General features: G+C 74.1%; 53 protein-coding genes and 2 riboswitches (2 of these 55 only partly in view). Of the genes, 24 read left to right on the top strand and 29 right to left on the bottom strand.

All coding sequences use genetic code 11. From position 1 onward, the window contains the following. A protein-coding gene (locus tag F8279_RS01830; protein ID WP_151498902.1) for an SGNH/GDSL hydrolase family protein crosses the window boundary here: on the bottom strand, window positions 1-36 show its beginning. 855 nt of this gene lie to the left of the window's left edge; only the first 36 of its 891 coding nucleotides appear in the window; the start codon lies at window positions 34-36; its stop codon lies off the left edge, out of view. Window positions 37-435: 399 nt separating this feature from the next. Here F8279_RS01830 and F8279_RS01825 point away from each other — a divergent pair, with 399 nt between their 5' ends. After that, on the top strand, window positions 436-1,470 hold the full coding sequence (locus F8279_RS01825; protein ID WP_091425074.1) for a hypothetical protein: 1,035 nt from the start codon (window positions 436-438) through the stop codon (window positions 1,468-1,470). A gap of 56 nt (window positions 1,471-1,526) precedes the next feature. Here the strand turns inward: F8279_RS01825 and F8279_RS01820 are convergent, their stop codons facing one another. The 13 genes from F8279_RS01820 to F8279_RS01760 form a co-directional block, all read right to left on the bottom strand. Continuing rightward, complete coding sequence (locus F8279_RS01820; RefSeq protein WP_225853073.1) at window positions 1,527-3,356, bottom strand: AfsR/SARP family transcriptional regulator; 1,830 nt, start codon at window positions 3,354-3,356, stop codon at window positions 1,527-1,529. 125 nt (window positions 3,357-3,481) lie between these two features. Beyond that, window positions 3,482-4,438: a Gfo/Idh/MocA family protein gene (locus F8279_RS01815; RefSeq protein WP_091425079.1), complete on the bottom strand. Its 957-nt coding sequence runs from the start codon at window positions 4,436-4,438 to the stop codon at window positions 3,482-3,484. Beyond that, window positions 4,422-5,276: an inositol monophosphatase family protein gene (locus F8279_RS01810; protein ID WP_151498900.1), complete on the bottom strand. Its 855-nt coding sequence runs from the start codon at window positions 5,274-5,276 to the stop codon at window positions 4,422-4,424. The genes F8279_RS01815 and F8279_RS01810 overlap by 17 nt, the downstream gene beginning before the upstream one ends. Then, window positions 5,273-5,806: a flavin reductase family protein gene (locus F8279_RS01805; protein WP_151498899.1), complete on the bottom strand. Its 534-nt coding sequence runs from the start codon at window positions 5,804-5,806 to the stop codon at window positions 5,273-5,275. Before F8279_RS01805 ends, F8279_RS01810 begins: the two co-directional genes overlap by 4 nt. Beyond that, window positions 5,806-7,296, bottom strand: coding sequence for an amino acid adenylation domain-containing protein (locus F8279_RS01800; RefSeq protein WP_151498898.1), 1,491 nt, complete (start codon window positions 7,294-7,296; stop codon window positions 5,806-5,808). Before F8279_RS01800 ends, F8279_RS01805 begins: the two co-directional genes overlap by 1 nt. A 67-nt stretch (window positions 7,297-7,363) precedes the next feature. Then, the gene (locus F8279_RS01795) at window positions 7,364-8,482 is read right to left on the bottom strand and encodes an acyl-CoA dehydrogenase family protein (RefSeq protein WP_225853072.1); all 1,119 of its coding nucleotides are present in this window, start codon (window positions 8,480-8,482) and stop codon (window positions 7,364-7,366) included. Further along, window positions 8,475-9,635 (bottom strand): acyl-CoA dehydrogenase family protein, encoded by a 1,161-nt coding sequence (locus tag F8279_RS01790; protein WP_151498897.1) that lies wholly within the window; start codon window positions 9,633-9,635, stop codon window positions 8,475-8,477. Before F8279_RS01790 ends, F8279_RS01795 begins: the two co-directional genes overlap by 8 nt. Then, on the bottom strand, window positions 9,632-9,886 hold the full coding sequence (locus tag F8279_RS01785) for a phosphopantetheine-binding protein (protein ID WP_091425090.1): 255 nt from the start codon (window positions 9,884-9,886) through the stop codon (window positions 9,632-9,634). The genes F8279_RS01790 and F8279_RS01785 overlap by 4 nt, the downstream gene beginning before the upstream one ends. Before the next feature lie 4 nt (window positions 9,887-9,890). Next, complete coding sequence (locus F8279_RS01780) at window positions 9,891-11,138, bottom strand: alanine racemase (protein WP_151498896.1); 1,248 nt, start codon at window positions 11,136-11,138, stop codon at window positions 9,891-9,893. After that, window positions 11,131-12,630 carry a class I adenylate-forming enzyme family protein gene (locus F8279_RS01775; protein WP_151498895.1) on the bottom strand — a complete coding sequence of 500 codons (1,500 nt, stop codon included), beginning with the start codon at window positions 12,628-12,630 and terminating at the stop codon, window positions 11,131-11,133. The genes F8279_RS01780 and F8279_RS01775 overlap by 8 nt, the downstream gene beginning before the upstream one ends. After that, entirely contained in the window at window positions 12,627-13,871 is a 1,245-nt protein-coding gene (locus F8279_RS01770) for an acyl carrier protein (protein WP_091425097.1), read from the bottom strand. The genes F8279_RS01775 and F8279_RS01770 overlap by 4 nt, the downstream gene beginning before the upstream one ends. 76 nt (window positions 13,872-13,947) lie before the next feature. Next, window positions 13,948-15,168: an inositol-3-phosphate synthase gene (locus F8279_RS01765; protein ID WP_151498894.1), complete on the bottom strand. Its 1,221-nt coding sequence runs from the start codon at window positions 15,166-15,168 to the stop codon at window positions 13,948-13,950. 40 nt (window positions 15,169-15,208) lie between these two features. Further along, window positions 15,209-16,483, bottom strand: a complete 1,275-nt coding sequence (locus tag F8279_RS01760; protein ID WP_225853071.1) for a DegT/DnrJ/EryC1/StrS family aminotransferase — start codon at window positions 16,481-16,483, stop codon at window positions 15,209-15,211. A gap of 105 nt (window positions 16,484-16,588) precedes the next feature. On the opposite strand from F8279_RS01760, the gene F8279_RS01755 reads away from it, so the two are divergent. The 3 genes from F8279_RS01755 to F8279_RS01745 are packed head-to-tail and all read left to right on the top strand — an operon-like array spanning window position 16,589 to window position 20,473. Beyond that, window positions 16,589-17,746: a glycosyltransferase gene (locus F8279_RS01755; RefSeq protein ID WP_091425103.1), complete on the top strand. Its 1,158-nt coding sequence runs from the start codon at window positions 16,589-16,591 to the stop codon at window positions 17,744-17,746. A 13-nt stretch (window positions 17,747-17,759) separates the two neighbouring features. Further along, window positions 17,760-19,199 carry a condensation domain-containing protein gene (locus F8279_RS01750; protein WP_091425311.1) on the top strand — a complete coding sequence of 480 codons (1,440 nt, stop codon included), beginning with the start codon at window positions 17,760-17,762 and terminating at the stop codon, window positions 19,197-19,199. Window positions 19,200-19,237: 38 nt separating this feature from the next. Continuing rightward, on the top strand, window positions 19,238-20,473 hold the full coding sequence (locus tag F8279_RS01745; RefSeq protein ID WP_091425105.1) for an MFS transporter: 1,236 nt from the start codon (window positions 19,238-19,240) through the stop codon (window positions 20,471-20,473). Window positions 20,474-20,494: 21 nt separating this feature from the next. Here the strand turns inward: F8279_RS01745 and F8279_RS01740 are convergent, their stop codons facing one another. Beyond that, window positions 20,495-21,523 (bottom strand): ribonucleotide-diphosphate reductase subunit beta, encoded by a 1,029-nt coding sequence (locus tag F8279_RS01740; RefSeq protein WP_091425107.1) that lies wholly within the window; start codon window positions 21,521-21,523, stop codon window positions 20,495-20,497. Next, window positions 21,514-23,847 carry a ribonucleoside-diphosphate reductase subunit alpha gene (locus tag F8279_RS01735; protein WP_225853074.1) on the bottom strand — a complete coding sequence of 778 codons (2,334 nt, stop codon included), beginning with the start codon at window positions 23,845-23,847 and terminating at the stop codon, window positions 21,514-21,516. The genes F8279_RS01740 and F8279_RS01735 overlap by 10 nt, the downstream gene beginning before the upstream one ends. A 175-nt stretch (window positions 23,848-24,022) precedes the next feature. After that, window positions 24,023-24,239, bottom strand: a riboswitch (cobalamin riboswitch). 120 nt (window positions 24,240-24,359) lie between these two features. On the opposite strand from F8279_RS01735, the gene F8279_RS01730 reads away from it, so the two are divergent. Then, window positions 24,360-25,175 (top strand): PrsW family intramembrane metalloprotease, encoded by an 816-nt coding sequence (locus F8279_RS01730; RefSeq protein ID WP_091425111.1) that lies wholly within the window; start codon window positions 24,360-24,362, stop codon window positions 25,173-25,175. A 21-nt stretch (window positions 25,176-25,196) separates the two neighbouring features. On the opposite strand, the gene F8279_RS01725 is transcribed toward F8279_RS01730, so the two are convergent. The 3 genes from F8279_RS01725 to F8279_RS01715 form a co-directional block, all read right to left on the bottom strand. After that, a complete protein-coding gene (locus F8279_RS01725) occupies window positions 25,197-25,820 on the bottom strand; it encodes a LysE family translocator (protein ID WP_091425113.1) in 624 nt (207 codons plus the stop codon). Between the two features lie 3 nt (window positions 25,821-25,823). Next, on the bottom strand, window positions 25,824-26,336 hold the full coding sequence (locus F8279_RS01720; protein ID WP_030268885.1) for an acyl-CoA thioesterase: 513 nt from the start codon (window positions 26,334-26,336) through the stop codon (window positions 25,824-25,826). 130 nt (window positions 26,337-26,466) lie between these two features. After that, a riboswitch (cobalamin riboswitch) is annotated at window positions 26,467-26,674 on the bottom strand. Window positions 26,675-26,722: 48 nt separating this feature from the next. Further along, a complete protein-coding gene (locus F8279_RS01715) occupies window positions 26,723-27,436 on the bottom strand; it encodes a Clp protease N-terminal domain-containing protein (protein WP_151498892.1) in 714 nt (237 codons plus the stop codon). Window positions 27,437-27,659: 223 nt separating this feature from the next. Here F8279_RS01715 and F8279_RS01710 point away from each other — a divergent pair, with 223 nt between their 5' ends. The 7 genes from F8279_RS01710 to F8279_RS01680 are packed head-to-tail and all read left to right on the top strand — an operon-like array spanning window position 27,660 to window position 33,524. Beyond that, window positions 27,660-28,379, top strand: coding sequence for a class II aldolase/adducin family protein (locus F8279_RS01710; protein WP_091425117.1), 720 nt, complete (start codon window positions 27,660-27,662; stop codon window positions 28,377-28,379). Further along, window positions 28,376-29,350 carry an ABC transporter substrate-binding protein gene (locus tag F8279_RS01705; RefSeq protein ID WP_151498891.1) on the top strand — a complete coding sequence of 325 codons (975 nt, stop codon included), beginning with the start codon at window positions 28,376-28,378 and terminating at the stop codon, window positions 29,348-29,350. Before F8279_RS01710 ends, F8279_RS01705 begins: the two co-directional genes overlap by 4 nt. Then, a complete protein-coding gene (locus F8279_RS01700; RefSeq protein ID WP_151498890.1) occupies window positions 29,347-30,108 on the top strand; it encodes an ABC transporter permease in 762 nt (253 codons plus the stop codon). Before F8279_RS01705 ends, F8279_RS01700 begins: the two co-directional genes overlap by 4 nt. Further along, window positions 30,105-30,869 carry an ABC transporter permease gene (locus F8279_RS01695; RefSeq protein WP_091425128.1) on the top strand — a complete coding sequence of 255 codons (765 nt, stop codon included), beginning with the start codon at window positions 30,105-30,107 and terminating at the stop codon, window positions 30,867-30,869. The genes F8279_RS01700 and F8279_RS01695 overlap by 4 nt, the downstream gene beginning before the upstream one ends. Next, a complete protein-coding gene (locus F8279_RS01690) occupies window positions 30,866-31,681 on the top strand; it encodes an ABC transporter ATP-binding protein (RefSeq protein ID WP_151498889.1) in 816 nt (271 codons plus the stop codon). Before F8279_RS01695 ends, F8279_RS01690 begins: the two co-directional genes overlap by 4 nt. Continuing rightward, window positions 31,678-32,595, top strand: a complete 918-nt coding sequence (locus tag F8279_RS01685; protein WP_151498888.1) for an MBL fold metallo-hydrolase — start codon at window positions 31,678-31,680, stop codon at window positions 32,593-32,595. Before F8279_RS01690 ends, F8279_RS01685 begins: the two co-directional genes overlap by 4 nt. Next, window positions 32,595-33,524, top strand: a complete 930-nt coding sequence (locus F8279_RS01680) for an amidohydrolase family protein (protein WP_091425133.1) — start codon at window positions 32,595-32,597, stop codon at window positions 33,522-33,524. Before F8279_RS01685 ends, F8279_RS01680 begins: the two co-directional genes overlap by 1 nt. Window positions 33,525-33,550: 26 nt before the next feature. On the opposite strand, the gene F8279_RS01675 is transcribed toward F8279_RS01680, so the two are convergent. Then, window positions 33,551-34,138: a DM13 domain-containing protein gene (locus F8279_RS01675; protein ID WP_151498887.1), complete on the bottom strand. Its 588-nt coding sequence runs from the start codon at window positions 34,136-34,138 to the stop codon at window positions 33,551-33,553. A 101-nt stretch (window positions 34,139-34,239) separates the two neighbouring features. On the opposite strand from F8279_RS01675, the gene F8279_RS01670 reads away from it, so the two are divergent. Then, complete coding sequence (locus tag F8279_RS01670) at window positions 34,240-34,938, top strand: response regulator transcription factor (RefSeq protein ID WP_091425137.1); 699 nt, start codon at window positions 34,240-34,242, stop codon at window positions 34,936-34,938. Further along, entirely contained in the window at window positions 34,935-35,963 is a 1,029-nt protein-coding gene (locus F8279_RS01665) for a sensor histidine kinase KdpD (RefSeq protein ID WP_151498886.1), read from the top strand. The genes F8279_RS01670 and F8279_RS01665 overlap by 4 nt, the downstream gene beginning before the upstream one ends. A 56-nt stretch (window positions 35,964-36,019) precedes the next feature. On the opposite strand, the gene abc-f is transcribed toward F8279_RS01665, so the two are convergent. Further along, window positions 36,020-37,657 (bottom strand): ribosomal protection-like ABC-F family protein, encoded by a 1,638-nt coding sequence (abc-f, locus tag F8279_RS01660; RefSeq protein ID WP_151498885.1) that lies wholly within the window; start codon window positions 37,655-37,657, stop codon window positions 36,020-36,022. Window positions 37,658-38,102: 445 nt separating this feature from the next. Between abc-f and F8279_RS01655 the strand changes: the two genes are divergently transcribed. Then, window positions 38,103-39,326: a multidrug effflux MFS transporter gene (locus F8279_RS01655; protein ID WP_151498916.1), complete on the top strand. Its 1,224-nt coding sequence runs from the start codon at window positions 38,103-38,105 to the stop codon at window positions 39,324-39,326. 49 nt (window positions 39,327-39,375) lie between these two features. Beyond that, a complete protein-coding gene (locus tag F8279_RS01650) occupies window positions 39,376-39,951 on the top strand; it encodes an adenylate kinase (RefSeq protein ID WP_151498884.1) in 576 nt (191 codons plus the stop codon). On the opposite strand, the gene F8279_RS01645 is transcribed toward F8279_RS01650, so the two are convergent. From F8279_RS01645 to F8279_RS01635, 3 genes are read right to left on the bottom strand one after another with little or no spacing between them, the layout of a single operon-like run. After that, window positions 39,952-40,899 carry an acyltransferase domain-containing protein gene (locus F8279_RS01645; RefSeq protein ID WP_151498883.1) on the bottom strand — a complete coding sequence of 316 codons (948 nt, stop codon included), beginning with the start codon at window positions 40,897-40,899 and terminating at the stop codon, window positions 39,952-39,954. It lies immediately after the preceding gene. 49 nt (window positions 40,900-40,948) lie between these two features. Beyond that, window positions 40,949-41,260, bottom strand: a complete 312-nt coding sequence (locus tag F8279_RS01640; protein ID WP_091425150.1) for a TraR/DksA C4-type zinc finger protein — start codon at window positions 41,258-41,260, stop codon at window positions 40,949-40,951. Between the two features lie 2 nt (window positions 41,261-41,262). After that, the gene (locus F8279_RS01635) at window positions 41,263-42,102 is read right to left on the bottom strand and encodes a rod shape-determining protein (RefSeq protein WP_091425152.1); all 840 of its coding nucleotides are present in this window, start codon (window positions 42,100-42,102) and stop codon (window positions 41,263-41,265) included. Window positions 42,103-42,551: 449 nt separating this feature from the next. Between F8279_RS01635 and F8279_RS01630 the strand changes: the two genes are divergently transcribed. Then, window positions 42,552-42,782 (top strand): potassium transporter TrkA, encoded by a 231-nt coding sequence (locus F8279_RS01630; protein ID WP_091425155.1) that lies wholly within the window; start codon window positions 42,552-42,554, stop codon window positions 42,780-42,782. A 22-nt stretch (window positions 42,783-42,804) separates the two neighbouring features. Here the strand turns inward: F8279_RS01630 and F8279_RS01625 are convergent, their stop codons facing one another. Both F8279_RS01625 and F8279_RS01620 read right to left on the bottom strand, forming a co-directional pair. Next, complete coding sequence (locus tag F8279_RS01625) at window positions 42,805-44,031, bottom strand: CdaR family transcriptional regulator (RefSeq protein ID WP_091425313.1); 1,227 nt, start codon at window positions 44,029-44,031, stop codon at window positions 42,805-42,807. 79 nt (window positions 44,032-44,110) lie between these two features. After that, complete coding sequence (locus F8279_RS01620; protein WP_091425317.1) at window positions 44,111-45,061, bottom strand: hypothetical protein; 951 nt, start codon at window positions 45,059-45,061, stop codon at window positions 44,111-44,113. A gap of 191 nt (window positions 45,062-45,252) precedes the next feature. Between F8279_RS01620 and F8279_RS01615 the strand changes: the two genes are divergently transcribed. From F8279_RS01615 to F8279_RS01585, 7 genes are read left to right on the top strand one after another with little or no spacing between them, the layout of a single operon-like run. After that, window positions 45,253-48,087: a Na+/H+ antiporter subunit A gene (locus tag F8279_RS01615; RefSeq protein WP_091425158.1), complete on the top strand. Its 2,835-nt coding sequence runs from the start codon at window positions 45,253-45,255 to the stop codon at window positions 48,085-48,087. Further along, complete coding sequence (locus F8279_RS01610; protein ID WP_091425161.1) at window positions 48,084-48,551, top strand: Na(+)/H(+) antiporter subunit C; 468 nt, start codon at window positions 48,084-48,086, stop codon at window positions 48,549-48,551. Before F8279_RS01615 ends, F8279_RS01610 begins: the two co-directional genes overlap by 4 nt. Continuing rightward, a complete protein-coding gene (locus F8279_RS01605; RefSeq protein ID WP_091425163.1) occupies window positions 48,548-50,119 on the top strand; it encodes a Na+/H+ antiporter subunit D in 1,572 nt (523 codons plus the stop codon). Before F8279_RS01610 ends, F8279_RS01605 begins: the two co-directional genes overlap by 4 nt. Then, window positions 50,116-50,718, top strand: coding sequence for a Na+/H+ antiporter subunit E (locus tag F8279_RS01600; protein WP_151498882.1), 603 nt, complete (start codon window positions 50,116-50,118; stop codon window positions 50,716-50,718). The genes F8279_RS01605 and F8279_RS01600 overlap by 4 nt, the downstream gene beginning before the upstream one ends. Next, on the top strand, window positions 50,715-50,978 hold the full coding sequence (locus F8279_RS01595; protein ID WP_091425167.1) for a monovalent cation/H+ antiporter complex subunit F: 264 nt from the start codon (window positions 50,715-50,717) through the stop codon (window positions 50,976-50,978). Before F8279_RS01600 ends, F8279_RS01595 begins: the two co-directional genes overlap by 4 nt. Then, window positions 50,975-51,373, top strand: a complete 399-nt coding sequence (gene mnhG, locus F8279_RS01590; protein WP_091425168.1) for a monovalent cation/H(+) antiporter subunit G — start codon at window positions 50,975-50,977, stop codon at window positions 51,371-51,373. The genes F8279_RS01595 and mnhG overlap by 4 nt, the downstream gene beginning before the upstream one ends. 31 nt (window positions 51,374-51,404) lie before the next feature. Further along, entirely contained in the window at window positions 51,405-52,997 is a 1,593-nt protein-coding gene (locus tag F8279_RS01585; RefSeq protein ID WP_091425170.1) for an amidohydrolase, read from the top strand. A 43-nt stretch (window positions 52,998-53,040) separates the two neighbouring features. Here the strand turns inward: F8279_RS01585 and F8279_RS01580 are convergent, their stop codons facing one another. The 3 genes from F8279_RS01580 to F8279_RS01570 all read right to left on the bottom strand — a co-directional run. After that, window positions 53,041-54,750 carry an exo-alpha-sialidase gene (locus F8279_RS01580; RefSeq protein ID WP_091425171.1) on the bottom strand — a complete coding sequence of 570 codons (1,710 nt, stop codon included), beginning with the start codon at window positions 54,748-54,750 and terminating at the stop codon, window positions 53,041-53,043. 185 nt (window positions 54,751-54,935) lie between these two features. Then, window positions 54,936-55,934: a helix-turn-helix domain-containing protein gene (locus F8279_RS01575; RefSeq protein WP_091425173.1), complete on the bottom strand. Its 999-nt coding sequence runs from the start codon at window positions 55,932-55,934 to the stop codon at window positions 54,936-54,938. A gap of 120 nt (window positions 55,935-56,054) precedes the next feature. Next, a protein-coding gene (locus F8279_RS01570; protein ID WP_091425174.1) for a hypothetical protein crosses the window boundary here: on the bottom strand, window positions 56,055-56,128 show its end. It continues 418 nt past the right edge of the window; 74 of the gene's 492 nt are visible here — the last part of the coding sequence; the start codon falls outside the window, past its right edge; its stop codon occupies window positions 56,055-56,057.

The following is a 56,128-nucleotide window of genomic DNA, read 5'->3' as shown; positions in this document are numbered from 1 at the left end:
GGCGGTCCGCAGGAGCGGCAGGCGGGGACGGTTCATGGGGCCCTCCCGGAGGGGTCCTGGTGGTGGTGCTGGGATTCTGTCCCCGCCTGTGACATGCGTCAATATCGACGAGCCTCACTAAATGGGGGTCCGGGATGTGGTCCGCCGCCGTCCGGCCGGACGGCCGAAGGTATCGCGTACATCACAATTTTCCGGCTCGCCGATGTCGGGTGGAGGTCGATCGCCGAACGGTCGATCCGTTGCGTCACAACGGTCCCCGGCCCGTCACCCCTGATGGGCGGCCGGATGCCGGATTCGGGCACGTACGCACCGCAGTGGCCCCGGCACGGCTGGTGAAGAACGTATCGAACGTCGGCGATCGTGAATTTGCAGGCGTCATTACGCTGCGGGGTGGTTGATCGCCGGAACCACGGACGACAGGTGGAAGAACCTCAGATGAGTGACAATCACCCTCCCTACGGAGGCTATCCGGACCCGAACGCCGGAGCGTGGGGCAACCAGCCCGACCCGAACGCCCCGTACGGCGCGCAGCCGGCCTCCGGTGCGCCCTACGGTTCGCAGCCGGCGTCGGGTGCGCCGTACGGTGCCCAGCCCGGGTCGGGCGTCCCCTACGGTGCCCAGCCCGCGTCGGGTGCGCCGTACGGCGCCCAGCCCGGATCGGGCGCTCCCTACGGCGCGCAGCCCGCGGCGCCGTTCCCCGGCCAGCCGGGGTACCCCGGACAGCCGGCGCCGTACGCGCCCACCCCGCCCCCGAGCGGCGGCAAGAGCAAGGGCCTCATCGTCGGCCTCGCCGCCGGCGCGGTCACGCTGACGCTGCTGTGCTGCGGCGGCGGCCTCGCCTACGTCGCCTTCAACGGCGACGAGGAGGACCCCAAGCCGGTGGCCTCGGGCAGCGCCACCCCCGGGCCGGACAACAGTCCGTCCGCCACCCCCAGCGCGGACGGGCCGGAGTCGACCGGGCCGGACGGGTCCAACAACAACTCGCTGACCGCGCGTTACGCCAGCGAGATGTCGGCGGTCTGCGACGGGGGCGCGATCCTCAACGCCGCGCCGTACACCGCGCCGGCGGGCTCGAAGGCGTACGTCTTCTCCAACTCCCCGGACCGGCCGTCGTTCTGGTCGCAGAAGACGGTCAGCTCGGCCAAGCCGTACTACGCGAAGTCGGCCGACTTCGCCACGGTGTCCGTCATCGGCTGCCTCAAGATGGTCGAGGGCAGCGAGGGCACGCCGAAGAAGTGCCAGTACAAGAACAGCGAGGACAAGGTCGTCACGGTCGACTACATCTCCTCGCGCTACACCCTGACCTTCCACGCCGCCAAGACCGGCGAGAAGGTCGGCGACGGCGGCACGGTGACCGCGCCCGCCGCCCGGTGCCCGAGCTTCATCTCCTACAACAAGGTGACGATGAAGTCGTACGCCTCGCCGGACAGCGGCACCATCGAGGCCGCGCTGGACCGCTTCCTCAAGTAGCGACACCCGGATCGCGGTGCGCGGGTCGGCCTGACCCGCGCACCGCGGACGGCGGCTCAGGCCGCGCGCGGCGGCCGGCCGTGCGCGTCCACACACTCGCGGGCGAAGATCCGCAGCAGCTCCGGCAGGTGGAAGCGCTCGCCCGGGGCACCGGAGTCCGCCGGCACCAGCAGGTTGTGCTGGATCAGGTGCTCCACCATCCGGTTGGCCTGCTGCCGGGGCAGGCGCAGGATCTCCACCGCGCTGGACGCGGTGATGAACGAGTCGGCGCGGGCCAGCGCGCGCAGCGCCCGGCGGGCGTCGACGTCCAGCGCCTGGTAGCTGACCGAGAGGCTGTCGCGCACCGAGATGTCCCCGACGGACAGCTCCGACAGCCGGTTCTCCTCGACCTCCAGATGCGCGGCGAAGCCGGGCAGGGCGACGTCGGGCTGGGTGACGAGCCGGCTGCCGACGATCCGCAGGGCCAGCGGCAGCCGGTCGCAGGCCGCGGCGATCCGGCCGAACACCTCCGGGTGCTCGCGTGCCCGGCGTTCGCCCGCGATCGTGGCCAGCAGCTCCACCGCGTCGGCCCGGTCGAGCGCGCCGAGCGTCAACCGCCAGCCGACGTCCAGGTCCAGCAGGCGCTGCCGGCTGTTGATCAGCACCAGGCTGCGGCCCGCCCCGGGCAGCAGCGGGCGCACCTGCTGCGCGCAGTCGACGTCGTCGATGATGAGCAGCAGCCGCCGGCCGGCGAGCGCGCAGCGCAGCACGGCGGAGCGTTCCCGGATGTCCTCGGACACGTCGGTCAGTGGCACGCCCAGCTCGACCAGCAGCTCCCGGATCAGCTCCCCGCTGCCGCGCGGCGGCTCGTCGCCGCTGTCGAAGCTGACGAAGAGCTGACCGTCGGGAAAGAGGTCGGCCAGGTCGTACCCGCTGGTCACGGAGAACGAGGACTTGCCGACGCCCGGCGCGCCGGAGACGAGCACGACCCCGGCGTGCTCGTCGGCGTCGGCCGGGTCGGCGATCCCCTCGGCGATGGCGCGCAGCTGGCCGGCCGTGGTGTCCCGGCCGACCAGGGACGGCGGCTTCATCGGCAGGGCCTGCGGGCTCGGCGGCGGGCCGGGCGGCGACGCGGGCCCGGCGCCGACGGCCGACGGCCGGCCGGACGGTGGGCGGACCTCGGCGGAGTCCGCGTCCAGCGCGGTCTGGAGGGCGCCCTGGAGGGCGGGACCGGGGTCGACGCCCAGCTCGTCGACGATGCCGCGCCGGGCCTGCTGGTAGACGGCCAGCGCCTCGGCCACGCGTCCCTCCTGCGTCAGCGCCGTCACCAGCTGCGCCTGCCGGCGTTCGTCCAGCGGCTCCTCGGCCACCAGCCGGCGCAGCGACGGGATGACCCGGGCCGGCTGGCCCAGCCGCAGGCGCAGGTCGATCAGCTCGGTCGTCATCTCCCGGTGCTGCTCCCGCAAGGCCGTCACGGTCGCGCCCAGATCGGTGCCCGGATCCGCCAGGTCCTCCAGCGGATGCCCGCCCCACAGCTCGGCCGCCCGGTCGAACAGGTCGGCGGCGGCCTCCGGCCGGTCCCCCCGCGCGGCCCGGCGGGCCTCGTCGGCGAGACGCCGGAACCGCAGCAGGTCCAGCTCGTCCTCGTCGACCCGCAGGTGGTAGCCGGTGCCGTCGTGGACCAGCCGGCCGGCCGAGTCACCGCCACGGTCCAGCGCCTGCCGCAGCCGGTGCACGTACGTGCGCAGGTTGCGTACCGCCGACGCGGGCGGCGAGTCCGGCCAGAGGCCGTCGACCAGCCGGGAGGTGGCGACCGTGCGCCCCGGGCTCAGCAGCAGCACGGCGAGCAGGAGGCGGGGTTTGGTGCCGGTGAGCGTGACCGGGTGGTCGTCCACGTGAACGGTCAACGGACCGAGGACACTGAAGTGCATCGATGTATTCCCCCGCTCCGCAGTACCGTCCACAGTGTGGTGTACCGATGGATTTCCCACCTTCGGCTGGGGAATACCTCGCTCCCAGATGGTGCAAGTAGTCACCGATCGGTGTGTACTTCGTGACCCGGGGTGAGTTGCGCCGTCGCCCGCCGCGCCGCGTCGAGCACCGCCACCGCGTCCGCCACCCCGGCGCCCGCCGACCGACCCTCCCGGACCAGCCCGGCGAAGTCCTCCGCCTGACGGGCCAGGGCCGCGTACATGGTGGCGTCGCCGTCGGCCGGGTCGAGGAAGGTCAGCCGCTCGTGGTCCCGGGTGCCGAAGACCTCCACCGTCGCCATGTCGCCGCCCCGGTGGTGCCGGCCGAGCGAGACCAGCGCGGTGCCGCCGCCGGACAGGCCGAGCAACGCCTGGGCGCTGTCCACGTCCCGGCCGCGTACCGCCGGGTCGGTGACCGGCCCGGCCGGCTGCACCGCGACCCGGTCGACCTCCTGCCCGGTCAACCACCGGATCTGGTCGAACTCGTGCACGCCCATGTCCACGAAGATCCCGCCGCTGCCGGTGCGGAACGCCGCCGCCGGGGGCTCGCCGTCCCACTGCGCCGCGGCCACGAAGAGGATCTCGCCGAGCTCGCCGCCGGCGATCCGTTCCCGCAGCCGGCGCAGCTGCGGGACGAACCGGCGCCAGTAGGCGACCTGGAACGGGATCCCGGCGGCGTCGGCCACCCGCCCCGCCTCCGCGGCCTCGGCCGGGTCGAGCCCGGCGGGCTTCTCGCACAGCACCGGCAGCCCGGCCTTGGCGGCGGCCGCGACCAGCGCGCCGTGCCGCCCGGTGGGCGCGGTCACCAGAACACCGTCCGGCACGGCGTCCGCGAGCAGGTCCTCCATGCTCGGGTACGCCGGCAGCCCGGCCGCGGCGACCGCCTCCCGTGCCGCCGGAACCGGGTCGACCACGTACCGGATCCGGACCGTCCGGTGCTCGGCCAGGGCCCGCAGGTGGTGCCGGCCCATCCGGCCCGCTCCCACCAGTGCCAGCCGGAACTCATCGCTGCCGGTCATCGTCGGTTCCCCTCTCCTCGTCGGTGCCGTTCGTGCCGTCCGTACCGTCGTCGCCCAGCCAGCCGGCCAGCGCGGCCACCACGGCCGGCGCGCCGGCGCCGAAGACCTCGAACCCGTCGTGGCGCCACCGCCGGGTCACGCCGCCGGCGGCCTCGACCAGCGCGGCGCCGGCCGCGATGTCCCACGGCGCGGGGTCGAAGCTGACGAACGCGTCCAGTTCCCCGCGGGCCACCGCTGCCAGGTCGCACACGGTGGAGCCGGTGTTGCGCAGGTCGGCGACGCGGGGCGCGACACCGACGAGCGCCTGGTACGCCCGCCGTCGCGGTCCGGGCGCGTTCGGGACCGCGAACGCCACCAGGGCGTGCCCCGGCTGGGCCTCGCAGTTGACCGCGACCGGGGCGTCGCCGTCGAGCGCGCCGTCGTCGTCCAGTACCAGGCAGGCGCCGGTGGCCGGTTGCAGGACGGTGGCCGCGACCACCTGTCCTTCGCCCACGTCGCAGCCGGTCGCCACCGCGATGCTGACCGCGTAGCGGCTCGCGCCGTGGCTGAAGTTCAGCGTGCCGTCGAGCGGGTCGACGATCCAGCGCAGGCCGGAGCAGCCGTCGCTGGCCCCGGACTCCTCGGCCAGGACGGCGTCCTGCGGCCGGTCGCGGGCGAGCAGGTCGAGGATGGCGCGCTCGCTGGCGTGGTCGGCGCTGGTCACCGGGTCCTGGGCCGCGCCGCCCTTGTGTTCGGTCTGCAAGCCCTGGCCCCGCGCCTCGCGGATCGCGTCCGCACCGGCCCGCGCCGCGCGCAGGCTCAGGTGGCGCAGGTCGCCGGGAGCGGCGCTGATGCTCATCGCGCCACCTGCGCTTCCCGCGGCGCGGCGACCCGCGCGTAGCCGCCGTCCACGAACAGCAGCGGCGGGATCGGCCGGAGCAGGCCCGCCGAGCGGACCGCGCCCATCAGCACCGCGTGGTCACCGGCCGGGTCGGCGGAGACCGCCTCGCAGCCGAAGTACGCGACCCCGTCGGTCAGGCGCGGGCAGCCGGTCACCCGCTCGTCGTCGTAGGCAACACCCGCGAAGCCGTCGGCGCCCGCCGGCCGGCCCCGGCTGGCGAACCAGGCCGCCTCCTCGCGCTGGTCGTCGCCGAGCACCGTCACCGCGAACCGGCCGGTACGCCGCACCGCGGCGAGCAGCCGGCAGTCCCGCCGTAGACAGACCAGCAGCATCCGTGGTGACAGCGACACGGTGGTGAAGGAGTTGACTGTCATCCCCACCGGGCCGTCGGGACCGACGGCAGTCGCCACCGCCACTCCGGTGGCGAAGCGCCCGGCCACCGAACGGAACGCCCGTTCCTGGTCCTGTCCGTTTCCCGTGCTGGTCATCACCGTGCTCCTCTCGTCGCGCTGCCGACCAGGTCGGCGGTCCGGCGCCGGTCGGTCTTGCCGTTGGCGTTCGTGGGCAGGGCGGCCACGTGGTGGATCCGGGCCGGCACCATGTAGGCGGGCAGGCGGTCCGCGCACCGGCGGGTCAGCTCGTCGGTGATCCCGTCGGCGCCGGTGTAGACCGCCCGCAGGGAGACGTCGTCGCCCGCGCCGAACGCCAGCACCACCGCGTCCTGCACGCCCGGGTGGCCGCGCAGGACCATCTCGATCTCGCCCAGCTCGATCCGGTAGCCGCGCAGCTTCACCTGGTCGTCCAGCCGTCCGTGGTGCACGAGCGTGCCGTGCTCGCGGCGGACCCGGTCACCGGTGCGGTAGTACCGGCGGCCGGCGTCCGTGACGAACCGGCCCTCGTCGTCGGCCGGGTCGAGATAGCCGTCGAACCGCTGCGTTCCGTGCACGCACAGTTCGCCGTCGTCACCGCCGACCGTGCCGTCCTCGGCGCGCAGGATCGCGTCGAGCCCGGGGTGCGCGTCGCCGATCGGCACGGTGCCGTTCGAGGTCACCGGCCAGGCCGCCGGGTCTGCGGGCAGCCGGTGACCGGTGCAGGTCACGGTCAGCTCGGTGGGGCCGTAGAGGTTCTCCACCACGCTGCCCGGCGCCGCCGCCGCCCACGCCCGGGCCTGCTCCAGCGTCAGGGCCTCACCGGCGAAGAGGCTGTGCCGCAGGCCGGGCATGGCGCCGGGGGAGAGCATCCGCATCCGCCGGGCCAGCGAGACCACCGAGGGCACCGAGAACCAGTGCGTGATCCGCCGCTCGTTGACGAACCGCACAGGCGTCAGCACCTCGTCCGGCTGCGGCACCACGAGCGTGGCGCCGCCGCCCCAGGCGACGAACATGTCGAACACGGACGGGTCGAAGGTCAGGTCGAAAGTCTGCGACAGCCGGTCACCCGGGCCGACCGGGTATCGGTCCCGGCAGTGCGCGAGGAACGCGTCCACGTTGCGGTGGCGGATCGGCACGCCCTTGGGCCGCCCGGTCGAGCCGGACGTGAACAGCAGGTACGCCACGTCGTCCGGCGCCACCGGGGCGTCCGGCGGCGGGACGCCCGGCGCGCCGTCGAGGCGTACGGTCACGGCGTCACCCGCGACCTGCGCCGCCGTGGCGGCACCGGCGTCGTCGACCACCAGCGCGTCCACGCCCGCGTCCCGGCACAGCCGGGCGGTGCGGGCCGGCGGGAAGGCCGGATTGAGCGGCACCACCACCGCTCCGGCGCGCAGCGCGGCCAGATAACCGGCGTACGCGGGCAGGCTGCGGGCGGCCAGCAGGCCGACCGCGCGCGGGCGCCGGCCCACCTCGGCGTGGATCCGCCCGGCGAGGCCGTCGGCGAGGTCGCGCAGCCGGCGGTAGGTCACCGGCTCCCCGCCGACCTCCAGCGCGACCGCCTCGGGCACGCGTGCCACGCTCCGCTCGAACCAGTCGTAGAGACTCATGGCGTTGCTCCCTTCACTGTGCTGTCGTCGATCGGGCTTCCGGCGCCGGCGGCGTGGGACGCCGCGCTCAGGTCACCGCGCCCGCCAGTTCGTCGGCGTGGTCGGCGATGCCGGCGAGCATCGCGCCGGTGGCGCCACCGGCGATGCCGAACATGGCCGCCTCGGTGCGCAGCTGCGCCTCCCCGCCGTCGCGGAACGCGTCCGCGCCGCGCAGGCGCACCGCCTCGGTGGCGACCCGGTCCACGGTCTCGGCGGCGCTGACCTTCAGCAGCATCCCGGTGACCGCGGACGGGACGGCGGCCGGCGCGTCCAGCAGCGGCGCGCACAGCGCGTCGAGCTGGTGCACGGCGACCAGGCACCGGGCGTACCGCTCACGGACCGCCGGGCGGTCCCACAGCGCGCCCGCCCCGGCCGGTCGCCGCCGCAGCCAGTCGTGCAGGCCCACCAGCATCCGGTGGCACATCGCCCGGGCCCACAGCGCCCCGGCGACCCGTTCGACGCCGACCTGCCGGGCGAACCCGGCCAGCGCCCGGCCGGGACGGCCCAGCACGGCGTCCGGGCCGAGCGCCACGCCGGCGAAGCGCAGGTGGCCCACGCCGGACCCGGCGAACGCCCGGCCGGCGGACCCGACTGTCACGCCCGGCGCGCCGGCCGGCACCAGCACCCAGCAGAAGCTGGTGAAGTGCCGCGCCTCGCGGTGCCGGGCCAGCACCAGCGCCGCGTCGCAGCTCGTCGCGTTGGTGATCCAGTCCTTGCCGCCGTCCAGGACGGCGCCGTCGTCGCCCAGCTTCACCCGGGTCGCGGCGTCGAGCAGGTCCGAGCCCGAGCCGCCGGCGTCGGTGACGGCCAGCGCCACCACCGTCTCGCCGCGCAGCATCCCGCGCCGCACGCGCTCCGCCGGCCCGGCCGCGCCGGCCAGCAACGGCAGCACGGTGGCGACCTGGACGCAGACCGAGAGCGTCACGCCCAGCGGGCACCGGGCGTCCAGTTCGGTGAGCAGCACCGACAGCCGCCGGGGGTCCGGCTGGACGCCGTCCGGGTAGAGCGCCTCGACGATCCCGGCGGCGCCCAGCGCGCGCCACACGGCGCCGGGGTCGCTGTGGTCCACTCCGGACAGGGCGGCCCGCACGGAGGCGGCCTGGCCCCCGGGCGGCGTCGGCGTCGGCGTCGGCGTCGGCTCAGGCAAGACGCACCCCCGGGTCGCGCAGCGACAGCGCCCCGTTGGCCAGGCGCAGCCGGTCGTTGGCGTAGTTCAGCGAGGCCGAGCGCAGATCCCGGAACGTGCGCTCCAGCGTCAGCGGCGAGTCGGTCAGGTAGCCGTGGCGCAGGCCCGCCAGCTCGACCAGTTCGTGCGCGGCGGCGAAGGACTCCTCGGCCGCGCGGATCTTCAGCGTGTTGAGCAGCAGTTGCACCGGCGCCGCCGACATGTCCGGCGCGTCGGTGACCACGGAGACGGTGTGCCGCAGCAGCGCGTGCGCCGCGTCCAGCCGGGCCCGGATGCCGGCCAGCCGCAGCAGCACCAGCTCGGAGGAGGGGGCGAACTGCCGCCGTCCCGCCTCGCTGCGGGCGTGCCGCAGCACCCGGCCGTACGCGCCGGCCGCCGCCCCGATCCAGGCCGCAGCCCAGCCGACGTGCGCCAGCGGCGCGAAGACGGTGGTGGCGATCTCCCGGAACCCGCCGTGCTCGCCGACCACCTGCCACTGCGGCACCGCGCCACGCAGCCGCATCGGCACGCTGTGCGTGGCCCGCATGCCCAGCGGGCGCCACCCGCCGGTCACCTCGATCTCCACCTGGTCCCGGTCGGCGTAGACCAGGTCCACCTGGGCGGCCGAGTCGGCCCCCGGGGCGCGGGTGGTGATCAGGAAGGCGTCGGCGTACGGGCCGCCGGTCACGATCGGCGCCTGCCGGTCGATCCGCAGCATCTCGCCGTCGTGCTCCAGCGCCGACTCGGCGGTCATCAGGTGACCACCCTTGCCGGCCTCGGTGGTGACCGAGCCGAGATACCGCTCGCCCCGGGCCACCGCCGGCAGCACCTCGGCGCGCAGCTTCTCCCCGCCGTACGCGGTGATCGCGGCGACCTGCTGGCAGTGCATGGCGAAGACCATCGCCACCGACATGTCCACCCGGCCCAGCGTCAGCGTGACGTCGACCAGGTCCGGCAGCGTGCCGCCGGCGCCGCCCTCGGCGGCCGGGACCAGCAGCCCCAGCAGCCCGGTACGGCGCATGGCGGCCAGCGCCTCGGTGGGGAAGGCGGCGTTCTCGTCGGCCTCGCGGGCGTGCTCCGCCGCCACGTCGGCGACGGTCTCGACGGCCGGGGCGTACCCGGCGGCCGCGGTCATCGGGAACCACCGCCGACCGGGGCGCGCAGCTCCTCCACCACGCCCCACAGTCCACCGGCGGTGGCGAACGTGGAGTCGACGAGCTTGTCGTCGGGCACGGCGACCCCGAACGTGTCCTCGATGGCGAACAGCAGCTCGATCTCGCGCATGGAGTCCAGGCCGAGGTCGCGCAGGCGGGACTCCTCGGTGATCTCGTCCGGGCCGGCGAACTTGAGGAACGGGCGGAGCAACTCGGTGAATTCGGCGTTCATGACGTCACCTTTCATCTCGGGGTTCGGCAGTGGCGCCCGGTGTGTCGACCGGGTGCCGCGTCAGGGTCAGCCGGGACGTCTCGACGACGCGGTCGCCGTCGCAGACGACCTCGACCGGCGCGGGGTGGCCGAGGAAGGCCAGCAGGCTCGCCGAGAGGCCGTACGCCCCGACGTTCGGCACGGCCAGCACGTCGCCCGGCCGTACGTCTGGCAGGTTCGCGGCGCGGGCCCAGGTGTCCAGCGGCGTGCACAGCGGCCCGGCGACTATCGCGCCCTCCAGCGGCGCGCCGTCGCGGCCGTCGGCGGCGTGCAGGGCGGGTACGAGCGGCGGCAGCCGGCGCAGGCCGGACATCCCGCCGAGGTGGTTGATGCCGGACTCCAGCACCACGACCGGCGTGCCCTGCGACCGCTTGACGTCCAGCACGCGCGTCAGCAGCGTGCCGGCGGTGGCGGTGAGGAACCGCCCCGACTCGAAGGCGACTGTCGGCGCGCCGTCGCGCCAGCCGGGGAAGAGCTCGTCCAGGGCCGCGGCGACCCGGTCGGCGAGGCCGGTCAGGTCCGCGTTGTGGCCGGGCCGGGCGAACGGCGCGCCGAAGCCGCCGCCGAGGTCGAGCAGGGTCAGGTCGATGCCGAGCAGGTCCCGCAGCCGCCGGGCGGTGGTCGCCGCGGCGGTGAACTGCGCCACCAGCGCGTCCACCGAGTCGACGTTGCTGCCGGTGTAGAGGTGGAATCCCCGTACCGGGGCCGACGGGCGGGAGCGGAACCGCTGCGGCTCCTGCTCGATCCAGTCGGCGTCGGCGCCGAACTGGGACGCGACGCCGGTCATGGTGAGACCCTGGCCCGGGTTGGGCACCCGGTCGTTGACCCGCAGCAGGCAGCGCAGTTCCACGCCGTGCGCGGCGGCGATCCGGTCGGCCTGGTCCAGGCCCTCGGGCGAGTCGACGGAGAGCCAGCGGACACCGGCGCGCACCGCCTCGGCCACCTCGGCGTCGCGCTTGCCGGGTCCGGTGTAGAGCATGCTGTCGCCGGGCACGCCGGCCCGCAGCGCCGCGGCCAGTTCGCCCGGGGAGCAGATCTCCGCGTCGCAGCCGGCGGTGTGCAGCGCCGCCACCAGCGCCGGGTGCGGGTTGGCCTTGAGTGAGTAGAACAGCCGACTCGGTGCGGGTAGCGCCGCGACCAGGGTGGCGTGGCTGGCGCGTACCCGGGCCAGGTCGTAGCGGTAGGCCGGGGTGTCGAAGGGCAGGTCAGCCATTGTGCTCACCCGCCAGCCGGGCCAGCGCCCGCCGGTCCACCTTGCCGTTGCCGGTCAGTGGCAGGTCGGGCAGCACGACGCAGCGCGCCGGCACCTTCATCTCCTCCAGCTGCTCCCGAAGTCGGCGCAGCACGTCGGCGGGGGTCAGCTCGGCCACCACGAACAGCGTCGCGCCGTCGCGGCCGTCGGCCGGCGGCAGCACCCCGGCCGCGTCCACGCCGTCGACCCGGTAGGCGGCGGCCTCCACCTCGGTGGCGCTGACCCGGGTGCCCTTCTCCTTGTAGACGTCGTCGCGCCGGCCGGCGAAGTGGACGTACCCGTCGGCGTCCACGTGACCGTGGTCGCCGGTGTGCAGCTGCGGGAACAGACCGTGGGCGCGGCGGAACCGCTGCGCGGTCAGCTCGGGTCGCCGCCAGTAGCCGGCCATCACGTGCGGGCCGCGTACCACCAGCTCGCCGCGGACGCCCGGTGGCTGACGCCGTCCCTCGGAGTCGACCGTGAAGATCTCGGTGCCGGGCAGGGCCCGTCCGCAGGCGCCGGGCCGGCGCAGGTCGGCGTCCGGCGGCATGATCGCGGCGCGCTTGCACTCGGTGAGGCCGAACATCAGCTGGACGGTCAGGCCGGGCAGCAGCCGGCGCAGGCCGGCCAGCACCTCCGGGGGCATGGCCGCGCCGGTGTTGGTGAGCAGGCGCAGCGGCGGGCGCGGCGCGCCCGCCCGGCCGAGCAGCCGCAGCAGGTTGATCGCGAGCGACGGCACGCAGGGCAGCACCGTGGCGCCGGACCCGACCAGGGTCGCCAGCAGGCGGCCACCGGTGTCGCCGGGGTCGCCCAGGCGCAGCCGGGCGCCGGCGACGGTGCTGAGGAAGATCTGGTAGAGGCCGTAGTCGAACGAGGGCGGCAGCAGGACGTGCACCACGTCGTCGGGCCGGTAGCGCAGCTCCGACTGGATCGCCCGCACCGCGAACGTGACCTGGGCGTGTGTGGAGACCACCGCCTTCGGCATGCCGGTGCTGCCGGAGGTGTAGATCAGGCAGACCGGGTCGACCGCGAGCGGGGCCGGGCCGGCGGGCACGCCGCCGATCGCCGCGGCGGACGCGGCGCGGCGCGCCTCGGCCGCGCCGCGCACCGGGACGCCGCGGGCGCGGGACAGGCCGGCCAGGACCGGGTCGTCGGTGAGGACCAGGCCCGGCTCGGCGTCGTCGAGCACGTGCGCGAGGGCGACCTCGGGGGCCGGCGTCCGCAGGACGACGAAGACACCGCCGGTACGGGCGACCGCGTACAGCAGCGCCGGCAGGGTCGCGTCGGCGGGCAGCGCCACCAGCACCCGGTCGCCGCGCCGGACGCCCTGCCCGCGCAGCCAGCCGGCCAGGCGCAGGCTGTCGGCCCGCAGCTGACGGTACGTGGACTCGACGGTCCCGTCCCCGACGGCGGGCGCGTCGGGGCGCTCGTCGGCGGTGCGGTCCAGCAGGTCGTGCAGCAGTTCGGTACTCATCGGGCACCTCCGGTGGCGGCGCCGAACATGGCGCACAGGGAGCCGACGTCGCGCAGGTCGGCCGCGGTCAGTGCGGTGGCCGGAACCTCGACGCCGAGCCGGCGTTCGACCCGGTCGATGACGTCGACCAGCCGGAACGAGTCGAAGCCGGGCAGTTCCCGGAGCACGTCGGTGGTGCGCAGGGTCGAGCCGTCCAGGTCCAGGGTGTCGCCGAGCGCGCCGAGCACCGCCGCGCGTACGCCGTCGTCACCGGCCCGGTCCGGCGCGGCCGGCGCGGCGTCCTCGCCGGTCCCGGCGGCCGGTCCGGCCATCGACTCCAGCGCGGCCAGGTGGTCGGCCATCAGCGCGCCGAGCGCGTCCGCCAGTTCCGGCGCGGCCGGCCGGCCCGCCTGGGCCCGCCGCAGCGCCACGTAGCTGCGCGTGGCGAGTTGCTGCCAGCGCGCGGCCTGCCCGGCCAGCGCGGCGGCGGCCTCCGGCGCGACCGCCGCGAGCCAGTGTTCGTGCAGGTCGCGGGCGCGGGCCAGCAGCCAGACGTCGAGTACGAAGCGGTGCAGCCCGGCGACGGTGTCCAGGGCGGCGCCGGTGCGGGCCAGGTAGGTTGCGATCTCCGGGCGGGCCCGGGCGGCCCGGGCGGCGTTGCCGGCGAGCATGGCGGGCACGTCGATCGCCGGGGCCGGGTGCGTCGTCACCGCCAGTGTGTGCGCACCCCCGGCCAGCGCCGTGTCGAACGCGGCGGCCGGCATCCGCCACACGCCGGGACGCGCGGGGCCCCAGGCGGTGTCGTTGTGGTACGCGTCGACCACAGTGACCTCGTCCGGCTCGGCGGCCGTGACGAGGAAGCTGTGCCGCATGTGCTCGTGCCCGTGGTAGGGGCACCACGGCAGGTCGTACGCGTCGGCGGTGACGTAGAGCGGCTGGCCCGGGGCGGCCAGCCGGCGCACCTGCGGGCCGTCGAGCTGCATCCACCGGCCCTCGACCCGCAGGCCCAGCAGGTCGACCGCCTCGGCGGCCCGGTCGTCCGAGGTCGCCTCGACGGTGACCAGGCCGTCCTGGTCCCGGGTGCGGAACCCGTACCGGGCGCCGAGGGCGAGGTGGCTGCCGGACCCGTTCGCGTGGTCGGCCAGCAGGGCGAAGCTCGTCTGGAGACAGTCCAGCGCGGTCGCGTGCAGGCCGGTCAGGATCGGCGTCCACACCGGATCCGTGCTCGGCCGGTCCGGCGCGTTCGGGACGTGGTGGGACATGGGGGACTCCTCGATGCTGATACGTGGGGCGGGGCCGCCGGCGCGGACGGTGCCGCGCCGGCGGCCGGTGCGAAGGTCAGCTGTCGCCGCGGCCGTCCAGCCCGTTGGCCCAGGCGGCGAGCGCCTGCGCCTGCTCGGCCAGCGCGTGCTCGTCGGTGCCGATCGGGTCCTTGAAGAAGAACCCCAGCTCCTCGATCGGGCCGACGTGCCCGGCGCGGTGCGCGGCAGCGGTCAGCCGGGCCAGGTCGAGCACCAGCGGCGCGGCCAGCGTCGAGTCCACCCCGCTCCAGGTCAGCTGCATGGACATCCGGACGCCGAGGAACCCCTCGAACGAGACGTGGTCCCACGCGGTCTTGTGGTCGCCCAGGTCCGGCACGTTGTCGATGTGCAGCGGGGCCGTGACGTCCTCACCGAGCAGCGCGGGCAGCACGCCCGACTTCGAGCTGAGCTTGCTGCGGGCGTTGCGCGGATCCTCCAGCGTCGCGCCGTCGCCACCGCCGAGCAGGTTCACCCCGGCCCAGGAGAGCACGTGCAGGGCGCGGCTGGTGAACATCGGCGCCAGGGCGGTACGCAGCAGCGTCTCCCCGGTCTTGCCGTCGGAGCCGGCGAACGGCACGCGCTCCCGCTGCGCCATCATCTCCAGCGCGGGCAGCCGGGCGCCGGTGGACGGGGTGAAGTCGACGAAGCCGCAACCGGCCTGGAACGCCGCGTACGCGACCACGGAGCTGGCCGGCAGCGCCTTGTCGTCCGGATCGGCCATGGCGCGGGTCAGCGCGTCCAGGTCGTCGTGCTCGGGCCGGTGGTCGGCCGGCGGCTCGGTCGAGGACACGTTGATGACGACGACCCGGGACAGCCCGTTGCGGGCGCGGAACTCCTCGATGTCGCCGGCGAGCCGCTCGACCACCTCGGCCAGCGGTGCGGTCTCGGTGCGCGCGTCGTAACCGGTGCGCAGGTTCCGCTCGACCTCGGGCAGGCTGCCCCGCACGGCGGCCAGCACCGGCGCCGGGATGACTCCGGAGTCGACGAGCGACTCGGCCTTCTTCTCCAGCGGCGTGTCGACGATGTCGTGCCCGCCGACGACCAGATCGTTCCAGCTCGCCAGCGGCGCGTCGCGCAGCATGCCGGTGTCGGTGACGCAGCCGGTCGAGTCGGCCATGCCGGCGCGCAGCGCCAGCAGACCGGTGATCGCGGTGGTGGCGACCGAACCCCGGGCGCCGTTGAGCCACACGCCGACAGGCGCGTCCGTGTCGGGGGACGGGTTCGGAACGTGCGGGGTCTCGCGATGGGTGACGGTCACGGGAAGTTCCCTTCTCTGGGTGCGCCGGGGGCGGCGCGAATCAGCGGGCGAGCACCTTGGCGACGGCGACGGCGATGTCGTGCATGTCCTGTTCGCTGCCGAGGAAGGTGCTGTGGTGCGTCTGGACGGTGTGGGCCGCGAGCCATTCGGTGTTCGGGTACGTGCGCTCCCGGTGGATCTCCGCGAAGCGCTCGGCCAGCGGCGCGAGCAGCGGCTTCGTCCACGGCTGGAGCAGCCGGCTGCGGTGCAGCGGCTCGTCGGTGCAGTAGAACCGCCGGCCCAGCTCGGCGGTGAGCGCGCTGGCCACGGCGGCGTTGTCCATGCCGGCCGGCAACTCGTCGAAGACGATCGTGCCTTCGTAGATCGAGATGCGCGTCTGGCCCGCCGCCGGTTGCAGCAGCCGTACGCCGTCGACGCCGTCGAGCATCTCGCCGAGCAGCCGGTAGTTGTGGTTGCGGACGCCGTGCTGCTCGTCCAGCGTGGTCAGTTGCGCGCAGGCCACCGCCGCGGAGAACTCGTTCAGGCAGAAGTTGGCGCCCTGTACGCCGGCGCTCTCCTCCAGGTCCAGTTCGCCCGCCGGCGTCCGGTCGCCGCGGTAGCGGCGCGAGTCGGCCCGCAGCTCCTGGAGCACCGGCGCGAGCATGTCGTCGTCGGTGACCACGGCCCCGCCCTCACCGCAGGTGAGCACCTTGCCGTGCTGGAAGCTGAAGCAGCCGAGCCGGCCGAGCGAGCCGGCCTGACGGCCCTGCCAGGTGGCGCCGTGGGCCTGCGCGCAGTCCTCCACGACGGATATGCCGCGTGGTTTCGTGACCGCGTCGAGCGCCGGCACGTCGGCCATGTTGGAGGCCCAGTGCACGGCGACCACGGCGCGCGGGTCCACCGACAGGTCGAGGTCGTCCGGCCCGACGCAGCCGGTGGCCCGGTCGACGTCGACGAGCACCGGGACCAGGCCGGCGCGCAGCGCGGCGGTCGCGGAGGCGGTCCAGGTCAGCGCCGGTACGAGCACCGTCTCGCCGTAGCCGAGGCCGAGTGACTCCAGGGCCACCACCAGGGCGCTCGACCCGTGGTCGACCGGCACGCAGTGGCGGGTGCCGACGTAGCGGGCGAAGTCGGCCGCGAAGCGGCGCTCGAACAGGGCGGTGTCGCCGACGGACGGGCTGCTGATCGCCCACCGGCCGCCGGTCAGCACCGCGGAGAGGTTGCCGGCGGCGTCCGGCGCGGGGATCGGCCAGCGTGGCCAAGGGCGGTCGGGTGGGCGGACCGGCCGGCCACCGTCCACGGCGAGCCGCCGGTCGAGAGGGATGGAGGTCGTCATGCCTTCGACCTTGATGCCCATCGATACATCAGCGGTACACACGCGATAGCCGGCACGGCCGGCGCCGTGTATCGGCGTTGTATCCGCGTGGTCGAACCTCGGGGCATGAGCCGATCCGCATCGCCCGTGGGCGAACCGACCGAACCTCGCGCCGTCGCGCGTGGCGTCTCCGTCGTCATTCCGGTCAAGGACCGGGTGGCGGAGATGCGCCGCCAGCTCCGCAGCCTGCGCGACGCCGCCCCGAACTGCCCGGAGCCGGTGGAGGTGGTGGTCGTCGACGACTCGGCGCCCGCCGCGGCCGCCGCGCACCGCGCCGCCTGCGCCGAGTACGGCGCCCGCTACGTGCGCGGACCCCGGCACGTCGGGGCCAAACGGAACCTGGGCGTCCGGCACGCCCGCTACGACCTGCTGCTGTTCACCGACTCCGACTGCCGCGTGCCGGCCGACCTGATCACCCGGTACGCGGCCCGGCTGCGCGCCTCCGGCGACGAGGTCGCCGGCGTCACCGGCCCGGTGATCGTCGAGCCCGGCGACAGCGCGTTCTTCCGCGTGATGCGCCGCTCCTACCTGCTGCTCGGCGACCTGACCCGGCCGCTGCACTACGAGCGCGTCTCCTGGGCCGCCGGGGCGAACATGGCCCTGAAACGCTCCGTCTTCGAGTCGGTCGGCGGATTCCCGGAGGACTCCCCGATGCCGCTGGGCGGGGAGGACCTGCACCTCGGGCTGCTCCTCACCGACGCCGGCTATGCGCTGCTCACCGACCCGGACGGGGTGATCACCCACGACACCGGTGTCGCCGACACCTTCCGTGCGGTCGCCTACCGGTTCACCACGTACGGGCGCTCCGAGCAGTGGCTCTGCCTCGCCCACCCGCACCGGCGCCGGTTCGTGTTGAACACCGCCAGCACGCTCGCCGTGACCGCCCTGGCCGGGCTGCTGACCGCCCGGCGGAGTGGGGGACGCAGCCTGCTCGCGGTGCCGGCCGTCGCGGCCGCCGTGATCGCCGCGAAGACACCCGGCCGGCTCGGCGGCGACCGGGGACCGCGCGCGGTGGCCGAGTCGATGGCCTGCGCGGCGATCGAGACGCTCTTCGACGGCGCCGCGTTCGTCACCTCGCTCCGGCTCGGCCGCCCCGACCTGCTCTTCACCGGCTTCCGCGCGCCGGACGAGGCGGACTACCAGCCGGACGAGGCGGACCACCGACCGGACGAGGTGGACCGTCGACCGCTCCCGCCGGTGGCCGCGCCGCCGGTGGCGGCCTGACGAGGGAGTGGCCGTGCCGACGACGTTCCCGCTGGCCCCCGGCCAGCAGATGATGTGGGAGTTCATGACCGCGCTCGACCCGGCTCACCCCGGCGCGTCGAGGCTCGTCGTGGTGGAGTTCCGCCGGTTGCGGGGCACCCTGCGGGTCGACGTGCTGCGACAGGCGATGCAGGACGTGGTGGACCGGCACGACGCGCTGCGGATGCGGTTCGACCGCATCGGCGTGGAGCCCGAGGTGCAGATCCTGCCGCACGTCGAGTCGCCGCTGGAGTACGTCGACCTGTCCGGCCTGCCGCCGGCCGAGCAGCAGGCCCGCGTCGAGCGGATCGCGTACGCGCACCGCAACGACGAGTTCGACCCCGGCCGGGCGCCGCTGTGGCGGGCCGCCCTGGTCCGGCTCTCCGAGACCGAGCACGTGCTCGCGCTCTGCTTCTTCCACATGGTCTCCGACGGCTGGTCGTGCCGCGTCGTGGTGGAGGACCTGTGCCACGCGTACGCGGCCCGGCTCGGCGCGGCCGATCCGCAGCCGCCGCTGGGCGTGGACCCCACCGCGCTCGCCGCGCTCCAGGAGGCGGAGCAGGCCGGCAACGGCGTCGACGCCGCCGCCCGGGCCGCGTACTGGCGGGACCGGCTGCGGCCGGTGGAGCCGTACCAGCTCTTCCCGGCGTCGCCACCGGCGCCGGACGTCGCGCTCAGCGCCGAGGTGGCCACCCGCTTCGCGTTCCCGCCCGAGATCACCGCCCGGCTGCGCCCGGCCGCCCGGCGGGCCCGCACCAGCCCGTACGTGCTGCTGCTCGCCGCGTACCTGGTGCTGCTGTCGCAGCGGGCCGGTCGGTCCCGGGTGGTGCTGGGCACCACCACACTCGGCCGGGAGAGCCCGCTGTCCCGGCAGCTCGTCGGTCAGTTCACCAACAACGTCTACCTGCCGGTCGACGTCGCGCCGGACGCGCCGATGAGCGCTGTGGTCGGCGTCGCGCACGCCTCGCTGGCCGAGGCCGTCGCGCACGCCACCGCGTTCCACCGGCTGGCCCGGGCGGTGCGTCCCGACTTCGCGGCGATCCGCCCCTGGCCGGACAACCACCTGTTCGACGCCTGGTTCCAGTCCGCCGCGTCGGCGTCGCCGGTGCTGCACTGCCCGGAGCTGCGGGTGGAGCCGGTCGACATCACCGCCCGGCCCGCGCCCGGCACGCCGCCGCCGGTGGTCGCCGCCGACGTGCCGCCCGAGTGCCTGCCCGCCTGGGTCAAGCGGGGCTCACCGATCGTCGTGGTGGACGACGACCGGGCCGGCGGCGTGGTGATCCGCAACCGGGGCGTCTTCGGCGACGACCTGGTACGCGGGCTGATCGACGACTACGTCGCGGTGGTCTCGGCGCTCGTCACCGACCCGGGCACCACCCCGGAAGGGGTACGCCTTCCTGACGGTGCGTGCTTCCTCGACCACGCGATCGGGTAGGAGATCCGACGGACCGCTCGGAGAGAGGTACGACGACCATGACGGACACCTCGACGAACCAGCACACGACGGAGCAGCAAGCGCCGCCGGTGCCACGCTCGGCCGTACGGGCCCGCTGGTCGGTGGCGCTGCTCTTCGTCATCATGGGCCTGGCCATCGGCGGGTGGTCGGCCCGCGTGCCGGAGGTGCGGGACGCGGTAGGCGTCGGCAACACCGGCTGGGGCCTGGCCAACATCGCCACGAACGCCGGGGAGCTGGTCTCCCTGGTCGTGGTGGCGGTGCTGATCAGTCGGATCAACACCCGCCGGCTGGCGCTGGCCGGGGCCGCGCTGATCCTGGTCAATGCGCCGCTGCTGGCCGCGTCCACCACAGTGGTGGCGCTGGTCGGCGGGCTCGCGGTCTGGGGCTTCGCGGCGAACCTGCTGGCCACGCCGATGAACGCCCAGTCGGTCGAGGTGCAGAAGCGCTACGGGCGGCCCATCCTGTCCACGTTCCACGCCGGCTTCAGCATCGGCATGCTGGCCGGCGGCCTCTGCGGCACCGGCGCCGCGGCGATCGGGATGTCCCCGTCGGCGCAGATGGCCGTCACCAGCGTCCTGCTGGGCGCGCTGCTGGTCGGCACGCACCGCTGGCTGCCTGACACGCCCCGGCAGGAGACGAAGGACGGCGAGGACCGGCGGCGGCTGCGTGACCGGTTCACCCCGCAGCTGCTGCTGCTCGCGGTGATCGCCTTCCTCGCCTCGTTCGTCGAGATGGCCGGCGCACAGTGGAGCGCGCTGTACGCGACCGAGGTGGCCGGCGCCGCCGCGGTGCTGGCCGCGGCCACGTACACCTGCCTGTCGCTGGCCGCCACCGTGGCCCGGCTGTTCGGCGACCGGCTGGCCGGCCGGTTCGGGCGGATCCGCTTCGTCCGGCTGTCGGCGCTCGTCGCCACCGCCGGCGTGGCGCTGCCGGTGGCGTACCCCCATCCGGCCGCGGTGATGGCCGGCTTCGGACTGCTCGGCTTCGGCCTGGCGTGCGTGACCCCGACGGTGCTCGGCTTCGCCGGCGAGCAGCCCGGCCTCACCTCGGGTGAGGGCGTCTCGGTGGTGGCGATGGGCCAGTGGCCGGGCGCGTTGCTGGCGGCGCCGGTGATCGGCCTGCTCGCCGGTGCGCTGGACCTGCGCAGCGCGTTCGTGGTGGTGGCCGTGATGGCGCTCGCCGTGGTGGCGTTGATCGGGCGGGTCCGGGCGACGGCGTTGCCCGGCGAGAGCCCGGTCCCGCCCCGGCCGTGACGGCCGGGGCGGGGGCGGCGGTCAGAAGTCGTCGTCGAAGGTGACCGAGCCGGTCACGCCGACCTGGTACGCCGACACCCGGCGCTCGAAGAAGTTGGACAGTTCCTGCACGTCCTGCAACTCCATGAACGCGAACGGGTTGCCGCTGCCGTACATCGGCGCGATGCCGAGCACGGCGAGGCGCCGGTCGGCCACGTGCTGGAGGTACTCGCGCATGTCGGCCAGCGACATCCCGGGCACGCCCTGACCGAGCAGGTCCTCGGCGAAGCTCACCTCGCACTCCACCGCCTCGGCCAGCATCTCCCGGACCTGCTGCTCCATCTCGCCGTCGAACAGGTCCGGCTCCTCGGCGCGTACGGTCTCCACCACGTCGAAGGCGAACGCCATGTGCATCGACTCGTCCCGGAACACCCAGTTGGTGCCGGAGGCCAGCCCGTTGAGCAGCCCCCGGGACCGCAGGAAGTAGACGTAGGCGAACGCGCCGTAGAAGAACAGACCCTCGATGCAGGCGGCGAAGCAGATCAGATTGAGCAGGAACGCCCGCCGGTCGTCGCGGGTCCGCAGTTCCCGCAGCTCGAAGATCGAGTCGATCCACCGGAAGCAGAACTCGGCCTTGCGGGCGATCGACGGGATGTTCTCCACCGCGGCGAACGCGGCGAACCGTTCCTTCTCGTCCGGCACGTACGTGTCCAGCAGGTTCAGGTAGAACTGGACGTGCACCGCCTCCTCGAACAGCTGCCGGGACAGGTAGAGCCGGCCCTCGGGGGAGTTGACGTGCTGGTAGAGGTTGAGCACGAGGTTGTTGGCGACGATGGTGTCGCCGGTGGCGAAGAACGCCACCAGCCGCGACACCAGGTGCCGTTCGGCGGGGGACAGCTTCGCCAGGTCGGCGAGGTCTCCGTGCAGGTCGACCTCCTCGACCGTCCAGGTGTTCTTGATGGCGTCCTTGAACCGGTCGAAGAAGCGCGGGTAGCGCATCGGCCGCAGGGTCAGGTCCATGCCGGGGTCGAGCAGCATGTGCCGGGTCGGCGCGGTGGTGGTCACTGGCATGCCTCGCAGCTCTCGGGGTTCTCCAGGGAACAGGCCAGCGCCTCGTCGTCACTCACGGCGGAGACCACGCCGGAGACCGGGGCGAGCACCGGGGCGACGGTGGCCTGCTGGATGCGGGTGGCGGGACGGGATCGCAGGTAGTAGGTGGTCTTCAGCCCGGCCTTCCAGGCGTACAGGTACATCGAGGAGAGCTTGCCGATGGTCGGCGCGCTCAGGAACAGGTTCAGCGACTGGGACTGGTCGACGAAGGGCGCCCGCGCGGCGGCCAGGTCGATCAGCGCCCGCTGCGGCAGCTCCCAGGCGGTGCGGAACAGCTCCCGCACCGGCGCGGGCAGCTCGGTGATGTCCTGCACCGAGCCCTCGGCCCGCTTGATCCGGTCGCGGACCTGCGGCGTCCACAGCCCGCGGGCCTTCAGCTCCCGCACCAGGTACGTGTTGACCTGGAGGAACTCCCCGGACATCGTCTCGCGCTTGAACAGGTTGGACACCTGCGGCTCGACGCACTCGTAGCAGCCGGCGATGGACGCGATGGTGGCGGTCGGCGCGATCGCCACCAGCAGCGAGTTGCGCAGCCCGTGCGCGGCGACCCGCTCGCGCAGCGCCGCCCACCGCTGCGTCTGCGCCGGCTCCGCGCCCCACAGGTCCGGGTGCAGGGCACCCTTGGCGGCCCGGGTCTGCGGGTACGCCGGATGTGGACCGAACTGCTCGGCCAGCCCGGCGGAGGTCTCCAGCGCGGTCAGCAGGATCTCCTCCTGCACCCGGGTGGACAGCTCCTTGGCCTGCGCCGAGTCGAACGGCAGGCGCAGCGTGAAGAACGCGTCCTGCAACCCCATCAGGCCGAGCCCGACCGGCCGCCAGCGCGGGTTCGACGCCGCCGCCTGCTCGGCCGGGTAGTAGTTGATGTCGATCACCCGGTCGAGGAAGACCACAGCCGTACGCACGGTGGCGCGCAGCCGCTCCCAGTCCACCCCGTCGGCGGTGACGTGTGCGCCGAGGTTCACCGAGCCGAGGTTGCACACGGCGGTCTCGGCGTCGTCGTTCACCTCCAGGATCTCGGTGCACAGGTTGGACAGGTGGATGACGTTGCCCGGCTCGCCGGTCTGGTTGGACAGCCGGTTGGCGGCGTCCTTGAACGTCATCCAGCCGTTGCCGGTCTGCGCGAGCGTGCGCATCATCCGCCCGTACAGGTCCCGGGCCTTCACCGTGCGCACCGCGTTCTTCTCGGCCGCCCGGTACGCGGCGTCGAACGCCTCGCCGTACAGGTCGGGCAGCTCCGGGGCGTCCGACGGGTCGACCAGCGACCACTCGCCGTCGGCCTCGACCCGGCGCATGAACTCGTCCGGGATCCAGTTGGCCAGGTTGAGGTTGTGCGTACGCCGCGACTCCTCGCCGGTGTTGTCCCGCAGCTCCAGGAACTCCTCCACGTCCGGGTGCCACGGCTCCAGGTAGACGCAGGCCGCGCCCTTGCGCCGGCCGCCCTGGTTGACCGCGGCCACCCCGGCGTCGAGTGTCTTGAGGAACGGCACGATGCCGTTGGACCGCCCGTTGGTGCCCCGGATCAGCGCGCCCCGGCCGCGCACCCGCGACCAGGAGATGCCGATGCCGCCGGAGAACTTCGACAGCTTCGCCACCTGGTGGTACCGCTCGTAGATCGAGTCCAGCTCGTCGCGCGGCGAGTCGACCAGGAAGCACGACGACATCTGGGTGTGCCGGGTGCCGGAGTTGAACAGCGTGGGGGAGCTGGGCAGGTAGGCCAGACTGGACATCAGCCGGTAGAAGCCGACCGCCTCGCCGGGGGTGCGGGACAGCCCGCAGGCCACCCGCAGCAGCCAGTACTGCGGCGTCTCCACCACCAGCCGCGACTGCGGGTGCCGCAGCAGGTAGCGGTCGGCGACGGTACGCAGTCCGAAGTACTCGAACCGCAGGTCGCCGTCCGGGTGCACGGCGTCGTCGAGCTTGCGGGCGTGCCGGGCCACGAACGCGGCCGTCTCGTCGCCGATCAGCCCCAGCCCGTGCGCGTACGCGATCGACTGGCTGAAGCTCGCCACGCCCTGACCGCGGACCTCCTTGTCCACGTACGCGGCGAGCAGCCGCGCCGCCAGCTTCGAGTACTGCGGCTCCTCGCCGATCAGCTCCGCCGCGGTCTGGATCGACAAGCGGTCCAGCTCGGCGGTGGTCGCCCCGTCGTAGAGCCCGCTTATCGTCTTGGTGGCCACCCGCAGCGGGTCCACCTCGTCCAGGTCGGCGACCCAGCGCTCGACCGCCCGGACGATCTTGTTGACGTCCACCGGCTCGGTGTCGCCGTCCCGCTTGCGTACCCGCATCGCCGGCCGGCGGGTCTCGGACCCGCCGGTCCCGGACGGGGGACTCTCCTGTACGACAGTCATGACCTCTCCTCGCTGTCACCGTCTGGAGACGGCGGGAGACGCCAACGGGCGCGGCACGGCCGGCCCGGCTGCTGGCGTCGGTCGTCCCGCGCGACCTCCGACCGCCGTACGCGGAGGCGCACGGCGCGCTGGCAGGTCTTCGGACTCGCGGGCCCGACCGGGGTCGCCGGTCGCCTACTGGCCGTCGCTTCCCAGGCCGGTGGCCCAGTGCTGTTGACGGCTGTCGTTCCCACTCACCGCTGCGGGGCAGTCCCGGACTTCCACCGGGTTCCCTCTTGCCTCGGCCTCGCCCCGGAGGGCTCGGCCGAACCAGCTGCGGCACCACCATATATGGCGGTGAGGGCGGTTGGGCAACACCAGATGTCGTGTCGGGCGTGTCGCATGGATCTCACTGTCCACAGTGCCCACCCCCGATGCCGGCGCTCGCCGCCGGGCGCGATACTCGACGTATGGGGAATACCGGACGCCGCTGGGCGTGGGTGGCGGTCCTGCTCGTCGGCGTCGGGCTTCACCTGCTGGTGCTGGAGACACTGGCCGGCACCGGGACCGTCACGTTCGTTCCGGCGCTGATCCTGCTCGGCGCGTGCGTTGCGCCCGCCGCGTTCCTGGCCTTCGCCCAGGGGCGCCCGGCCCGCCGCCCGGTCCCCGGCTCCGTCGTCGGCGTCGCCGCGCTCCTCGGCGGCGTGATCGGCGTGGTCGCCGCCGGCTGGCTGGAGTACGGCACGCTGCACCGCCTCGACGTCCTGCCGATGGCGCTCGTCGGCCTCGCGGAGGAGACCGCCAAGCTGATCGTGCCGGCCGGCATCCTGCTGCTGTGGCGGCGGCACCCGTCCCCGGCGCAAGGGCTGGTGATCGGCGTGGCCTCCGGCGCCGGGTTCGCCGCGCTGGAGACCATGGGCTACGCGTTCACCGCGTTCGTCGGGTCGCAGGGCAGCCTCGGCGCGGTCGAGCAGACGCTGCTCGTACGCGGCCTCACCGCGCCCGCCGCGCACCTGGCCTGGACCGGGCTGACCGCCGGCGCGTTGTTCACGTTCGCCGCCGCGCCCGGCGGCCGGAAGCTGGCGGCGTTCCTGCTCACCTTCGCCGCCGCCGTCACGCTGCACACCTGCTGGGACACGTTCGGCACCCAGCCCGCGTACCTGTTCATCGGCGGCGTGTCACTCGGCTGGGTGCTGCTGCGCCTGCACCTGGACCGCGAGCCGCCGGCCGCGTCCGGGACGCCGGCCGCGCCGGCGCCCCGGGAGCCCGCGGCCCACCCCCGCTGAGCCGGGACGCCTGGCCGCCCGTCAGCCGGCGGCCAGCCGGACGCCGAGCGCGACGAAGGCGACCGCGCAGAGCCGGTCGACGCGCCGTGACCAGCGGCTGTCGCCCCACCGGCCGGCGAACCGCCCGGCGCCCACCCCGAGCGCCAGGTCCACGGTGAGCTGCACCGCGACGAACAGCGCGCCGAGCAGCACCAGCTGCGCCGCCACCGGGCCCGCCTCGGGCCGGACGAACTGCGGCAGGAACGCCACGCTGAACAGGATCATCTTCGGGTTGAGCAGGTTCGTCAGCAGCCCGCGCCGGAACGCCCGCCCGGCGCCGCCGTCCGGCCGGTCCGCCGGGGCGCCGGGCCGGCCCGTGCCGCGCAGCGCCCGCAGACCCAGCACGATCAGGTACGCCGCACCCGCCCACCGGATCGCGGTGAACAGCACCGGGGACGCGGCGATCACCGTGGCGAGCCCGGCCACCACGGCGGCGACGTGCACCGCCTCCCCGGCGGCGACCCCGAGCGCGGCCACCGCGCCGGCCCGTGGGCCGTACCGGGTGGCGTTGGCCAGCACGAACATCATGTCCGGACCCGGGGTGAGCATGAGCACCACGATCGCGGCGAGGTAACCGGCGAGCGTGGCCGCCGACAGTCCGAGCACCGGTCAGCCCTCCCCGGCGCCGTCGAGCAGCGCCCGGCGCAGCGCCAGCCGGTGTTCGCGCCGGATCTGCGCCTCCCGGTAGCGCCGCCGGTCACCGTCGGTCTCGGCGTGCAGCGGCGGCACCGGCCGGGGCTGGCCGTCGTCGTCCACCGCGACCATCACCAGGTGCGCGGTGGCCACGTCCACCGGCGGCACCGCGCGGTCCCACCGGTCCGCGCTGACCTTCACCGCCACCTCCATCGAGCTGCGGCCGGCCCAGGTGATCCGGGCGTCCACGTGGACCACGTCCCCGACGCGTACCGCGCGCAGGAACGCGGTCTCGTCGATGGCGGCGGTGACGGCCGGCCCGTCGGAGTGGCGGGCGGCGACCACCCCGGCGACCGAATCGATCAGGTTGAGGATCCGCCCGCCGTGGACCGTGCCCATCAGGTTGGTGTGGTGCTGGTCCATGATCTGCGACAGGGTCAGATGCGAGGCCGACGGTGGTCGGCCGGTGAGCGTGATGGTGTCGGGCACTGTGCGGTTCCGTCCTCGCAGAAGCGGACCGCCGACCGGCCGGGGTGTGCACGTCGAGGGCACGCCGACGGCGCACCGTGCGGCGTGTCACCCGCCCGACCCACCCGCGAGGTCGACGGCGGCGCGCACCGGTGGTACGCGCGACGCGGGCAGGTCTTCGGACTCGCGGGCATGACACGAGGTCGCCTACCGGCCGTCGCTTCCCAGGCCGTGGCCCAGTGCTGTTGACGGCTGTCGTTCCCACTCACCGCTGCGGGGCAGTCCCGGACTTCCACCGGGTTCCCTCTTACGACACCCGGCCGTCGCCGACCGGGTGAACCAGCGCTTCCCGCAGCGTAGCCCAGCCGCGGCGCGCTCCCGGAGCCACCCGGCCGGGCGCGTTCCCGTCACCCTTCCGTCGCGTCGAGCCGCTTCTGCATCCGGTCGAGCCGGTCGAGGACGTCGTGCATCATCACGCGCAGGACCGTCGTGTCGGCGTCGCGCTCGGGCAGCATCCGGCCGAACGCGACGCCGTGGTAGAGCGCGGACAGCACGGCGGGTGTGACGACGGCGGTCACGCCCGTACGCCGCAGCACGTCGCCCGCGTCGCCGTCGTCGCGCAGCAGCCCCAGCAGCAGGTGGCTGCCGGTGGTGACGGCCGAGGCGTGTGCGGTGGCCTGGCCGGCGGCGGCCGTCAGCACCGCCCGGGTGGCCGGCGACGCGGCCGGCTCGGTGGGTGTCAGGGCCGGGGTGGGGGAGTCGCCCAGGGCGGCGCGGATCGTGGCGGCGGGGAAGCCGAGCAGCTCGACGGTGTTCAGCACCAGGCTCTCGCCCTCGTCGAGGAAGGCTCGCAGCAGGTGGACCGGCTCCACAGTGACCGCGCCGGAGGTGGACGCGAGGGCGTACGCCTGGCGCAGGATCGCCGCGACGTGGTGGTTGGCCGGCGGGGTGAGGGTGAGCCCGGCGGGCAGCGCCCGGGTGGCGGGGGTCTCGTGGGCCGCGCCCGCGGCGCCGTCCAGGGCCTGGGTCAGTGCGGTCTGGCAGATCCGGGAGACCGGAAGCCGGGCGTCGCGGACGCGGTCGGCGAGGGCGTCGGGCAGATAAACGTTGACCTTGGGCACCTGACCGATCCTGTCACGTGACCATCGAACAGGTCAGCCCTTGATCGCCTACATTTCCTAGGGTTATAGTAGGGTTATGCCCGCGCCGCTGACCACCCGACGAGCCCTCGACCAGGGCCGTACGTCCAGCGCGCTCTGTCGCCGCTGAGCCCCACCGGCTCACTTCGCACACCTTGCATCGTCGTGCCCCGGGCACGACCGACTCCCCTTGAGGCCGCACGCCATGACTCAGCACGACCCTGTCCAGAAAGCCCGCGCCGACCTGACCGCCGGCATCAACAAGATCTTCGCCGCCTCGGCCATGTCGGCCAGCGGGCACGGCAACATCAGCGTCCGGATCCCCGGTCACGACGACCGCCTGCTCGTCAACGCCGGCGAACTGCTCCGCCCGTGGCCCGCCGACGACCTGCGGGTCGCGGCGCCCGCGCTGCGCACCGTCAACGACGACGTCGTCGTGGTCGGCCTCGACGGCACCGTCCACGAGGGAACGCCCAGCCCGTCGGTGGCCGCCATCCTGAAGATGCACATCGGCGTCTACCAGGCCCGGCCGGACGTCAACGCCGTCATCCACACCCATTCGCCGTACGCCACCAGCTACGCCCTCGCCGGGGCGCCGCTGCCGGCCCGGTACGAGGCACTGCTCGTGCACGGCCAGCCGGTCGACATCCCCGTCGCGCCGTGGGCGCCGCGCGGCACCGAGGAGGCGGTGCGCGCGATCGCCGAAACGTTCGCGGCGCACCCCCGCACGTACGCGATCCTGCTCGGCAACCACGGCCTGCTCGTCGCCGGCGACTCCGCCAGGCACGCCGCGAGCCTCGTCGTGGCGATCGAGGAGGCGGCCGTCTCCAGCATCGGCGCCGAGCCGCTGGGCGGCCCGGTGCCGTTCCCCGACCACGTCCACGACCTCGACCTGCGCCTGCGCTTTGAGGAGCCGACCGCATGACCACCCGTAGCCGCCGGATCGCCGGTGCCCTCGCCGCCGTCCTGCTCACCACGTCGCTCGCCGCCTGCGGCGGGGACGACGCGCCCGCCGCGGCGAGCGCCGACGGCCTCACCACCGTCCGGCTCGCCTCGTCGCCGCTGGGCCACCTCGCGCCCATCTACCTGGCCCAGGAGCGGGGCATCTTCGCCAAGCACGGCCTCAAGGTCGAGGTCGACACCGAGACGTCCGACCTGACCTCCGTGCCGGCCGTGCTGGCCGGCAAGGTCGACTTCGCCACCGGCGACCTCACCACGCTGATCGTCGCCCGGTCCAAGGGCCTGGACGTCAAGGCAGTGGTGCCGGCGTCGGCGTCCACCGGCAAGGAGGGCGCCGACTACGGCGCCCTGGTGGTCAAGGGCGACTCCGGCATCACCAGCGCCAAGCAGCTCGAAGGCAAGACGATCTCCGTCAACATCCTCACCAACATCGCCGCCGCGGCGGCCCGGGAGGCGGTCCGCGCCGACGGCGGTGACCCGACGAAGGTCAAGCTCGTCGAGATCCCGTTCCCGCAGGCGCCCGCCGCGGTCAGCACGGGCCGGGTGGACGGCGCCTGGGTGGTCGAGCCGTTCCTGTCGGCGGCCAAGGCGCAGGGCGCGGTGCCGGTCGGGTGGGGCTTCACCGACCTCGCGCCCGACCTCACGGTCTCCGCGTGGTACGCGGCCGGCTCCTACACCTCGAAGAACGCGAAGACCGTCACGGCCTTCCGGGACGCGGTGCGGGAGGCCTACGCGTACGCCCGCGAGCACGAGGACGAGGTGCGCGCGAAGATCCCCACGTTCACCGAGATCAAGCCGGAGGTGGCCGCGAAGATCACCCTGACCGGTCTGCGTGACGAGGTCAGCCGGCAGGCCGCCGAGAAGCTCGCCGGCTATGCCCAGCGCGACGGGCTCATCACCAGCACACCCGACCTCGACGAGCTGATCCTCAAGTGAGAAGGGGGTGGCTCGGCGCCGTGGGCCTGGCGGGCGCGGCCACGGCGTACGAGATCCTCGCCCGCCTGTTCTTCGAACCCGCGCACGTGCCGCCGCTGAGCGCCGTGGTGCCCGAGGCGCTGCGCCTGCTCGCCGGGGAACGGTTCTGGACGGCGACCGGTCGTACGCTGTCCGCGGTGGCCGTCGGCCTGGTCATCGCGGTGGTCGCCGGCATCCTGGCCGGGTTCGCGCTCGGCTCGGTGCCCCAGGTGCGCCGGGCCACCTCCTCCACTCTCGACTTCCTGCGGCCGGTCCCGTCGATCGTGCTGATCCCGGTGCTGGTGCTCGTGCTCGACGTCCGGCAGATCACCGTGCTGCTGGTCGCCGTCTCGTGCTTCTGGATCGTCGTGTTCCAGGTGCTCTACGGTCTGCGCGACGTGGACCGGGTGGCAGTCGACACCGCCCGCGCCTTCCGGCTCGGCCGGCTGGCCCGGACCGTGCACGTCACGTGGCCGACCGTGTTGCCGTATCTGGGCACGGCGCTGCGGCTGATCGTCTCGGTCGCGCTGGCTCTGGCGCTGACCGGCGGTCTGGTGATGGGCGCCGCCGGGCTCGGCGAGATGATCTGGAGCAGCCAGGAGTCCGGCGAGTCCACCGGCATGTACGCGCTGGTGCTGCTCACCGGCGGGCTCGGCATCGGCCTCGACCAGCTCGCCCGGCTCGCCGAGCGGCGGCTGCTGCACTGGCACGTGGCGACCCGGCGGGAGGCCGTCGCATGAGGGCGCTCGGCTACGCGCTCGGCCTGCCCGCGGTGCTCGTGGCCGCGTGGTGGGTGGCCAGCGACGGCAGCACCAACGTGTTCCTGCCGCCGCTGCGTACGATCGTCGAGGCGTTCCGGGACGTGTGGTTCTCCGGCACGTTCGTCAGCGACGTGGTGCCCAGCCTGTGGCGCCTCGCCGCCGGGTACGCCGTCGCGCTCGCCGCCGGCGTCACCCTCGGCTTCGTGATCGGGCGGTGGGCGGTGCCCCGCGCGCTGACCGGCCCGCTGCTGGCGTACTTCCGGGTGCTGCCCGCCCCGGTGCTGATCCCGGTGCTGCTGGTCGCGGTCGGCATCGGCGACGCCACGAAGCTGGTCGTCATCACGGTGGGCGCCGTCTGGCCGATCCTGCTCAACACCGCCGACGGCGTCCGCGCCGCCGACGAGGTCGGGCTGGAGACCGCCGCCGCGTACCGGCTGCCGCGCCGCACCCGGCACCTGCTCGTGCTGCGCGGCGCGAGCCCGCAGATCTTCGCCGGCGCCCGTCAGGCGCTCGGCCTGTCGATCATCCTCATGGTGGTCAGCGAGATGCTGATGAGCACCGACGGGCTGGGCTTCACTGTGGTGCAGTTCCAGCGCAGCTTCGCCATCCCGCAGATGTGGAGCGGGGTGCTGCTGATCGGCCTGCTCGGCTTCGGGCTGGCCAAACTCTTCGAACTCGTCGAGCGGCGCGCGTTGCGCTGGCATCGAGGCCACACCGGACAACTCACGGAGCGACGATGACCTCCCTGCTCGAGATCGCCGGGGTCGGCAAGACCTACCGGGCCCGGGAACGCACCGTCGAGGTGCTGACCGCTGTCGACCTGTCCGTGTCCGAGGGCGAGTTCGTCGCGCTCGTCGGCCCGTCCGGCTGCGGCAAGACCACCCTGCTCAAGATCGTCGCCGGGCTGCTGCCGGCCACGACGGGACAGGTCCGGTTCGACGGCCGCCCGGTCACCGAGCCGCCGGCCGGCCTCGGCGTGGTCTTCCAGGAGTACGGCCGCAGCCTGTACGCCTGGAAGACGGTCCGGCGGAACGTCGAGCTGCCGCTGCGCCACCTGGGCCTGAGCCGGGCGCGGCGGCGGGAACTCGTCGCCGACGCGCTCGACGCGGTCGGCCTCGGCGCGGCCGGCGACGCGTACCCCTGGCAGCTCTCCGGCGGCATGCAGCAGCGCGTCGCCATCGCCCGCGCGGTCGCCTACCGGCCCCGCCTGCTGCTGATGGACGAGCCGTTCTCGGCCGTCGACGCGCAGACCCGGGCCGACCTGGAGGACCTGGTCGCCGCGCTGTGGAAGCGCTACGGCATGACCATCGTCCTCGTCACCCACGACATCGACGAGGCGGTCTACCTCAGCCAGCGCGTCGTGGTGCTCGGCACCGGCGTCTCCGGCGTCCAGGCCGACATCCCGGTCGACCTGCCCGCCGACCGCGAACAGATCGGCACCCGTTCCTCCGCCCCCTTCGGCGAGCTCCGCACCCGCGTGTGGACGCAGGTCCGCCGTACCCCCGACGGCGAGCCGCACGCTCGCCGTACACCCGAGAGCGAGATGGCATGAGCAACGCCCGATGGACCGACACCGGCGGCGGCGAGGGCCCGCTGTGGTCCTTCCGAGTCGGTGAGGTCGAGGTCTTCCCGATCCGCGAGGTCGACTACTTCGTGGAGCCGGCCGAGTTCTTCCCGCAGATGGAGACCGAGTCCTGGACCGACGGTGCGTTCTACACGCGCGAGCCGTTCACCCACGACGGCCGGATCCTGCTCAACCAGGAGGCTCACCTGCTGCGGACGCCGGACCGGCTGATCCTGGTCGACGCGGGCGGCGGCAACGGCAAACCGCGCAACGGCGGCGTCTTCGACCGGGCGGACCGGCCGTTCCTGGAACAGTTCGCCCGCGCCGGGGTGTCGCTCGGCGACATCGACACGGTCGTCTTCACCCACCTGCACGTCGACCACGTCGGGTTCGCCACCGGCGCGGACGGTCGCGGCGGCTGGGAGCCGACCTTCCCGAACGCCCGGTACCTGGTGGTCCGCGAGGAGTTCGACTGGTGGACCGGCCCGGAGGGCGCGCGGGCCATGCGGCGTACCGGCGACTACATCGCCGACAGCATCCTGCCGCTGCGCGACGCCGGAGTGCTCGACCTGATCGAGGCCGACCACGTGCTGTCCCCGCAGGTGCACCTGGTGCCCGCGTTCGGCCACACCCCGGGCAACGTCTACCTGGTCGTCGAGTCGGCCGGTCAACGGGCGCTGTTCGCCGGCGACATGCTGCACCACGGCGTCCAACTGGAGCGGCCGGAGTGGAGCATCCGCTACTGCGTGGTGCCCGGCGACTCCGCCGACCAGCGCCGCCGCCTGCTCGAGCGGGCCGCCGACTCGGGCGACCTGCTCGTGCCGGCGCACTTCCCGTTCCCCGCGGCCGGACATGTGCACCGGGCGGAGCGCGGCTTCACCTACACGTTCCTCGACGTCTGATGTTCATCGCCGACTTCCACACCCACCACGCCTGTCCGGACCATCCGGCGGTGCTGCCGCACAACGCCACCGGCGTGCTCGCCGCCCGCTGGGCCGACACCGCCCGGCGGGTCGCCGACCTCGACGACCTGCTCGCCGAGTCGGGCCGGTACGGCGTCGACCTGCGTGTGCTCAGCGCCCCGCCGGCGATGGTCACCCCGCACGGCGAGCGGACCCGACCCGGCGACCAGCGGCGGCTCAACGACCATCTGGCGACCGTGGTCGCGGGAGACCCCGCCCGCCTCGCCGGGCTCGCCACGATCGACGCCTTCGGCGGCGAGGCGGCCGCCGGGGAGGTGGTCCGAGCCGTCCGTGACCTGGGCCTGCCGGGCGTCGTGGTCGACTGCGCCGCCGCGGACGGGCGGCTGCTCGGTGACCCGGCCGCCCGTCCCACGCTCGTCGCCGCGGCCGAGCTGGGCGTACCGGTCTTCGCGCATCCGATCAGCCGGTCCACCCTGACCGCGGAGTTCGCGGGCCTGGGCCGGCTCGGCACGTCGCTCGCCCGCGGCACGATCACCGCGGCCGCGCTGCTGTCGCTGCTCACCGGCGGTGTCCTGGCCACGCTGCCCGGCCTGCACGTGGTCTTCCCGATGCTCGGGGTGGCCGGCCTCGCCCTGGCCGCCGCCACCGACGAGGGCGCACTGCTCAGCGCGCCGGACCGGAGCGCCCACGTGTACGCCGACACGATGGGTTTCGCGCCGTCGGCGATCCGCTTCGCCACCGACCTGCTCGGCGCCGACCACGTGGTGGTGGGCGGGGACTGGCCGATCGCGGAGCGGTCCACCACCCGCGACCGGGTCGAGGCGGCGTTGCGCGACGCGGGTCTCGGCCCGGACGACAGCGCCCTGGTGGCCGGCGCCAACACGTTGCGGCTGCTGGGCCGCGGCTGAGCCCCGGTGGTGGGCAGCGGCGGACGTCAGGCCGGCGCCGATCCCGTACCGGCCGCGGCCAGCGGGGCGGCGCCGAACGACACCGCGAACCGCTTGCACCAGATCGACACGCTGCGCAGACCGTCCAGGTCCACAGTCGCCGGGATGTCGTACGCCTGGTCGCCGATGTTGCCCTTGAGCCGGCCCACTTCGACCCAGCGGCCGTCGTCGAACACCTGCCAGCCCGCGCGGCCGGGTAGCACCTTCCGGTCGGTGAGCCACACCCGCAGGTCGGGTCCGTCCGAGGTGTCCAGTCCGCGCAGGAGGAGCTGACGGCGGCCGTCGGCGAGGCGGACCAGCTGTGCCCGGCCGGACGTGTCGTGCTCGTGGGTGACGAAGTCACCGGCGGCGAGGACCACGTCGGCGGGCGCCGCGCCGGTCGACGGCGGGCCGGTCGTGCCGGAAGCCGGCGGGCCGGTGGTGCCGGCCGGCTGCTGCTCCGCCACAGTGGGCAGCGCCTCGCGTACCTCGCGGTCGGTGACCAGCCGCCACGGCTGGAACAGGTACAGGCTCACCCCGAGACCGGTGACGGCCACGAGGGCGAGCACCGACAACACCACACGTCTTCTGCCCATGCCGTGACGGTAGGCGGGTACCCGGCGGAAAGATCTTTCCGTCCGCTTACGGCTCGACCGCGGGCCGCCGCACCGGGCCGCCGGTGGGTAGCGTCTGGCCCATGGGGCGCTACGTGCTCGTCGTCGACGACGACCGGACGGTGAGCGACGTCGTCCGGCGCTACCTGGAACAGGACGGCTGCCGGGTCCGGCTGTCCTTCGACGGGCCCGGCGCGCTCGCCGCGGCCGAGGAGGAGCCGCCCGACCTGGTTGTCCTCGACCTGATGATGCCGGGTCTCGACGGCATCGAGGTGTGCCGGCGGCTGCGTCGCCGCCTGCCCGGCCTGCCGGTGGTCATGCTCACCGCGCTCGGGGACGAGGCCGACCGGGTCGCCGGGCTGGAGGTCGGCGCGGACGACTACGTGACCAAGCCGTTCTCGCCGCGCGAACTCGTGCTGCGCATCAGGTCGGTGCTCCGGCGCGCCGCCCCGAAGGACCGGGGACCGACCGGGGTGCTGCGCGACGGCGACCTCACCGCTGACACCGACCGGCGCGTCGCCGATCGCGGCGGGCAGCAGCTGTCGCTGACCGTACGGGAGTTCGACCTGCTCGCGTTCCTGCTGGCGAACCCGGGACGCGCCTGGTCGCGGGCCGAGCTGCTGGACCGCGTGTGGGGCTGGCGGTTCGGCGACCAGTCCACGGTCACCGTCCACGTCCGGCGGCTGCGGGAGAAGATCGAGGACCACCCGGCGCAGCCCCGCCGCATCGTCACCGTGTGGGGCGTCGGTTACCGGTACGAGCCGTCGGACCCGCCCCGGTGAACGAGCTGCTGGTCATCGGGCTCTACGCCCTGCTCGCCGGCGCTGTCGTCGGCGCGCTCGGCGTCGGCGCGCTGCGGCTGGTGCGCCACCGGTCGATCCTCGCGCACATCGCGGTGCTGCTCGCGGTCACGATCGCCTCGGTGACGGCGGGCGTCACGGCCGTCGCCCAGGCCATGTTCCTGTCCGCGCACGACCTCCAGGTCGTCCTCGTCACGGTCGCGGCGTCCGCGGCTCTCAGCCTGGCCGTCGGGGTGGCGTTCGCCCGCCGGCTGGCGCAGGCGGCGGTCTGGGCCGACCAGGCCCGGCAGCGGGAACGGCAGCTGGAGGCCGGGCGCCGTGAGCTGGTCGCGTGGGTCTCGCACGATCTGCGTACGCCGCTGGCCGGGCTGCGGGCGATGGCGGAGGCGCTGGAGGACCGGGTGGTCGACGAGCCGGCGGCGGTGGCCGAGTACCACCGGCGGATCCGGGTCGAGACGGACCGGATGACGCGTCTGGTCGACGACCTGTTCGAGCTGTCCCGGATCACCGCCGGAGCGTTGCGGCCCGCGCTGTCCCCGGTCCCGCTCGGCGACGTGGTCTCCGACGCGATCGCCGCCACCGCGCCGCTGGCCGCCGACCGGCGGGTCCGGGTGCTCGCCCCGGAGACCGGCTGGCCGACCGTCCGGGCCGCCGAGGCCGAACTCGCCCGCGTCGTGACGAACCTGCTGGTCAACTCGGTGCGGTACACGCCACCGGACGGCACCGTGCGCATCGACGCCGGACGGGACGACGACGACGCGTGGCTCGCCGTCTCCGACACCTGCGGCGGCATTCCCGAGGCGGACCTGCCCCGGGTGTTCGACGTGGCGTTCCGGGGCACCCGGGCCCGTACCCCCGCACCGGCCGGCGCCGGCGAGGCGGCGCCGGCCGGCGGCGGGCTGGGCCTGGCGATCGTGCGCGGGCTGGTCGAGGCGCACGGCGGGCGGGTGCACGCGCACAACGTGACCGGCGGGTGCCGGTTCGTCGTCCGCCTGCCGGCGGTCTGACCGCCCGGCTCACCGGGGCGGGCGGGTCGCCGCCGACGGCGGGCCGGGCGGGCCGGTCAGCCGGCGTCCGGGGGACCGGTCTCCACCAGGCGTCCCTCGGCCAGGCGCAGCCAGCGGCCGACGTTGATCGCGGTGAGGAACCGCTCGTCGTGGCTCACCACCAGCAAGGCGCCCCGGTAGGCGTTGAGCGCGCTCTCCAACTGGCCGACGCTGACCAGGTCGAGGTTGTTCGTCGGCTCGTCGAGCAGCAGGAGCTGCGGGGCCGGTTCGGCACCGAGGACGCAGGCGAGCGTGGCGCGCAGCCGCTCGCCGCCGGAGAGCACCCCCACTGGGAGATGCGCTCGCGGGCCGCGGAACAGGAAGCGGGCGAGCAGGTTCATCCGCTGCGCGTCAGGGGCCTGCGGCGCGAACGCGGCGAGGTTCTCCGCCACGGTACGGTCCAGGTCCAGCAGGTCCAGCCGCTGCGACAGGTACGCGATCCGGCCCTCGGCGCGGGCGATCCGGCCGCTCTCGGGCTCCAGGCCGCCGTCGATCAGGCGCAGCAGTGTGGACTTGCCCGTGCCGTTGGCGCCGAGCAGGGCGATCCGCTCCGGGCCACGGATCGTCAGGTCGACACCGTCGGCGGCGAACAGGGACCGCTCGCCGTGCCGGACCCGGACCCGTTCGGCGGTCAGCAGCGTGCGTCCGGCCGGCACGTTCGTGGCGGGCAACTCCACCGTGATCCGCTGCTCGTCGCGCAGCGCCCGCTCGGCCTCGTCCAGCCGCGCCCGGGCGTCGTCGACCCGCCCGGAGTGCATCTCGTTCGCCCGGCCGGCGGACTCCTGGGCGTTGCGCTTCATGGTCCCGGCGAAGATCTTCGGCAGGCCGGCGCTCTTCAGGTTGCGGGAGGCGTTGCCGGCCCGCCGGGCGGCCCGCTCGCGGGCCTCCTGCAACTCCCGCTTCTCCCGCTTGAGGTCCTGTTCGGCGCTGCGGACGTTCTTTTCCGCCACCTCCTGCGCGGCCCGCACGGCCGCCTCGTACGAGGTGAAGTTGCCGCCGTGGAAGCGCATCTCGCCGCGGTCGAGTTCGGCGATGCGCTCCATCCGGTCCAGCAGCGCCCGGTCGTGGCTGACCAGCAGCAGGCACCCGTTCCACTGCTCCAGCACGTCGTAGAGCCGGTGCCGGGCGTCGAGGTCGAGGTTGTTCGTGGGCTCGTCCAGCAGCAGCACGTCGGGCTGCTTGAGCAGTTGCGCCGCCAGGCCGAGGGAGACGACCTGCCCACCGCTGAGCGTGTCCAGGCGCCGGTCGAAGGCGAGGTCGCCGAGGCCGAGCCGGTCGAGCTGGGCGCGGGTGCGTTCCTCGATGTCCCAGTCGTTGCCGATGGTGGTGAAGTGCTTCTCGTCGGCGTCGCCGGCCTCGATGGCGTGCAGCGCCGCGATCAGCGGGGCGATCTCCAGCACCTCGGCCACTGTGAGGCCGGCGGTCAGCGGCAGGCTCTGCGGGAGGTAGCCCGGCACGCCGTTGACAGTGATCGACCCGGCGGTGGGCCGGTGTTCACCTGCGATCAGCTTGAGCAGCGTGCTCTTGCCGGCCCCGTTCGGCGCGACCAGGCCCGTACGGCCGCCGCCGAGCGTGAAGGAGAGGTCCTGGAAGACCGGGGTGTCGTCCGGCCAGGAGAAGGTCAGGTTCGAGCAGACGATGAAGGAATGGGACATCGGGAAGACGACCTCGGAGTGAGGGCAGGCGGACCGGAGCCGCCCGGCAGGGGGACATGGTCTCGGGGAACGACGAAGCGACCACGGCGAACGGCGCTCATCCGCGCGTGCCGGTGGTCTGTCACATGCCCGGGCTCACCCGGAGATGTCGTCGTCACCCGCCATGTCTGATCTCCCTGCTTGCCAATCCTGGACTGGATCACTCCGCTCCACCGTAGCACCGACGACGCTCGCGAGCCGGTCCCGCAGACGGGCGTGCCGGAGCTGGCAGGCCGCGAGTGGCGCGTGACCTGCGTTACCTCTCGCCGAGACGGGAATGTGATCACGGGAGGCGCATTTGACTCAGGGTGTGAGTGCCGCACCCTCTCGCGCCCGGCTGCACGCCGACCGGACCGGGACGCCCCAGAAGACCGATGCCGCCCCGACGCCCAGCCCGGGCGACCTGATGAGCCGCAGTCAGCGGCTCAAGCTCGTGCTGGTCCTGGGCTCGCTGATCGCTGTGGGTCCGCTGACCATCGACATGTACCTGCCCGCGCTGCCCGCCATCGTCAGCGACTTCGCGACCACGTCAGCGGCGGTCCAGCTGACGCTCACCGGCACGCTCGCCGGGCTCGCCGTCGGGCAGCTGCTGATCGGGCCGCTGTCGGACGCGATCGGGCGGCGCCGCCCGCTGATCGCCGGTCTCCTGCTGCACATCCTGGCGTCGGCACTGTGTGTGGTCGCCCCGAACGTCGCCGTCCTCGGCGTCCTGCGCGTCGTGCAGGGCCTCGGTGTCGCCGCGACCGCCGTGGTGGCGATGGCGGTGGTACGTGACCTGTTCAGCGGGTCGGCGTTCGCCACCATGCTGTCCCGGCTGCTGCTGGTGATGGGCGCGGCGCCGGTGCTCGCTCCGACGCTGGGTGGCGGCGTGCTGCGGTGGACCGACTGGCGCGGCGTCTTCGTGGTCCTGGCCGTCTTCGGGGTGCTGCTCGTCGCGCTGGCCACGCTCGCGTTGCCCGAGACGTTGCCGCCCGCGCGTCGCCAGCGCGGCGGAGTCGTCGCGACCGTGAAGACGTACGGCGGGCTGCTGCGGGACCGGGTCTTCGTCGGTCTGGTCCTGGTCGCCGGGCTCGCCATGGCCGCGCTGTTCGCGTACGTCGCGGGGTCGTCGTTCGTCCTCCAGGACACCTACGGGCTCGACGAGCAGGAGTTCGGCCTGGCGTTCGGCGCGGGCGCGGTGGGCCTGATCGGCGCCACCCAGTACAACGTGCGGCTGCTGCGCCGCTACCCGTCGCAGTGGATCCTGGTGACGTCGCTGGCGGCGGGCACGGTGGCCGGACTCGCCCTGGTCGTGTTCGCCGCGACCGGCTTCGGTGGGCTGCCCGCCCTGCTGGTGTCGCTGTGGCTGGTGCTGGCGGCGGCGGGCCTGGCCATGCCGAACGCCCCGGCGCTGGCGCTGTCCCGCCACGGCGAGGCGGCCGGCACCGCGTCCGCCCTGCTCGGTGCCGTGCAGTTCGGCGTCGGCGCGGTGGCCGCGCCGCTGGTGGGCGTGCTCGGCACCGGCGCGGTGGCGATGGCCCTGGTGGTGGCCGGTGGAATGGTGGCGGCGCTGGTGGTGCTGCTGGTCGTCGTCCGGCCGTCCCAGCTCGCGGGCCTGGAGGCGGCGCCGGCGGTCGCTGTCGCGCACTGACCCGGCCGCCCGGATCGCGCCGGGTGCGCGCAGTGCATACGCTGCTGCCATGAACGCCCCGGCCCGCATCCTGGTCGAGGGCATCCACGGCTCCGGCAAGTCGACGCTCGCGGCGCATCTGGCGCAGCGGTTTGGCCTGCCCTGGCATCCGGTCGACGACCTGCTGTGGGAGCCCGGCTGGGTCGAGGTGCCGGTGGCCGAGCAGCGCCGCCGCATCGAGGCCATCTGCCGGCGCGACAGGTGGATCGTCGACGGCGCGTACCACGGCTGGCGGGACGTGGTCCTCGGCCGCGCCGACCTGGTGATCGGCCTGGACTATCCGCGCGGGGTCTCGTTCCGGCGGCTGCTGCGGCGCACCCTGCGGCGTCTGGCGAGCGGTGAGCTGATCTGCAACGGCAACCGGGAGACGCTGCGCAGCGTGCTGTCCCGCGATTCCGTCCTGGTGTGGCACCTGACCGGGTTCGGGCGGGCGCGGCGGCGGATGCGGGCCTGGGCGGCCGACCCGGCCGGGCCACCGGTGCTGCTGTTCGGCGACCCGGCCGCTCTCGACGACTGGCTGGCGCGCGGAGCGCCGGTGACACCGCATGCCGGGCCGGACCGGGGCGGCATGCGGCCGCTGACGTGACTACATCGGGAAGCGGCCCTGGCGCCACTGCCAGTGCCGGCCCGCCCGCATGTGGTCGATCACCGCGCGCTGGAGCGCGGTGCGGCGCGGCAGCCGGTCCAGCGGCGTGCTCAGGCTGCGGAACACGAACCGCAGCACCTCGACGTCGCCGTCCGGCGTGTCCTGCTCCTGGTGGGGCTCCAGCGTGAACCGCCGCTGGAACCGGATGATGTTGGAGTCCTCCGGCAGGTATTCGCGCAACTGCGGGTCGAGCAGCCAGGAGCCGCAGGAGAACGCGGTGTAGTGCTCGCCGGGGAAGTGGCGCGGGAAGAACGCGCGGGCCCGCTCCAGCGATGCGTCGACCGCCTCCGGGGTCAGCGGTCCCGAGTCCGGGATGTGCAGGCCGATCGCGCCGCCGTCGCCGCGCTGGTGCTGCAGCCGGCCCAGCTCGTAGAGGCCACCGCGCACGTGCAGCGTCAGCCAGCTCTGCATGACCGGCCAGCCGTCACCGTTCATCCGCCGGTCGACAGCGAGGTTGTTGCCCAGGTCGGCGAGCGTCGCCCAGGACACGTCGTCGGGGACGTCGTGGTCGCGGTGGTAGGCCCGGACGGCGTCGACCAGTGCGAGGTACGCGTAGACGTAGAGGTGCCGCCAGGCCGGACCCCGGTCGCGCGGCAGCGCCGGGCCCGGCGTCAGCCAGGCGTGGCCGCCGAGGTCGGCGCGGACCAGGGCGGTCGAGCGGTCGAGCAGCCAGCGCAGCTCGGGAGTCCACAGTGGTGAGCCGGGCTCCGGCCAGGCCGCCAGGATCTCGGCGGCGTCGTCGGGGCGGACCGCGAGCCGGTCCAGCAGTGCGGGCGCGTCCGCCCGGGCGGGCAGCGGCGCGGCGGGCCGGTCACCGGCGAGCCGGTGCACCCGGTCGACCTCCTCGACGGGCACGCCGAGCCGGCCGGCGACGTCATCGACATCCATGGCGGTGACGCTACCGGCCGGCGCCCACCCCGACAGCCCCGTGCGGTGCTCAGCGCCGTTGCTGGCACGGCACGCAGAAGCGGGCCGAGGGCAGGATCTCCAGGCGGGCGGTCGGGATGTCCTGCCCGCAGCGCTCGCAGACGCCGTACGTGCCCTCGGACACCCGCTTCAGCGCCTGGGCGGTGTCCGCGACGCCCTGGCGGGCGGTCTCGATCAGCCGGCGCAGCGTGTCCGGGTCGTGCCCGCCGTAGTCGGGCTGCCGCGTGTGCAGCGTCAGCTCGGTGAGCTGGTCGGTGTACTCGCCGAACTGCCGGTCCAGCAGTTCGCGCAGCGTGTCGGTGCGGTTGAGGGCGTGCGTCATGATCAGGCGCTCCTTTCCGGGCGGCGCTCGGTGTCGTGCGGGTGTCGCAGGGCCGAGATGGCGGCCATGCCGGCGCCGGTCAGCGCGGCGGTACGGGGTGACGCGGCGCGGTGCACCGTCGCGCCGAGCGTGGCGACCAGGCGGGCCGTCACGTCGGGCCGGGTGGCGCCGTCACCGATGACGATCGGGCCACGGGCCAGCGCGGCGCGGACCTGGGGCCGCAGCGCCGCGTCCTGACGCAGCTCGCGTACCAGCCGGGAGGTGGTGTCGGCGAGCATGGCGGCGGTCGTCGTGTGGTTCAGGTCCCGGGTGCCGGCCTCGGCCCGCCGGGCGGCGACCACCCGGCCGTCCTCCAGCAGCGCCACCTCGGTGAGCTGGGCGCCGATGTCGGCGACCAGCAGGGTGCCGGCGGCGGCGCCGGCACCGATGGCGCCCGCCCGGACGCTGTCGAGGAACAGCAGCCGGGACGGCGCGAGCACGGCGGTGAGCACCCGGCGGGTCGCCTCCTGCTCGGCCGGCGCGGCGAGCACCGGGCGGCAGGCCACGACCAGCGCGCCGACCGGAACCGGGGTGCGGTGGTCGCGCAGGATCTGCCGCAGCTCGGAGACGCAGCCCGGACCGTCGACGATCCGGCCGCGCCGCACGACCGGGCTGCGCAGGCCGTGGCCGAGCGGGACGCTCAGCGTCCGGCCCGGTCCCAGCCAGATCCGCAGCAGGCTGCTGCCGAGGTCCACGGCGAGCGGCGCCGCGTCGACCGTCACCGGCGGGCGGCTGCCGTGGGAGCGGCCGATCAGCATGCCGGTACGGGCCGGAGGACGAATGGCGGTGACAGGGTGCGGCATACCGACCTCTTTCGGATCAGGGTGCCCAACGGGCGGTGGACGATGCGGGGAAGGGGCGTGGCCGGGGCCGCGGGCGTCGGATTCACTCGACGACGCCGGCGGCCGGGGGCTCAGACGCGCTTCTGGTCGCCGCTCGCAGATCGGGACGCGAGGAGACCGGCGAACACCGGTGGCGGAGCCATCGACGTGCGGGTCATGCTCACCACCTCCTCGCTACTCGGGTACCGCCTCGGACCTCCAGCGTCGCCGGGAACACCACGCGCGGCAGTGCACACCACCGGCCAACAACGGGCGCAATGATTGCCGGTGGCCGGAACCCGGATTCACCCGTACCCCGTGGCTATGGTTGACACATGGAGAACGCGAGCCCAGCTCGAACATCCACCGCGTCGCCCTGACGCCGGCCGGCTCCGGCGGGCCCGCGGCGACCGCGTCCGAAGGAGGTCCCCGTGATCATCGAACGTACGACCCTCCCCGGCATCGGGGTCCGGCACACGCTGACCACGGAGGAGGGCCGCCGGATCGGCGTGATCGACTATCAGGTCGGCGGCCGGCGCGACGTCGTCCACGACGACCCGGACGACCCGGACCGCATGGTCACGCTCACCCTCACCCCTGACGAGGCGTCGGCCCTGGCGAACCTGCTCGGCTTCCCGGAGCTGGTGGCCGTACCGGCCTGAGCCGGTCACCCGGCGGCGGCCCCTACGCCGGCAGCGGCCGGCGCGGCCAGTCGAGCGCCCGCGCGCCGAGCACGGCGGCGTGCAGCGTGAACCGGTCCCGCGCGTCGGCGGGGTCGTAGCCGCTCAACGCCCGGATCCGGGCCAGCCGGTAGGTGACGGTGCGCACCGACACGTGCAGCCGGCGAGCCGCCTCAGTGGCGACCTCGCCGCAGGCGAAGTACTCGTTCAGCGTGTCCAGCAGCGGCTCGGCGCCCCCGCGCGCCTGGGCCAGCGGCGTCAGCACCGCCCGCACCAGATCGACCATGGCGGGCTGGTCGCGCAGCAGCACCCGGTAGATCAGCAGGTCGTGCGCGTCGATCACCGATGCCTCGCTGTGCAGGCGCCGCGCCGTGGTCAGCGCCTCCCGGGCCTCCTCGTACGAGCGGGCGATGCCGTAGACGCCCGGGTGCGGGCGGCCCACCGCCACCTGCCACGGCCGGCCCCGGACCAGCCGGTCCAGCTCGCCGTGCATCAGCGCGCCCAGGTTCCCGGTCGCGCCGGCGCCGCGGCCCCGGTCGGCGGCCACCGGGTCCGCCGGGGCGATCACCACGAGCAGCCCTTCCTTGGTGGCCACCAGCACGTCCCGGTCACCGAGCCGGTCGAAGATGACCCGCTCCAGCGCGCTGATCGCCGCGTCGGTGTCCGGCAGCCGCCGGCCCGGCGCGGCGAGCGCGACCTGGTGCACCCGGGCCAGGTCCAGGCCGAACGGCTCGGCCCGCTCCACCAGCCCGCCCAGGTCGGAGTCGCCGCGCAGCAGGTCGTCGACGAGTTCCCGGCGCAGCGACTCCTCGCGCCGGACCAGTTCCCGGCGGGCCACCGCGTACCCCTCGGCGAGCGTGGCCACGGCGGTGTCGACCACGTGCAGGACGGCGTCGGCGGCGGCGCGGACCGCCTCGCTGTCGTCGGACCGGTCCAGGTGGGGAAGCTGCCGCCAGACGCGCCGCGCCGCGGACAGGTAGAGGCGTACCGCGCGGCCGGCCGAGATCCCCTGCTCGGCCGCGCGCCGGCCCAGCGCGCCGACCGCGTCGAGTTCGGCGCGGCGCGGGCGGCGGCCGGTCACCGCCGCGTCGGTCAGCAGCCGCAGGTAGTCGCCGAGCAGCTCCACCGGCACGCCGCCGGCGTCGGCGCCCGCCTCGCGGGCCACCTCGGCCAGCCACTGCTCGTCCTCGCCGCCCGCGACCGGTGCCGGCCGGCGGACGCTGTCGCTCATCGCGGTCTCCCTGGACGGGGCCGGCACCGGACGCCGGCCCACCGCACCAGCCTAGGCGGCGGGTCCGGCGCACCCTGTGTCATCGCCGCGACGGTGGTTCCGGGTCGATCACGAGCGCCGGCCCGGTGCGCCGCGCGCCCCGGGCGCCGCGGGTCAGCAGCTGCGCCGTCCGTGCCGGGTCGTCGCCGGCGGCCACCTGATCGAGTACGCGCAGCCAGCGCTCCCCGTGCGCGTCGGTGAAGCCGGTGCCGACGACGGCGATCCGGCGGCCGGTGACCGGGCCGGGCGGGGCGTGGTCGCCCGGCTCCGTCGACCCGATCGCCGGCCCCTGCGGCACTCCGGCGGGTTCGGCGCGGCTCCCGGCGGCGACGACGAGATCCGGTGAGCCGCATCGCACCGCCCGTACCGACCCGGCTCGGTCCACGTCGACGATCGTGGCGCGCAGGTGGCCCGCCGGGGCGAGATCTCGTACCACCCGGTCCAGCGCGCCGACCAGGTGCGGCACTGTGCGCCGTGGTCCGGCGGCGGCCCGTCGGAACGCCTGCTCGATCGCCCGGCGCCCGGTGGGCGTGTCCAGCGCGGCGCCGGTGACCGTGCCGAGCAGGACGCGCAGCCCGCCGCCGCGGACCGGTACGGCGGCGCCGATCTCCCCGGCCGTGCCGCAGATCGCCAGCGCGGCGCTTCCGGGCCCGGCCGGCACGGTGAACACCGCGACGTCGGTCGGCGCGGCGACCCGCGCCAGGGCGGCGGTCCGCGTCCGGCGGCGGGCCCAGGCCAGGACCGGCACCGCGGCGAGGCCGGCCGCCGAGGCGAGCAGCGCCTGCGGATCACTGCGGTGGCCGGGGATCACCGGTACGACGACGGACAGCGCGAGCAGCACGCCCGCCCAGGCCGACACCAGCGCCGCCACCCGGGGCCGGGCCGAGACGCCGAGCAGGCCGGGCAGCAGCACCCAGCCGACCGGCGTGCTGACCTCGGCGAGGCCCATCAGCATCGCGTTCCCGGTGGTGCCCGCCAGGGCGGTTCGCATCGGCAGCACGCCGACCACCCTATCGGGGTGCCCGCCGGACGCCGACCGGTGTACCGGGCAGAGTAAACCTCACTCCTTACCCGAAGCAGAGCGGAGGCGACACGACACGTTCGCGTGATTCTCTCGACATACCGTCTCGCCACATCGCCGGTTAGGGTTGACGTACCGCAGGTCGATCTTGAGGAGTGTGTGTGCTGGTTCTGGTGGCGGTCCATGCGTTCGCAGCCGTGACCGCCCCCGTGCTGGTACGCCTCCTCGGTAGGCGGGCTCTCTACCTGCTGGCGGCCGTCCCGGCGGCGGCGCTGATCTGGGCGGTGACCCGGACCGAACCTGTCCGCGCGGGCCGGCCCGTCGTCGAGACCGTCACCTGGGTACCGCAGCTCGGCCTGGAACTCGCCCTGCGCATGGGCACGCTGTCCTGGCTGCTGGTGCTGCTCGTCGGTGGGGTCGGCGCCCTCGTGCTGGCCTACAGCGCCCGTTACTTCCGCTCCGACGATCCCGGCCTCGGCCGGTTCGCCGCGGTGTTCCTCGCGTTCGCCGGCGCGATGCTCGGCCTGGTCGTCTCCGACGACCTGCTGCTGCTGTACGTGTTCTGGGAACTCACCACCGTCTTCTCGTACCTGCTGATCGGCAGCGACCCGACCAAGCGGGCCAGCCGCCGCGCGGCGATGCAGGCCCTGCTGGTGACCACACTCGGCGGCCTGGCGATGCTCGCCGGTTTCGTCATGCTCGGCCAGCACGCCGGCTCGTACCGGTGGTCGGAGATCGCCGGGAACCTCCCCGAGGGCGGCTACCTCACCGTCGCGCTGGTGCTCGTCCTGCTCGGCGTGACCAGCAAGTCGGCCATCTTCCCGTTCAGCTTCTGGCTCCCGCGCGCGATGGCCGCGCCCACGCCGGTCAGCGCGTACCTGCACGCCGCGGCCATGGTGAAAGCGGGCGTGTTCCTGGCCGCGCTGATGGGCCCCGCGGTGGGCCAGACCACCGTGTGGCGTGGCGTCCTGCTGGCCGGCGGCCTGATCACCCTGTTCCTCGGCGGGTGGACGGCGCTGCGGCAGGTCGACCTGAAGCTGCTGCTGGCGTACGGCACGGTGAGCCAGCTCGGCCTGCTCATGGTGATCCTCGGCGCGGGCACCCGCGACACCGCGCTGGCCGGCGCCGCGATGCTGCTGGCGCACGCCCTGTTCAAAGCCACACTGTTCCTCGTCGTCGGCGTCGTCGACCACGTCACCGGCACCCGCGACCTGCGGGAGCTCAGCGGCCTGGGCCGCCGCGCGCCGGTGCTGGCGGCCGTCGCCGGACTCGCGGCCGCCTCCATGGCGGGCCTGCCGCCGCTGATCGGCTTCGTGGCCAAGGAGGCCGCGCTCGAGGCGTTCCTGCACGGCGGCACGACCGAACTGCTGGTGCTCGCCGGAGTGGTGACCGGCTCGGCGTTGACCGTCGCGTACACCGCGCGCTTCCTCTGGGGCGCGTTCGCCGCCAAGCCCGGCGTGCAGGAGACACGGCCGCACCGGATCGAGCCGGCGTTCATCGGCCCGGCGGCGGTGCTCGCCCTCGCCGGCCTCGCGGTCGGCGTCCTCGCCCCGGCGGTGGACCGGGTGCTGGCCCCGTACGCCGACCAGTTCCCGACCGCCGACCCCGGCTACCACCTGGCCCTCTGGCACGGGCTGACCCCGGCGCTGGGCCTGTCGGCGCTCGCGGTGGCGGGTGGCCTCGGGCTGTTCCTGCTGCTGCACCGGCGCCGGCCGTACCTGCCGCGGCTGCCCTTCGACGGCGCCACCGGCTACGACCGCCTGGCCGGGGCGGTCGACCGCGCGGCCGTCGAGCTGACCGGCGCCACCCAGCGTGGCTCGCTGCCGTTCTACCTCGGCGTCATCCTGCTGGTCCTGGTCGTGCTTCCCGGCGGCGCGGTGCTCGCCGGCGCGCCGTGGGCCCGGCGGTTCCAGCTCTGGGACACCCCGTTGCAGGCGGTCGCCGGCGCGGTCATCGTGGTCGCGGCGCTGGTGGCCGCGCGCGCCCGCCGCCGGCTGACCGCGATGATCCTGGTCGGCGTGACCGGCTACGGCACGGCGCTGATGTTCATCCTGCACGGCGCGCCCGACCTCGCGCTCACCCAGTTCCTGGTGGAGACCGTCACGATCGTGATGTTCGTGCTGGTGCTGCGCCGGCTGCCGCGCCGGTTCTCGGCCCGCCCGATCCGCGCCACCCGGCGGTTCCGCGTCGCGCTCGGCGTCGCCGTCGGCGTGGTCACCGCGGGCATGGCGTACGTGGCGGCGGGCAGCCGGACCGCGACGCCGATCTCGGTCGGCTTCCCGGACGAGGCCGTGTCCTACGGCGGCGGCAAGAACGTGGTCAACGTGACGCTCGTCGACATCCGGGCCTGGGACACCATGGGCGAGATCGCCGTGCTGGTGGTGGCCGCCACCGGCGTGGCCAGCCTGATCTTCCGTCGCACCCGCGCGCTGGACCTCCGCAGCGGCATCCCCGGTGCCGGCCCGCAGAACTCGTCGCGTCCGCGCTGGCTGACCAGCGGCGCGACCTCCCGGCAGCAGTCGGTGATCCTCCAGGTGGTCACCCGGCTGCTCTTCCACGCCATCCTGCTGTTCTCGATCTACCTGCTCTTCTCCGGCCACAACGCCCCCGGTGGCGGTTTCGCCGCGGGTCTGGTCGCCGGGCTGGGGCTCGCCGTGCGGTACCTGGCAGGCGGGCGTACCGAACTCAACGGCGCCGCGCCCGTGGACGCGGGCCTGGTACTCGGCGCGGGGCTGTTCGTGGCGGTCGGCACCGGCGTGGCCGCGATGCTGCTGGGCGGCGAGTTCCTCCAGAGCGCGACGCTCGACTTCCACCTGCCGCTGCTGGGCCACGTGCACTTCGTGACGTCGGTCTTCTTCGACGTGGGCGTCTACCTCATCGTGGTCGGCCTCGTACTGGACATCCTGCGCAGCCTGGGCGCCGAGATGGACCGCCAGGAGGAGGTCGACGAACAGGAGACCGAACCGGCCGGCGTACGGGAAGAGGAGCTGGTATGAGCCCGAACGTCCCCAACCTGGTCTACGTCGTGGTCATCGGCGTCCTGTTCGCCACCGGCGTCACCCTGCTGCTGGAACGCAGCCTCACCCGTGTCCTGATGGGGGTCATCCTGCTCGGCAACGGCGCGAACCTGCTGCTGCTCACCGGCGGCCGGGCCGGTGGCCCGCCGATCGTCGGCACCACCGCCCAGGAGGACATGTCCGACCCGCTGCCGCAGGCGATGGTGCTGACCGCGATCGTGATCACGCTCGGCATGACCGCGTTCCTGCTCGCGCTGGCCTACCGGAGCTGGCACCTCAACGGGCACGACGAGGTGCAGGACGACGTCGAGGACCGCCGGATCATGGAGCTGGCCGACCGGGACGAGGGCCCCGGCACCTCGGACTCGGACACCGTCGACGCCGCCGACGGCAGCCCGGAGGCCCGGGTGCTCGCCGCGGGTGAGGCGGAGGCCGTCCGATGACCTGGCTCGTCCCGCTGCCGGTGGTGATGCCGCTGCTCGGCGCCGCCCTCACCCTGCTGCTCGCCCGCCGGGCCCGCGCCCAGCGGTGGGTCAGCATCATCGTGCTCACCGCCACCGTCGCGGTGGCCGCGATGCTCCTGGTCCGCTCTTCGCTGGACGGCCCGCTCGTGGTGGAGGTGGGCGGCTGGGCGGCGCCGATGGGCATCGTGCTCGTCGCCGACCAGCTCGCCGCGCTGATGCTCGTGGTGTCCGCCTCGGTGACCCTCTGCGTGCTCGTCTACTCCATCGGGCAGGGCATGGCCGACGGCAACGAGGAGACGCCGCTGTCGGTCTACCACCCGACCTACCTGGTGCTGACCGCTGGCGTCTGCAACGCCTTCCTCTCCGGCGACCTGTTCAACCTCTACGTCGGCTTCGAGATCCTGCTGGTGGCGAGCTACGTGCTGCTGACGCTCGGCAGCACCGAGACGCGGATCCGGGCCGGCACCACGTACGTCGTGGTCAGCCTGCTCTCGTCGCTGATCTTCCTGGTGGCGATCGGCCTGGTCTACTCCGCCACCGGCACGCTGAACCTGGCGCAGCTCGCGGACCGCCTGGACGCGCTGCCCGACGACATCCGCCTGGTGCTGCAGGGCATGCTGCTGCTCGCGTTCGGGATCAAGGCGGCGGTGTTCCCGCTGTCGGCGTGGCTGCCGGACAGCTACCCGACCGCGCCCGCCCCGGTGACCGCGGTCTTCGCCGGCCTGCTCACCAAGGTCGGCGTGTACGCGATCATCCGCACCGAGACGCTGCTGTTCCCGGGCGGCCGCACCGCCGACCTGCTCATGGTGATAGCGGCGCTGACCATGGTGGTGGGCATCCTCGGCGCGGTGGCCCAGTCGGACATCAAGCGGCTGCTGTCGTTCACGCTCGTCAGCCACATCGGGTACATGCTGTTCGGGGTCGGGTTGACCACCCCGCTCGGCCTGTCCGCGGCGATCTTCTACGTGGTGCACCACATCACCATCCAGACCACGCTGTTCCTCGCCGCCGGCCTGGTCGAACGGCGCGGCGGCAGCACCGCGCTGGACCGCCTCGGCGGGCTGGCCCGGCTGTCGCCGATGCTGGCCGTGCTGTTCTTCGTGCCCGCGCTGAACCTGGCCGGCATACCACCGTTCTCCGGGTTCCTCGGCAAGCTCGGCCTGGTCCAGGCCGGCGTCGACGACGGCGGGTTCCTGGCCTGGTCGCTCGTCGCCGGGGGACTGCTCACCAGCCTGCTCACGCTCTACGCCATCGCCCGGGTGTGGAACCTCGCCTTCTGGCGGGCCCCGCACGCGGACATGCCGGAACCCGGTGACGCCGACCGGGCGGCCCGCACCGACGGCGCCGAGCAGCCGCACGACGGCCCGGCGCCGGCCGGGGCGGTGCTGCCCCGGCTGATGACGGTGTCCACCGCCGCCCTCGTGGTGCTCGGCCTGGCGCTGACAGTGGTGGCCGGGCCGCTGTTCGACATCAGCACCGACGCCGCCGACGACCTGTTGCGCCGTGCCCCGTACGTCGAGGCCGTGTTCCCGGAGGGACCGCCGTGACCAGTCAGCCGAAAGCGCCACTGACCCGCCGTGACCGCTGGCGCAACCGGGCCATCGCCGTGACCGGCCTGGTCACCGTCTGGGTGCTGTTGTGGGGCACCTTCAGCTGGGCCAACGTGCTCAGCGGACTCGTGGTCGCGGCCGTGCTGCTGGTGGTCTTCCCGCTGCCCCCCGTCACGTTCGCCGGCCGGATCCGGCCGGTGCCGCTGCTGCGGTTCGTGGTTCGCTTCCTGTACGACCTGGTGGTGGCGTCCGCGCAGGTGGCCTGGCTGGCCGTCCGGTCCAAGCACCCGCAGTCGGCGATCATCGCGGTGCCGCTGCGGGTGAACACCGACCTCAACCTCACCCTCAACGCCGAAGCCCTGTCGCTGGTGCCGGGCAGCCTGATCCTGGAGGCCGACCGGAGCACCGGCACGCTCTACGTGCACGTCATCGGCATCCGCAGCCTCGACGAGGTGGAGCGCTTCCGGAGCGGCGTGCTGGAGCTGGAGGAGCGCATCATCGCCGCCGTCGGCTCGGCCGAGGAGCTGAGCCTGATCCGTCGATCCGTACCCACCGGCCCGTCCGGGTCGGTCGACCTGGAAGGAGCACCGACGTGACCGTCATCGCCGTGATCGTCACCGCGCTGCTCGTCGCGGCCGGTGGGCTCACCCTCGTCCGCATCATCCGCGGGCCGTCGATCCTCGACCGGGCCGTCGCCACCGACGTGCTGCTCGCCGTCGCGGTCGCGGCCATCGCCACCGAGGCGGCCTACAGCCGGGACGCCACCGCGCTTCCGGTCCTGGTGGTCCTCGCCCTGGTCGGCTTCGTCGGCTCGGTGAGCGTCGCCCGGTTCGCGTCCCGGAGAAGCTCGAAGTGATGCTCGACGCGATCCTGGACACCGTCGCCGGCATCTGCCTGATCGCCGGCGCCCTGCTCTGCCTCGCCGCGGGCATCGCGCTGATCCGCTTCCCGGACGTGCTGTCGCGGATGCACGCGGCGGCCAAGCCGCAGGTGCTGGGGCTGCTGCTGGTGCTGCTCGGCTGCGCGCTGCGGCTGCGTACCGGGGTGGACATCACGACGCTGGTCCTGGTCGGCCTGTTCCAGCTCGCCACCGCCCCGGTCGCGGCGCACATGGTCGGGCGGACCGCGTACCCGCACGACGACATCCGGCGGGACCTGCTGATCACCGACGAGCTGTCCGACCACATCGACCGCATCCGGGCGGACCGGGCCGGTGAGCCGCAGGAGACGTCGCCGGTCCACACGTCCTGAGACTCCGCACGAGCGCCGAGGCAGGGAGCCCATGAGCGGCACGGTCTACGAGAACGCCCGCATCCACACCCTCGACCCGGACCACCCGCACGCCGAGGCGATGCTGGTCCGCGGCGAGCGGATCGTCGCCGTCGGTGACCTCGCCGAGTGCCGGGACCGGGCCGGCGTCGGCGCGCGCCGGGTCGACCTCGGCGGGACGGCCGTGCTGCCCGGGCTGATCGACAGCCACATGCACTCGGCGTCCTACGTGCGCGGGCTGGACCAGGTGGACCTGCGCGGCACGGCGAGCCTGGACGAGGCGCTGACCCGGATCGCGCGGCACGCCGCCACGCTGCCGCCGGACGCCTGGCTGCTCGGCGGGCGGTGGGACAGCAACAAATGGACCCGGCCGGTGCAGCCGACCCGCACCGACCTGGACCGGGTCTGCCCGGACCGGCCGGCGGCACTGCCCAGCATCGACGGCCACACCATCTGGGTGAACACCGCCGCCCTGGCCCGGCTCGGCATCGACGCCGCCACCCCCGACCCGGCCGGCGGGCAGATCGCGCGGGACGAGCACGGCGAGCCGACCGGCATCCTGCGCGAGGCGGCGGCGGACGCGGCGTACGCGGTGGTGCGCTCCCCGCACGCCGGTGACCTGGTCGCGCAACTGCGCACCCACCTGCCCCGGCTGCTCGCCGCCGGGCTGACCGGCATCCACGACCTCGACGGGCAGGACGCCCGGGCCGCCTACGAGACGCTGTACGCGCGCGGCGAGCTGCCGCTGCGGGTGCACAAGACGATCCCCGCCACGGCCCTGGACGAGGCGATCGACAGCGGCTGGGCCACCGGGGACGGGGACCGCTGGCTGAGCACCGGCCCGGTGAAGATCTTCACCGACGGCGCGCTCGGCTCACACACCTGCCTGATGACCGAACCGTACGACGGCGAGCCCGGCAACCACGGCATCGCCGTCACCCCGGCCGAGGAGTTCTGGCGGCTGGTGGCGACGGCCGCCGGGGCGGGGATCGCGGTGGCCGCGCACGCCATCGGCGACGCGGCGAACCGGATGGTGCTGCGGGCGTACGCGCGCTGGCGCGAGTCGGCCGACCCCGGCGCGGTGGCGCGGCTGCGGCACCGGATCGAGCACACCCAGCACCTGCTGCCGGACGACGTGCCGCTGCTCGCCCGCTCCGGTGTGATCGCCTCGATGCAGCCCACGCACTGCACCAGTGACATTCCACTGACCAGCCGGATGCTCGCCGGCCGGGGCCTGGCCTCGTACGCGTGGCGCAGCCTGCTCGACGCCGGGGCCGTAGTGGCGTTCGGGTCGGACGCCCCGGTGGAGGACCCCGACCCGTTCTTCGGCATCCACGCCGCGGTGACCCGCCAGCAGCCCGACGGCACCCCGCCCGGCGGCGTCGACCCGCACGAGCGGCTCGACCTGGACAATGCGTTGCGCTGCTTCACCGAGGCGGGCGCGTACGCCTCCTACGAGGAGCACCTGAAGGGCCGGTTACGCCCCGGCATGCTCGCCGACTTCATCGTGTTGCCGACCGACCCGTACCGGGTCGAACCGGCGGAGCTACGCGACCTGACCGTGGCGCTGACGGTGGTCGGTGGCGTGGTCCGCTGGCAGCGCTGACCGTGTCCCGCCCGGACGCCGCTGTCCGGGCGGGACACGGCTCTCAGGCGCCCTTGACCCAGTCGACGCTGAACCGGGCGAAGTAGATGCCGCCGGTGTCGCCCACCTCGTACAGGTTGCCGACAGTGCCGTCGGCCAGCACCGCCATCGTCGAGTAACCGGCGCCGCCGGGCTTGACCAGCGCCCGCGCCGGCCAGGTCGCGCCGTCGTCGGTGGACAGCCGCACGGTGAGGTCGTTGCGCGCGCTCGGGTGCGCGTTGTTGCTGAACAGCGCCGTACGGGTGCGTAGCGGCGCCCGGTTCGTGCCGACCTCGGCGGGCCGCAGGTAGGACATCTCGTCGGCGTTGCAGAGCGGGTCGGTCAGCACGGCGCTCGCCGTCGCCGGGCCGAACGTGGCGGCACCGTCGGTGGACGTGGCGTAGAAGCGGCTGCGAGTCGAGTTGTGCCGCATGTTCTGCACCACCGCGCCGGTGCCACGCTCGATGGCCTTGCTCTCGTTGATGTTCCCGCCGGCGGATCCGCCGCGCCGCCAGGTCGCGCCCTGGTCGTCGCTGTAGATGTTCGCGGCGTGGCTGGTGCCCGAGGCGTCCCGGTAGGCGATCGGCTGGATCAGGCGGCCGGTGCTGGTCTGGATGCCGTGGCCGGAGGAGAAGAACACCTGCCGCCAGGTGGGGTCCTTGACGGCGGGGTTCAGCTCCACCGGGGCGCTCCAGGTGGCGCCGTTGTCCCGGCTGGTGATGTAGCGCAGGTGCATGCTGTTCGGGTCGTCGGCGGTGTTCAGGCCGGAGCCGCCGGACCAGAAGCTGATGCCGGGCCGGGGGGAGTAGGTGAAGAAGCAGTAGACGACACCGGTGGCGCGGTCCACGAGCAGGCTGGGGTCGCCGACGCCCTCGCTGGTGGTGGGCGGGGCGTGGATGACGCGGGGCTGCTCGAAGGTGCGCCCGCCGTCGGTGCTGCGGATCATCACGATCTGGATGTTGTTGGTGCCGCCGCCGAGGTCGTACGAGCCGTTGACCCGGGCGTCGGCGACGGCGATGACAGTGCCGTTGTTGCTCACGGCCAGGCCGGGGATGCGGACCGAGGCGACGGTGCCGTCGTAACGGCCGTTCGCGCCGTTGAGGCCGCGGATCACGGTCTGCGTGGTCAGCAGCGTGGTGGTGGCGAGCTGCGGGTTGCCGGCGGCCAGGTCGCAGGCGGTGGTGCCGCGCAGCGTGGTGTCGAAGCCGGGCGCGGTGACCCGCAGCGTGTACGGGGTGCCGGCACCGACGGTCCAGTAGTGCAGGAAGTTGCCGCCGGCGGCGATGGTGCGGGTCCACGGTGAGCCGGTGCGTCCGGGCCAGGTGACGGTGAAGTCCCGGGCGGTGGTGGTGCGGTTCTCCAGGGCGAGCTGGAGGCGGCCGTTCGTGCAGTCGAAGCCGGCCAGCGCGGACATTCCGGTACCGCAGTGGAAGATGCCGCTGGTGGTCTCGTCCAGGCCGGTCGGGGTCGTGGTGCGCAGCGTGTACGGCGTGCCGGGGGACAGCGTCCAGTACAGCTCGGCGTTGCCACCGGCGGCGACCGTGCGGGTCCACGGCGAGCCGGAGCGGCCCGGCCAGGTGACGGTGTAGGTCTGCGTCGTGGCGCTGCGGTTGTCGAGGTCGAGCAGCAGCCGGCCGGCGGTGCAGTCGGCGCCGACGGTGGCGGTCACGCCGGCGGGGGCGGCGGCCTGGGCCGCGGTGGCGGGCAGTACGGAGAGGAGGGTGAGGGCGGCCACCGCGAGGACGGTTGCGCGGCGCGGTATGGCGCGGCGAGGGGACACGTGGTTCCTTCCGGACGGGGGGAGGGGGAATCGGACTAGCTATAAGACGTCAGATGTCCGATGTCTGCACGCTAGGCGGATTCACCCCGGCCCGTCAAGGATCGGTTCCGGTCGACGTCCCCGTCCGGCCCGGGGAGTCGTCAGCGGTCCGGCCCGGGCGTCTCGCCGAGCAGTGCCTCGCCCATCGCGGTGAGCCGGTGCAGGACCAGGTTGCCGTGCCGCTGACTGGTGATCAGACCGGCCTCGCGCAGGATGGTGGTGTGATGGCTGGTGGTGGCCGGCGAGATGCGGGCACGCCGGGCCAGCTCCCCGGTGGTGGCACCGCTCGCGGCGGCGCGCAGGACCGCGACCCGGGTGTGGCCGAGCAGCGGACCGAGCCGGCGTTGCGGGCCGGCCGGCGGCGTCGGTTCCGGTCGCTGCCGGCGAGCCGGATAGACGAGCGTCGGCGGCAGGTCGGGGTCGGCCAGCGTGATCGGCGCGTGCCAGCAGAAGTACGACGGGACCAGTGTGATGCCCCGGCCGTCGAGATGCATGTCCCGGTCCTCCGGGTAGCCGTGCACGCACAGCACCGGCGGATCCCAGGAGGTCTCCGGGCTGAGGTCGTCGAGGATCTGCCCGGCGCCGTTGTCCAGGACCCACGTCCCGCGCAGCGCCCGGTCGCCGGAGACGGCGGAGGTGATCTGCGTCCAGTACGGCGCGAGCGCGACGCGGAAGTAGGCGCGCAGCGCATCGCCGAGGCCGCGCCGGGCGGCGAGCCGGCCGGCGGCCAGATCGCTCATCCAGGCGCCGTCGACGGGTGTCACCATCCGCCCCAGTTCGGTGCGGATCCGCCGGGTCGGGGTGCCGAGCACCCGGTCGATCCCCTCGTCGAGGTCGGTGACCGGGCCGGGTGTGAGGAAGTCCGGGAAGTACCGCTTGAGCGGCGCGACGGGCATCAGCCGCTCGCGGACGACCGGCACGAGACCGGCGCGCTCCAGGTCCGGGCGGATCTGCCGGTGCCACCGGGCGTAACCGGCGTAGCCGGCCCGGGTCTGGAGGCGGTGCAGGCTGCAGATGATCTCCCACAGTGGATCCGGCCGGGCCGCCAGCCGGGTGCGGCTGAGGTCCCCGGCCGTGAAGTGGATGCGTAGCGTCCCCATGACGCACAGTGTTCCGACGTGTGCCGCCGCGCTCAGTCTCGTCCACGACATTGACATATATCACTGGATGGGATGCGGCGGGGCGGCAGCCGCACGGCTGCCGCCCCGCCCTGTCTCAGCTCAGCCCGCGCTGCAGCTCGTACGCCACCGGTGGGAGGCGATGTTGTCGTTGGCGTTCGCCATGTAGCCGTCCC

Origin of the sequence: Micromonospora sp. AMSO1212t (assembly GCF_008868145.1) — a bacterium.
Lineage (GTDB): Bacteria > Actinomycetota > Actinomycetes > Mycobacteriales > Micromonosporaceae > Micromonospora > Micromonospora tulbaghiae.
Note: the sequence above shows the minus strand (reverse complement) of the source record. Positions and strands in the feature narration are given on the sequence as shown.

Coding starts and splice junctions, on each gene's coding strand:
- F8279_RS01605 (WP_091425163.1), top strand. CDS start 48,548: ATGACCTGGCTCGTCCCGCTGCCGGTGGTGATGCCGCTGCTCGGCGCC.
- F8279_RS01610 (WP_091425161.1), top strand. CDS start 48,084: ATGAGCCCGAACGTCCCCAACCTGGTCTACGTCGTGGTCATCGGCGTC.
- F8279_RS01755 (WP_091425103.1), top strand. CDS start 16,589: ATGAGCCGATCCGCATCGCCCGTGGGCGAACCGACCGAACCTCGCGCC.
- F8279_RS01690 (WP_151498889.1), top strand. CDS start 30,866: ATGACCTCCCTGCTCGAGATCGCCGGGGTCGGCAAGACCTACCGGGCC.
- F8279_RS01775 (WP_151498895.1), bottom strand. CDS start 12,630: ATGAGTACCGAACTGCTGCACGACCTGCTGGACCGCACCGCCGACGAG.
- F8279_RS01730 (WP_091425111.1), top strand. CDS start 24,360: ATGGGGAATACCGGACGCCGCTGGGCGTGGGTGGCGGTCCTGCTCGTC.
- F8279_RS01635 (WP_091425152.1), bottom strand. CDS start 42,102: ATGCCGCACCCTGTCACCGCCATTCGTCCTCCGGCCCGTACCGGCATG.
- F8279_RS01710 (WP_091425117.1), top strand. CDS start 27,660: ATGACTCAGCACGACCCTGTCCAGAAAGCCCGCGCCGACCTGACCGCC.
- F8279_RS01625 (WP_091425313.1), bottom strand. CDS start 44,031: ATGAGCGACAGCGTCCGCCGGCCGGCACCGGTCGCGGGCGGCGAGGAC.
- F8279_RS01695 (WP_091425128.1), top strand. CDS start 30,105: ATGAGGGCGCTCGGCTACGCGCTCGGCCTGCCCGCGGTGCTCGTGGCC.
- F8279_RS01770 (WP_091425097.1), bottom strand. CDS start 13,871: ATGTCCCACCACGTCCCGAACGCGCCGGACCGGCCGAGCACGGATCCG.
- F8279_RS01815 (WP_091425079.1), bottom strand. CDS start 4,438: ATGACCGGCAGCGATGAGTTCCGGCTGGCACTGGTGGGAGCGGGCCGG.
- F8279_RS01705 (WP_151498891.1), top strand. CDS start 28,376: ATGACCACCCGTAGCCGCCGGATCGCCGGTGCCCTCGCCGCCGTCCTG.
- F8279_RS01670 (WP_091425137.1), top strand. CDS start 34,240: ATGGGGCGCTACGTGCTCGTCGTCGACGACGACCGGACGGTGAGCGAC.
- F8279_RS01800 (WP_151498898.1), bottom strand. CDS start 7,296: ATGAGTCTCTACGACTGGTTCGAGCGGAGCGTGGCACGCGTGCCCGAG.
- F8279_RS01780 (WP_151498896.1), bottom strand. CDS start 11,138: ATGGCTGACCTGCCCTTCGACACCCCGGCCTACCGCTACGACCTGGCC.
- F8279_RS01740 (WP_091425107.1), bottom strand. CDS start 21,523: ATGCCAGTGACCACCACCGCGCCGACCCGGCACATGCTGCTCGACCCC.
- F8279_RS01645 (WP_151498883.1), bottom strand. CDS start 40,899: ATGGATGTCGATGACGTCGCCGGCCGGCTCGGCGTGCCCGTCGAGGAG.
- F8279_RS01640 (WP_091425150.1), bottom strand. CDS start 41,260: ATGACGCACGCCCTCAACCGCACCGACACGCTGCGCGAACTGCTGGAC.
- F8279_RS01805 (WP_151498899.1), bottom strand. CDS start 5,806: ATGACCAGCACGGGAAACGGACAGGACCAGGAACGGGCGTTCCGTTCG.
- F8279_RS01680 (WP_091425133.1), top strand. CDS start 32,595: ATGTTCATCGCCGACTTCCACACCCACCACGCCTGTCCGGACCATCCG.
- F8279_RS01745 (WP_091425105.1), top strand. CDS start 19,238: ATGACGGACACCTCGACGAACCAGCACACGACGGAGCAGCAAGCGCCG.
- F8279_RS01585 (WP_091425170.1), top strand. CDS start 51,405: ATGAGCGGCACGGTCTACGAGAACGCCCGCATCCACACCCTCGACCCG.
- F8279_RS01735 (WP_225853074.1), bottom strand. CDS start 23,847: ATGCGGGTACGCAAGCGGGACGGCGACACCGAGCCGGTGGACGTCAAC.
- abc-f (WP_151498885.1), bottom strand. CDS start 37,657: ATGTCCCATTCCTTCATCGTCTGCTCGAACCTGACCTTCTCCTGGCCG.
- F8279_RS01760 (WP_225853071.1), bottom strand. CDS start 16,483: ATGACGACCTCCATCCCTCTCGACCGGCGGCTCGCCGTGGACGGTGGC.
- F8279_RS01650 (WP_151498884.1), top strand. CDS start 39,376: ATGAACGCCCCGGCCCGCATCCTGGTCGAGGGCATCCACGGCTCCGGC.
- F8279_RS01785 (WP_091425090.1), bottom strand. CDS start 9,886: ATGAACGCCGAATTCACCGAGTTGCTCCGCCCGTTCCTCAAGTTCGCC.
- F8279_RS01620 (WP_091425317.1), bottom strand. CDS start 45,061: ATGCGAACCGCCCTGGCGGGCACCACCGGGAACGCGATGCTGATGGGC.
- F8279_RS01810 (WP_151498900.1), bottom strand. CDS start 5,276: ATGAGCATCAGCGCCGCTCCCGGCGACCTGCGCCACCTGAGCCTGCGC.
- F8279_RS01575 (WP_091425173.1), bottom strand. CDS start 55,934: ATGGGGACGCTACGCATCCACTTCACGGCCGGGGACCTCAGCCGCACC.
- F8279_RS01685 (WP_151498888.1), top strand. CDS start 31,678: ATGAGCAACGCCCGATGGACCGACACCGGCGGCGGCGAGGGCCCGCTG.
- F8279_RS01825 (WP_091425074.1), top strand. CDS start 436: ATGAGTGACAATCACCCTCCCTACGGAGGCTATCCGGACCCGAACGCC.
- F8279_RS01675 (WP_151498887.1), bottom strand. CDS start 34,138: ATGGGCAGAAGACGTGTGGTGTTGTCGGTGCTCGCCCTCGTGGCCGTC.
- F8279_RS01655 (WP_151498916.1), top strand. CDS start 38,103: ATGAGCCGCAGTCAGCGGCTCAAGCTCGTGCTGGTCCTGGGCTCGCTG.
- F8279_RS01790 (WP_151498897.1), bottom strand. CDS start 9,635: ATGACCGCGGCCGCCGGGTACGCCCCGGCCGTCGAGACCGTCGCCGAC.